General features: G+C 63.3%; 51 protein-coding genes and 1 pseudogene (1 of these 52 only partly in view). 19 read left to right on the top strand and 33 right to left on the bottom strand.

Going from position 1 to position 57,006, the window contains the following annotated elements; translation table 11 throughout:
- The 8 genes from EOA19_RS24935 to hutI all read right to left on the bottom strand — a co-directional run.
- Nucleotides 1–451 carry the 5' portion of a heme ABC transporter permease gene (locus EOA19_RS24935; RefSeq protein ID WP_128305095.1) on the bottom strand. It extends 314 nt beyond the left edge of the window, so the window shows 451 of its 765 coding nt (coding positions 1–451); it begins with the start codon at nt 449–451; the stop codon falls past the left edge of the window.
- A gap of 136 nt (nt 452–587) precedes the next feature.
- Entirely contained in the window at nt 588–2,369 is a 1,782-nt protein-coding gene (locus EOA19_RS24930) for a glucan ABC transporter ATP-binding protein/ permease (protein WP_127288908.1), read from the bottom strand.
- A 508-nt stretch (nt 2,370–2,877) separates the two neighbouring features.
- Entirely contained in the window at nt 2,878–11,460 is an 8,583-nt protein-coding gene (locus tag EOA19_RS24925) for a glucoamylase family protein (RefSeq protein WP_128305094.1), read from the bottom strand.
- A gap of 266 nt (nt 11,461–11,726) precedes the next feature.
- Nucleotides 11,727–12,314: a HutD family protein gene (locus EOA19_RS24920; protein ID WP_128305093.1), complete on the bottom strand. Its 588-nt coding sequence runs from the start codon at nt 12,312–12,314 to the stop codon at nt 11,727–11,729.
- Nucleotides 12,315–12,326: 12 nt separating this feature from the next.
- Nucleotides 12,327–13,997, bottom strand: a complete 1,671-nt coding sequence (gene hutU / locus EOA19_RS24915) for a urocanate hydratase (RefSeq protein WP_128305092.1) — start codon at nt 13,995–13,997, stop codon at nt 12,327–12,329.
- Between the two features lie 27 nt (nt 13,998–14,024).
- Nucleotides 14,025–14,843: an N-formylglutamate deformylase gene (gene hutG / locus EOA19_RS24910; RefSeq protein ID WP_128305091.1), complete on the bottom strand. Its 819-nt coding sequence runs from the start codon at nt 14,841–14,843 to the stop codon at nt 14,025–14,027.
- Nucleotides 14,843–16,384 (bottom strand): histidine ammonia-lyase, encoded by a 1,542-nt coding sequence (hutH, locus tag EOA19_RS24905; protein ID WP_128305090.1) that lies wholly within the window; start codon nt 16,382–16,384, stop codon nt 14,843–14,845. Before hutH ends, hutG begins: the two co-directional genes overlap by 1 nt.
- The gene (hutI, locus tag EOA19_RS24900; protein ID WP_128305089.1) at nt 16,381–17,616 is read right to left on the bottom strand and encodes an imidazolonepropionase; all 1,236 of its coding nucleotides are present in this window, start codon (nt 17,614–17,616) and stop codon (nt 16,381–16,383) included. Before hutI ends, hutH begins: the two co-directional genes overlap by 4 nt.
- A 98-nt stretch (nt 17,617–17,714) precedes the next feature.
- Between hutI and EOA19_RS24895 the strand changes: the two genes are divergently transcribed.
- Together EOA19_RS24895 and hutC are read left to right on the top strand one after the other, a co-directional pair.
- Entirely contained in the window at nt 17,715–19,067 is a 1,353-nt protein-coding gene (locus EOA19_RS24895; protein ID WP_128305088.1) for a formimidoylglutamate deiminase, read from the top strand.
- On the top strand, nt 19,064–19,804 hold the full coding sequence (gene hutC, locus EOA19_RS24890; protein WP_128305087.1) for a histidine utilization repressor: 741 nt from the start codon (nt 19,064–19,066) through the stop codon (nt 19,802–19,804). The genes EOA19_RS24895 and hutC overlap by 4 nt, the downstream gene beginning before the upstream one ends.
- 148 nt (nt 19,805–19,952) lie before the next feature.
- Here the strand turns inward: hutC and EOA19_RS24885 are convergent, their stop codons facing one another.
- Nucleotides 19,953–20,297: a RidA family protein gene (locus EOA19_RS24885; RefSeq protein ID WP_023810170.1), complete on the bottom strand. Its 345-nt coding sequence runs from the start codon at nt 20,295–20,297 to the stop codon at nt 19,953–19,955.
- Between the two features lie 227 nt (nt 20,298–20,524).
- Here EOA19_RS24885 and aztA point away from each other — a divergent pair, with 227 nt between their 5' ends.
- The 4 genes from aztA (at nt 20,525) to EOA19_RS24865 (ending at nt 23,667) form a co-directional block, all read left to right on the top strand.
- A complete protein-coding gene (gene aztA / locus EOA19_RS24880) occupies nt 20,525–21,334 on the top strand; it encodes a zinc ABC transporter ATP-binding protein AztA (RefSeq protein ID WP_023810169.1) in 810 nt (269 codons plus the stop codon).
- Entirely contained in the window at nt 21,334–22,209 is an 876-nt protein-coding gene (gene aztB / locus EOA19_RS24875; protein ID WP_031212890.1) for a zinc ABC transporter permease AztB, read from the top strand. The genes aztA and aztB overlap by 1 nt, the downstream gene beginning before the upstream one ends.
- 27 nt (nt 22,210–22,236) lie before the next feature.
- Nucleotides 22,237–23,178, top strand: a complete 942-nt coding sequence (gene aztC, locus EOA19_RS24870) for a zinc ABC transporter substrate-binding protein AztC (RefSeq protein WP_128305086.1) — start codon at nt 22,237–22,239, stop codon at nt 23,176–23,178.
- A gap of 150 nt (nt 23,179–23,328) precedes the next feature.
- Nucleotides 23,329–23,667 (top strand): TIGR01244 family sulfur transferase, encoded by a 339-nt coding sequence (locus EOA19_RS24865; RefSeq protein ID WP_128305085.1) that lies wholly within the window; start codon nt 23,329–23,331, stop codon nt 23,665–23,667.
- Nucleotides 23,668–23,680: 13 nt separating this feature from the next.
- Here EOA19_RS24865 and EOA19_RS24860 read toward each other — a convergent pair whose 3' ends face one another.
- Nucleotides 23,681–24,148, bottom strand: a complete 468-nt coding sequence (locus EOA19_RS24860; RefSeq protein ID WP_128305084.1) for an Lrp/AsnC family transcriptional regulator — start codon at nt 24,146–24,148, stop codon at nt 23,681–23,683.
- A gap of 137 nt (nt 24,149–24,285) precedes the next feature.
- On the opposite strand from EOA19_RS24860, the gene hppD reads away from it, so the two are divergent.
- The 3 genes from hppD (at nt 24,286) to EOA19_RS24845 (ending at nt 26,065) form a co-directional block, all read left to right on the top strand.
- A complete protein-coding gene (hppD, locus tag EOA19_RS24855; RefSeq protein WP_128305110.1) occupies nt 24,286–25,398 on the top strand; it encodes a 4-hydroxyphenylpyruvate dioxygenase in 1,113 nt (370 codons plus the stop codon).
- Between the two features lie 68 nt (nt 25,399–25,466).
- Complete coding sequence (locus EOA19_RS24850; RefSeq protein WP_023813589.1) at nt 25,467–25,691, top strand: type II toxin-antitoxin system prevent-host-death family antitoxin; 225 nt, start codon at nt 25,467–25,469, stop codon at nt 25,689–25,691.
- Complete coding sequence (locus EOA19_RS24845) at nt 25,688–26,065, top strand: type II toxin-antitoxin system VapC family toxin (protein WP_023813588.1); 378 nt, start codon at nt 25,688–25,690, stop codon at nt 26,063–26,065. The genes EOA19_RS24850 and EOA19_RS24845 overlap by 4 nt, the downstream gene beginning before the upstream one ends.
- Nucleotides 26,066–26,083: 18 nt before the next feature.
- On the opposite strand, the gene EOA19_RS24840 is transcribed toward EOA19_RS24845, so the two are convergent.
- Genes EOA19_RS24840 through hmgA form a run of 5 tightly spaced genes read right to left on the bottom strand, consistent with a single transcriptional unit; the run spans nt 26,084 to nt 30,139 of the window.
- Nucleotides 26,084–26,620 carry a DinB family protein gene (locus EOA19_RS24840; protein ID WP_023813587.1) on the bottom strand — a complete coding sequence of 179 codons (537 nt, stop codon included), beginning with the start codon at nt 26,618–26,620 and terminating at the stop codon, nt 26,084–26,086.
- Between the two features lie 4 nt (nt 26,621–26,624).
- Nucleotides 26,625–26,912, bottom strand: a complete 288-nt coding sequence (locus EOA19_RS24835) for a hypothetical protein (RefSeq protein WP_128305083.1) — start codon at nt 26,910–26,912, stop codon at nt 26,625–26,627.
- Between the two features lie 4 nt (nt 26,913–26,916).
- Nucleotides 26,917–27,930, bottom strand: coding sequence for a fumarylacetoacetate hydrolase family protein (locus EOA19_RS24830; RefSeq protein ID WP_128305082.1), 1,014 nt, complete (start codon nt 27,928–27,930; stop codon nt 26,917–26,919).
- The gene (locus EOA19_RS24825; protein ID WP_164893029.1) at nt 27,927–28,814 is read right to left on the bottom strand and encodes an MBL fold metallo-hydrolase; all 888 of its coding nucleotides are present in this window, start codon (nt 28,812–28,814) and stop codon (nt 27,927–27,929) included. The genes EOA19_RS24830 and EOA19_RS24825 overlap by 4 nt, the downstream gene beginning before the upstream one ends.
- A gap of 11 nt (nt 28,815–28,825) precedes the next feature.
- Nucleotides 28,826–30,139: a homogentisate 1,2-dioxygenase gene (hmgA, locus tag EOA19_RS24820; protein ID WP_128305080.1), complete on the bottom strand. Its 1,314-nt coding sequence runs from the start codon at nt 30,137–30,139 to the stop codon at nt 28,826–28,828.
- An 87-nt stretch (nt 30,140–30,226) separates the two neighbouring features.
- Between hmgA and EOA19_RS24815 the strand changes: the two genes are divergently transcribed.
- On the top strand, nt 30,227–30,694 hold the full coding sequence (locus EOA19_RS24815; RefSeq protein ID WP_128305079.1) for a MarR family transcriptional regulator: 468 nt from the start codon (nt 30,227–30,229) through the stop codon (nt 30,692–30,694).
- Between the two features lie 154 nt (nt 30,695–30,848).
- Nucleotides 30,849–31,355 carry a DUF2380 domain-containing protein gene (locus tag EOA19_RS24810; protein WP_128305078.1) on the top strand — a complete coding sequence of 169 codons (507 nt, stop codon included), beginning with the start codon at nt 30,849–30,851 and terminating at the stop codon, nt 31,353–31,355.
- An 11-nt stretch (nt 31,356–31,366) separates the two neighbouring features.
- On the opposite strand, the gene tdh is transcribed toward EOA19_RS24810, so the two are convergent.
- Both tdh and EOA19_RS24800 read right to left on the bottom strand, forming a co-directional pair.
- Entirely contained in the window at nt 31,367–32,401 is a 1,035-nt protein-coding gene (gene tdh, locus EOA19_RS24805; RefSeq protein WP_128305077.1) for an L-threonine 3-dehydrogenase, read from the bottom strand.
- Between the two features lie 52 nt (nt 32,402–32,453).
- A complete protein-coding gene (locus EOA19_RS24800) occupies nt 32,454–33,641 on the bottom strand; it encodes a glycine C-acetyltransferase (RefSeq protein ID WP_128305076.1) in 1,188 nt (395 codons plus the stop codon).
- A gap of 330 nt (nt 33,642–33,971) precedes the next feature.
- On the opposite strand from EOA19_RS24800, the gene EOA19_RS24795 reads away from it, so the two are divergent.
- Complete coding sequence (locus tag EOA19_RS24795) at nt 33,972–36,038, top strand: EAL domain-containing protein (protein ID WP_128305075.1); 2,067 nt, start codon at nt 33,972–33,974, stop codon at nt 36,036–36,038.
- A gap of 129 nt (nt 36,039–36,167) precedes the next feature.
- Nucleotides 36,168–36,908, top strand: a complete 741-nt coding sequence (locus EOA19_RS24790) for a polysaccharide deacetylase family protein (protein ID WP_128305074.1) — start codon at nt 36,168–36,170, stop codon at nt 36,906–36,908.
- Here the strand turns inward: EOA19_RS24790 and EOA19_RS24785 are convergent.
- From EOA19_RS24785 to EOA19_RS24775, 3 genes are all read right to left on the bottom strand, one after another.
- Nucleotides 36,896–37,345 (bottom strand): type II toxin-antitoxin system VapC family toxin, encoded by a 450-nt coding sequence (locus tag EOA19_RS24785; RefSeq protein ID WP_023813577.1) that lies wholly within the window; start codon nt 37,343–37,345, stop codon nt 36,896–36,898. The genes EOA19_RS24790 and EOA19_RS24785 overlap by 13 nt on opposite strands.
- 8 nt (nt 37,346–37,353) lie before the next feature.
- A complete protein-coding gene (locus EOA19_RS24780; RefSeq protein ID WP_023813576.1) occupies nt 37,354–37,596 on the bottom strand; it encodes a type II toxin-antitoxin system Phd/YefM family antitoxin in 243 nt (80 codons plus the stop codon).
- A gap of 77 nt (nt 37,597–37,673) precedes the next feature.
- Nucleotides 37,674–38,099, bottom strand: a complete 426-nt coding sequence (locus EOA19_RS24775; RefSeq protein ID WP_128305073.1) for a MarR family winged helix-turn-helix transcriptional regulator — start codon at nt 38,097–38,099, stop codon at nt 37,674–37,676.
- 115 nt (nt 38,100–38,214) lie between these two features.
- Between EOA19_RS24775 and EOA19_RS24770 the strand changes: the two genes are divergently transcribed.
- Nucleotides 38,215–38,622, top strand: a complete 408-nt coding sequence (locus tag EOA19_RS24770) for a hypothetical protein (protein WP_128305072.1) — start codon at nt 38,215–38,217, stop codon at nt 38,620–38,622.
- Between the two features lie 138 nt (nt 38,623–38,760).
- On the opposite strand, the gene EOA19_RS24765 is transcribed toward EOA19_RS24770, so the two are convergent.
- On the bottom strand, nt 38,761–40,806 hold the full coding sequence (locus EOA19_RS24765) for an NADH:flavin oxidoreductase (RefSeq protein WP_128305071.1): 2,046 nt from the start codon (nt 40,804–40,806) through the stop codon (nt 38,761–38,763).
- A 101-nt stretch (nt 40,807–40,907) separates the two neighbouring features.
- Here EOA19_RS24765 and queF point away from each other — a divergent pair, with 101 nt between their 5' ends.
- Nucleotides 40,908–41,369 (top strand): preQ(1) synthase, encoded by a 462-nt coding sequence (queF, locus tag EOA19_RS24760; protein WP_128305070.1) that lies wholly within the window; start codon nt 40,908–40,910, stop codon nt 41,367–41,369.
- Between the two features lie 9 nt (nt 41,370–41,378).
- Here the strand turns inward: queF and EOA19_RS24755 are convergent, their stop codons facing one another.
- From EOA19_RS24755 to EOA19_RS24740, 4 genes are all read right to left on the bottom strand, one after another.
- On the bottom strand, nt 41,379–41,990 hold the full coding sequence (locus EOA19_RS24755; protein WP_128305069.1) for a hypothetical protein: 612 nt from the start codon (nt 41,988–41,990) through the stop codon (nt 41,379–41,381).
- 4 nt (nt 41,991–41,994) lie between these two features.
- Nucleotides 41,995–42,474 (bottom strand): DUF3828 domain-containing protein, encoded by a 480-nt coding sequence (locus EOA19_RS24750; RefSeq protein WP_128305068.1) that lies wholly within the window; start codon nt 42,472–42,474, stop codon nt 41,995–41,997.
- Between the two features lie 96 nt (nt 42,475–42,570).
- Entirely contained in the window at nt 42,571–44,220 is a 1,650-nt protein-coding gene (locus EOA19_RS24745) for an ABC transporter substrate-binding protein (protein ID WP_128305067.1), read from the bottom strand.
- Nucleotides 44,221–44,262: 42 nt separating this feature from the next.
- Nucleotides 44,263–45,813, bottom strand: coding sequence for a trimethylamine methyltransferase family protein (locus EOA19_RS24740; RefSeq protein WP_128305066.1), 1,551 nt, complete (start codon nt 45,811–45,813; stop codon nt 44,263–44,265).
- A 90-nt stretch (nt 45,814–45,903) separates the two neighbouring features.
- Between EOA19_RS24740 and EOA19_RS24735 the strand changes: the two genes are divergently transcribed.
- A complete protein-coding gene (locus tag EOA19_RS24735) occupies nt 45,904–46,806 on the top strand; it encodes a LysR substrate-binding domain-containing protein (protein ID WP_128305065.1) in 903 nt (300 codons plus the stop codon).
- A gap of 276 nt (nt 46,807–47,082) precedes the next feature.
- Nucleotides 47,083–48,957: a DNA mismatch repair endonuclease MutL gene (gene mutL / locus EOA19_RS24725; RefSeq protein ID WP_128305109.1), complete on the top strand. Its 1,875-nt coding sequence runs from the start codon at nt 47,083–47,085 to the stop codon at nt 48,955–48,957.
- 72 nt (nt 48,958–49,029) lie between these two features.
- On the opposite strand, the gene EOA19_RS24720 is transcribed toward mutL, so the two are convergent.
- From EOA19_RS24720 to EOA19_RS24705, 4 genes are all read right to left on the bottom strand, one after another.
- Nucleotides 49,030–49,920 carry an EamA family transporter gene (locus EOA19_RS24720; RefSeq protein ID WP_023813567.1) on the bottom strand — a complete coding sequence of 297 codons (891 nt, stop codon included), beginning with the start codon at nt 49,918–49,920 and terminating at the stop codon, nt 49,030–49,032.
- Nucleotides 49,921–49,932: 12 nt separating this feature from the next.
- Nucleotides 49,933–50,259, bottom strand: coding sequence for a hypothetical protein (locus tag EOA19_RS24715; protein ID WP_023813566.1), 327 nt, complete (start codon nt 50,257–50,259; stop codon nt 49,933–49,935).
- 58 nt (nt 50,260–50,317) lie between these two features.
- Nucleotides 50,318–51,193: an alpha/beta hydrolase gene (locus tag EOA19_RS24710; RefSeq protein ID WP_128305064.1), complete on the bottom strand. Its 876-nt coding sequence runs from the start codon at nt 51,191–51,193 to the stop codon at nt 50,318–50,320.
- An 84-nt stretch (nt 51,194–51,277) separates the two neighbouring features.
- A complete protein-coding gene (locus tag EOA19_RS24705; RefSeq protein ID WP_128305063.1) occupies nt 51,278–52,171 on the bottom strand; it encodes a DMT family transporter in 894 nt (297 codons plus the stop codon).
- 91 nt (nt 52,172–52,262) lie between these two features.
- On the opposite strand from EOA19_RS24705, the gene EOA19_RS24700 reads away from it, so the two are divergent.
- Nucleotides 52,263–53,189 carry a LysR family transcriptional regulator gene (locus EOA19_RS24700; protein ID WP_128305062.1) on the top strand — a complete coding sequence of 309 codons (927 nt, stop codon included), beginning with the start codon at nt 52,263–52,265 and terminating at the stop codon, nt 53,187–53,189.
- Between the two features lie 39 nt (nt 53,190–53,228).
- On the opposite strand, the gene EOA19_RS24695 is transcribed toward EOA19_RS24700, so the two are convergent.
- On the bottom strand, nt 53,229–53,816 hold the full coding sequence (locus EOA19_RS24695; protein WP_128305061.1) for a hypothetical protein: 588 nt from the start codon (nt 53,814–53,816) through the stop codon (nt 53,229–53,231).
- Between the two features lie 125 nt (nt 53,817–53,941).
- Between EOA19_RS24695 and EOA19_RS24690 the strand changes: the two genes are divergently transcribed.
- A complete protein-coding gene (locus tag EOA19_RS24690) occupies nt 53,942–54,175 on the top strand; it encodes a DUF2093 domain-containing protein (RefSeq protein WP_031213688.1) in 234 nt (77 codons plus the stop codon).
- Between the two features lie 121 nt (nt 54,176–54,296).
- Here EOA19_RS24690 and lpxK read toward each other — a convergent pair whose 3' ends face one another.
- The 3 genes and pseudogenes from lpxK to EOA19_RS24675 form a co-directional block, all read right to left on the bottom strand.
- The gene (gene lpxK / locus EOA19_RS24685) at nt 54,297–55,322 is read right to left on the bottom strand and encodes a tetraacyldisaccharide 4'-kinase (RefSeq protein ID WP_128305060.1); all 1,026 of its coding nucleotides are present in this window, start codon (nt 55,320–55,322) and stop codon (nt 54,297–54,299) included.
- 1 nt (nt 55,323) lies between these two features.
- Nucleotides 55,324–56,640: a lipid IV(A) 3-deoxy-D-manno-octulosonic acid transferase gene (waaA, locus tag EOA19_RS24680; RefSeq protein WP_128305059.1), complete on the bottom strand. Its 1,317-nt coding sequence runs from the start codon at nt 56,638–56,640 to the stop codon at nt 55,324–55,326.
- Nucleotides 56,637–57,006, bottom strand: a pseudogene (locus EOA19_RS24675) (hypothetical protein); the annotation flags it as partial. The gene waaA and the pseudogene EOA19_RS24675, both read right to left, overlap by 4 nt.

Raw genomic sequence — 57,006 nt, 5'->3', positions numbered from 1 at the left:
TCAGCGCGATGATGCCGAGATACATCAGGAACAGCACGAAGACCGAGGTCAGCCGGGCATCCCAGACCCACCAGGTGCCCCACATCGGCTTGCCCCAGATCGAACCGGTGATCAGCGCCAGCGCGGTGAAGACGGCGCCGATGGGGGCTGCGGATTTCAGCGCGACATCTGCCAGCGGGTGCCGCCAGACAAGCGTGCCCAGCGCCGAGACCGCCATCAGCGTGTAGCACATCATGGCCAGCCAGGCGAAAGGCACGTGGATGTACATGATGCGGACGGTTATGCCCTGCTGGAAATCCTCAGGCGCGGCGAAGCTCATATAGAGCCCGACGGCGAGGATGAGTGTGGCGATCGTGGCCAGCCATGGCACGACCTTGTCCGCCAGCCCGACGAAGCGCGTCGGGTTGGCGAGATCCATCCAGCCGGTCAGGCGTGAAGTCGTGTCGCTCATGCGGTTCTACATAAACCGCCACGGCGTTCGGGGCAATCGAGCGGTGGTGTCGCAGACGCAATTGGGGCGGCCGTGCCTGTACTCTCACCTGGACCTATGGTCCGACCTCCCACAAGGGGAGGTCGGAGAAAGAAGCTCAGGCGGCTGCTTCCTGCTGTTGCAGCACGGTGCGGCTGAGGCGGCGAACCTCCTCGTCGTTGAGCAGGCCGCCGGCGCGCAGCAGGCTGGCAAAGCGGCCATTGCGCAGCGACAGCTCGGTGAAGCCGCCCATCTCGACCACCCTGCCCTTGTCCATGAACACGACCAGATCGGCGTCGCGAACGGTGGTCAGGCGGTGGGCGATGATGAAGGTCGTGCGGTCGCGGCGCAACTCGTCGATCGCTTCCTTGACGCGGTCCTCGGTCTCGACGTCGAGCGCGCTGGTCGCCTCGTCGAGCACCAGGATCGGTGCGTCCTTCAGCACGGCGCGGGCAATGGCGATGCGCTGACGCTCGCCGCCCGACAGCTGGCCGCCACGTTCGCCAACCACCGTGTCGTAGCCATTGCTCTTGGACAGGATGAAATCCTGTGCGGCAGCCGCATTGGCGGCGGCATGGATCTCGTCATTGCTTGCATCGGCGCGGCCAACACGGATGTTGTCCTCGATCGAGCGGTTGAGCAGGCCGGCATCCTGGAATACGGTGGCGATCGAATGGCGCACCGACTTGCGGGTCACCGTGCGGGTGTCGATGCCGTCGATCAGGATACGGCCATGGGACGGCGAGAAGACACGCTGCAGCAGGTTGATGAGCGTGGTCTTGCCGGCGCCCGTCGGGCCTACGATGGCGACGGTCTGGCCCGCCTGCACCTCGAAGGACACGTCGTCGATGCCTTGGCCGGAATTGGCGAACTCAAAGCCGACATTCTCGAAGCGGACATGGCCGGTGACGTTGGCAAGATCGCGCAAGCCGTCCGGCTCGGCGGCATCAGCCGCGGAGTCCTCGAGATGGTAGAAATCCTCAAGTTTGGCACGGGCCTCCGAAATCTGGTTCGCGAAAGCCGACATCTGGTCGAGGCGAGCGATCAGCATCGTGGCAAAACCGGTGAAGGCAATGACGTCGCCGACACCCAACTGACCATGAGTGACGAGATAGGAGCCGATCGACAACACGATCAGCATCGAGATTGCCGATGACAGACGGTGCAAGGCATTGGCCAGCGCCCACCAGTCGAGCACGGGGTTCTGCGCGTCGAGCAGGTTCTTGACGTAGCGGCGCAGCGTATCGGCCTCGTGGCCAAGGCGATTGTAGCTCTGCAGCACCGCAACGTTGCTGACCGAGTCGGTCACATGCGCGAACACCTTGTGGTAGTGACGCTCGACCGCAGCCTGGCCCGCCTTGGTGCGGCGCATGACCATCCGGCCGATGCCGACATAAAGCAGCCCGAGGCCAAGCAGCACCAGCGACATGCGCAGGTCCATGCTGATCGCGGTCGGAACCAGCAGCACGAGGGCGACAGCCGTGGACAGATGCTGGCGCATGAATTCGAGCCAAAGGCTGAACAGGGTTTCGACGGCGCGCAGCATCGTGTGCAGCGCATTGGAGGTGCCGTGCTGATGGTGCCAGGCGAGCGGCATGGTGATCACACGCTCGAAGGACTGGCACAGCACTTCGCTGCGCCGAGCATGGGCGAAGCGGTCAGCGCCGCGCGCCACCATGACGAAAGCAACGATGTTGAAGGCGCCGAGACCGGCCCACATGACCAGCGTGGTGAAGACAGAGCCACGCTCGGAGATGGCGCCGATGACGCGACCGAACATAATCGGCTCGAGAAGCGCTACGATGGCGAGAGCCACGTTGGCCGAACAGATCAACGCAACGCGTTTCCTGTCCGCGGCCAGATAACCGAGAGCTCGCCAGTAGATTTGCAGAAGGGTCACCCCAGTTACTCCGCCACGCTGTTTATTGTGCACTGCATCATTTTATTCGTACCGGTTGATACGTCGCAAAACAATGGCCGTGTACCCCTTCAGTTCCCTTAGAGCGAACAAAAGATGGCGACGTTCCGAAATCTGCCGTGATCACCTAACGGTTTGAGAAGACAGGTAAAATGTCAGGCATGCGGCGAAATCATGGCAGTTGGCAGGTGCTGCCATAATTTTAATCAGCAACAATGTCGGGCGGATGACTAAGGCCGCAATCGCCTTTTGCGAAGTATAGAGCGAAACAAAGCTGCAGGGCGCCCTTCCAGGTGAAGGGAGGCCAAACTCTCACTGCTCGTGGCGCCCCTGTCGGACGCCTCAAGCCTTTGATTTCATGCACTCCTCGGTGGCATGTCCTTCAATCGGCAGGCGGCAACGCCAGGCGGGACGGCCTCTCATCCCGCCGTGGCGGCAAAAGTCGCGCCCTATCCCAGGCTCGAGCGCATAGTTTTTGAGCAACATTGCATTAAGCCGGGATCCGGATGACCACCTCGGCAACTTCGCCGTCCTTCAGTTCGACTGCCGAAACCTTGGTCTTTGTCCCATTCACCTCCAGCGACACGGCCTTGGCCTTATTGTCGCGGATGACGCGAACCCTGAGTTCCGCTCCCAGCATTTTGAGATTTGCCGAGTACCCATTCCAGTGGCTCGGCAGCTTCGGCTTGAACTGGACACGTTTGCCGCGCCGTTCGATGCCCAGAATGCCCTCGACCGCAGCCCTGTAGAGCCAGCCGGCAGAGCCGGTGTACCAGGTCCAGCCCCCACGGCCGCCCTTGCCGTTGCCGGCATTGTCGTCGCCGGCATAGATATCGGCCGCCACGACATAGGGCTCGACACGATAGTGCTCGGCCGTGGCCTCGTCGGTCGCATGGTTGACGGGGTTCAGCATCGAGAAACAGCGATAGGCCTCGTCGACCTGTCCCATCTCGGCAAGCGCGATGACGAACCATGTGGCGGCATGGGTGTACTGGCCGCCATTCTCGCGCACACCGGGCGGATAGCTCTTGATGTAACCCGGGTCCTTCTCCGTCTTCGAGAAGGGCGGCGTGAACAGCTTGACGATCTTCAGCTTGTCGTCGACGAGCAGCTTCGTTGCTTGCTCCATCGCGGTCGTCGACCGTGCCGGATCGCCCTCTCCCGAAAGCACGCTCCAGGACTGGGCGATCGAGTCGATCTTGCACTCCTGCGAGTTGCGAGACCCCAAAGGGGTGCCGTCGTCGAAACTGCCGCGCCGGTACCATTCGCCGTCCCATGCGGTGCTCTCAAGCGCCCGCTTCAGAACATCGGCATGCTTTGCCCAGGCCTGTGCTCGCTTGGCGTCGCCCTCGGCCTTGGCGACGGGGGCGAAGTCGCCCAGCGTCTTCAGCAGGAACCAGCCGAGCCAGACGCTCTCGCCCTTGCCCTGCTCGCCAACGCGATTCATGCCGTCGTTCCAGTCGCCGCCGAGGATCAGCGGCAGGCCCGCGGGGCTGCTGCGCTTGATGGCGAGATCGAGCGCACGCGCGCAATGGTCGTAGAGCGACGCTGTCTTCTTCGAGATTTCCGGGGTGAAGAAGGCATCGTGCTCGCCCTCGCCCAGCGGCTGTCCATCGATGAAGGCCAATTGCTCCTTCAGGATGGTGGCATCGCCGGTGACCAGCAAATAGCGCGCCGTGGCGTGGGCAAGCCAGACCACGTCGTCGGAGATCAACGTACGCACGCCAGCACCCGTGCGCGGCAGCCACCAGTGCTGCACGTCGCCTTCGGGGAACTGCCGCCGCGCCGCGTTGAGGATTTGGTCGCGCGCCAGTTGCGGGTCATGCGCCAGCAGCGCCAGCGTATCCTGCAACTGGTCGCGGAAGCCGAAGGCACCGCTGGCCTGATAGAAGGCGGAGCGGGCACGGATGCGGCAGGCCAGGCTCTGATAGGGCAGCCAGTGATTGACCATGGCGTCGAGCGCCTTGTCAGGCGTCTCGACCTGGATGGTGTCGAGAAAGCCGCGCCATTCGCGCTCATTGTCGGCCAGCCGCTGGTCGAAATCCTTGACCCGGTGCTCTTGCACCAGCGCGCTAGCCTCCTCGGCGGACTCGGCGTCGCCGAGCAGCCAGAGCAGCGTCACGTCGCCGCCAGCCGGAATCTCGACATCGCGGGCAATCGCCGCGCACGGATCGTCACCAGCCTCGACACGGCCAGACAGCGCCGCACCACTCAGCACCGCCTGGGGTAGCTCGCTGGAACCATGCCGGCCCAGGAACTCCGATCGGTCTGTTGTCACCGAATGGACGCCACCGTCGGCCGCGAGGAAAGCAACGCGCTCGCCGAAATCCAGCCCGTAGGGGTTTTGTGCCAGCAGCGCGCCGCTGGCGGCATCCCGCGACGGGACGATGGTTGCCGCCGTGCGCGACCGGTGCCCGCCGAGCACCCATTCGGCATAGGCATAGACACGCAGCCGCGCCGGCACCGAGCCGGAATTCTGGATGCGCAGCCGTGAGATCTTCAGCGGATCGACCGGATCGACGACATGGGTGAGATCCATCGACAATGGTCCGCGCTTCGAGCGGAAGGTCGAGAACCCCTGGCCGTGCCAGGCCTCGTAGGTCATCGTGGGATCGCGCACCATGGCGGCGAGCGGCGAGAACGCCTTGCCGCTCGCCTGATCGTAGATATAGAGCCCCTCGCCCGGCCGGTTCGAGACCGGATCGTTCGACCACGGCGTCAGCTGGTAGTCGCGGCTGTTCCGGCTCCAGGTGAAGGCGGCGCCCTCGGCCGAGGTGTGGAAGCCGAACGAGGCGTTGGAGACGACGTTGATCCACGGCTGCGGCGTCGTGCGCCGGCCGGCCAGGCGCACGACATAGTGCCGCCCGTCGCCGTCGAAACCGCCAAAGCCGTTCCACTGGCTGAGCCCGCTGCCATCGGCGCTGACATTTGCCACCGCCTGCGAGGCAGGAGCATGCGTCGTGGGTGTCGGCGACGGCAATTCACGCGGAATCGGCAATGCTGCCAGAGCGTCCCGCGCCTGCAGAGCCGCCGCCTCGGCGCGCTCGATCTGGTCGAAGATGGTGCCATTGCGCGTGTGCAGGACCACCCGGGCGACAGCGAGCAGCGTCTTGTAGGTGGTCTCGTCCATGAGGTCGCGGCGCACCGCGAAAATGTGCTGGCGCGGTCCGAGCTCCTTGCCGCGCAGGCGGCTGTTTTCGCACAGCGTCTCGACCGCCCGTTGCAGGTCCTGGACATAGGAGGACGCCTGCTCGTTGACGACGACGAAGTCGATCATCATGCCGCGGGTGCGCATATATTCCTGGAAACGCAGCGCCTGGGCAACGATTTCAAGATCGGCGACGTCGCCGATCCTGACCAGGAAGATCGGGAAATCGCCGGAAATGCTTGTCGGCCACAGGCTCGACTGCTTGCCCAGCCCCGTGGCGATGGATTCAGCGGGAAGACGCAGGAACGGATCCGGATAGATCAGGTAGCGCGCCAGCTTCTGCACATTGGCGGCATCGGTCAGGCTGAGGCCCATATGGCGGGTCTGCACCTGGCTGCGCGTCCAGGCAAGCATGGCCTGGCGGGCAAAGCTCTCCGGATGGTCGAGGCGGGCGATGGCTTCGTCCAGCTCGGTGCGGCCAGCGCCGACGACGGTCCAGAAGGTCAGCGATATCTTCTTGTTGGCCGGCACGCGCACCTGGCGGCGGAGCGACGCGACGGGATCGAGCGTAAAGCCTGAATGGCCGCCCAGCCTGGCGCCCGGGTCGAAAGCGGCTGCGTCGACGATGGTACGGCCACGGCCGATGAAGGCGCGCCTGTCGGTCTCGGCCTCGGCATCGCGCGCCGATCCGGACGGATCGGTGACGAAATGCACCATGGCGATATCGGGCTCGCTGGTCTCGCGCTTGCGCCGCGTGGCGAAGATCGCCGCGTTGTTCGCAGAGATTTCGGTTTCCACGAACATCTTCGAGAAGGCCGGATGCGCGTTGTCGGACGCCTCCAGGCCGAGCACCAGTTCGGCAAAGGAGGTCACTTCGATGTGACGGTCGGACGGACCGTCATTGTAGAGCGTGACCCGACGGCCCTCGCCATTGCCTTCCGAGATGACGATGCATTCGACCTCGGAGCGCAACGTGCCCACCGATTTGACGAAGCTCGCCTTGTCGTCGGAGAACAAGGTCTGCGCCTTTTCCTCGGCGGCGCGCTTCGGTTCGGCTGTAGCCGACCACCAGTCACCTGAGCCTGCGTCACGCAGGAAGATGTAGGAGCCGAGCCGGTCCTCGGTCGGATCCGGTTGCCAGCGTGTGACGGAGAGATCGCCCCAGCGGCTGTAGCCCGAGCCGGTCGCGGTGACCATCACCGAATAGCGGCCGTTCGACATGACGTTGGTCGACCGCAGCGACTGCAGCGGATTGAGCACGATGCGGGTGTCGGGGCTGTCGACTTCGGTCTCGTCCTTGGAGCGTTCGTCGGCCTCGGTCCTGACGGTCGCGGTCGGGATGTCGCGCGGCGCCCTCTCCTGCAGCAAGAGTTCGGCCGATTCGATGACCGGGTCGCTGTGAAAGCGGTCGCGCATGCGACCTTCGAAGATGGCGTCGGCAACCGCCGCGATCGACATGCCCGAATGGTGGGCCATGTAGTTCTGGACGACGACGTGATCCGTGCCTTCCGGCACGCGCTGCGGCGTGAAGTCGACGGCATCGTAGTAACCGTGGCGGCCGAGCGCCCCGATCTCCCGCAATCGGGCGAGATTCAGCACGGCTTCACGCGGGTTGAACTGGGCCGCGAGTATGGTGGCGTAAGGCGCGATCACCGTGTTCTGGCCAAGGCCGCGCTTCAGCCCGAGACCTGGAACGCCGAAATTTGTGTATTGGTAGGTCAGTTCGCGGTCGCGCGCATTGTAGGCGGCCTCCGAAATGCCCCACGGCACGTTCTTCTGGCGGCCGTACTGGATCTGGCGCTTGATGATCAGCTTGCTGGTCTGGTTGAGGATCGAGCCCTGCGGCTCCTTCATCACCAGCGGCGGCATCAGGTATTCGAACATCGAGCCGGACCAGGACATCAGGGCGCCCTGGAAACCGATTTCGACGATCGGCCGGCCAAGCCGGAACCAGTGCTCGGTCGGCAGGTCGCCCTTGGCGATGGCGAACAGGCTGGTCAGCCGCGCTTCGGAAGCCAGAAGGTCGTAGCAGCTTTCGTCGAGCTGGTGCTCCTCGACCCGGTAACCGATCGACAACAGCTTGCGCTCCGGCCGCATCAGGAAGGAGAAATCCATCTCGAAGGCGTAGCGGCGCGTGCGCTCGCGCAAGGTGAGCAGCTTGGCACGCAGCGCCTCGACGGCATTGTCGTCGCTGTGCGCGTCATGGACGTGCGCTTCGCAGGTGGCTTCCAGCCTTGCCGCCCAGTCGACGATGACGTCGCTCTGGGGCGACACGGCCTCGGTATGGATGGCGGTGGCCAATTTGCGGATCTCGCCGGCCAGCACAGCCAGGTTGATGGTGCGGATCGACGCCATTTCGGGCTGCGCCTTGATGGTGTCGACAGCGCGCCGCATGCCGTCGAGACGGTCCGCGAGACGCTGGCGCAGCGGGCGCAACTGACGGCGGTCGTCGGGCAAATCATCGAGGCTTTCGCTGAGGATGGTGACCGTGTCGAGAATGCCTTCGAAATCGCCCTGGAGATGGACGGAGGGCGCTTCGGCCCATTCGGCGCAGGCCGCCGCCACCGCCACCAGATGGCCAGCGAGATTGCCGCTGTCGACAGCCGAGATGTAAAGCGGATAGAGCGGCTTCAGTGTCGTCGTGTCGTACCAGTTGAAGAGGTGACCGCGCTCACGCGGCATGCCCTCGATCGTCGCCATGGTGGCGTCGATGCGGGTGATGGCGTCGGACAGGCTGATCCAGCCGAAGTCGCGGGCGGAGACGACGGACAGCAGGTAGACGCCGATATTGGTCGGCGAGGTGCGTGGCGCCACCACCGGCGCCGGGCTTTCCTGGAAATTATCGGGCGGCAGATGGTGGTGTTCTGCCGTCACGAAGCTTTCGAAATAGTGCCACGTGCGCCGCGCCACCGTGCGCAGCGTGTGGATGTCGGCCTGCGATATGCGCAGCCGATCCTCGGTTTCAGCCGAACGGCTGATCCAGCTGGCGATGGCCGGCGAGCCAATCCAGAACAGGGCGAAGAAGAAGGCCACGAAGGCGCCGGTCGAATCGGCCAGCACCGGAATGGCAAGGCCGACGAAGCCGATGATCACGGCGCCATACATCATGCCGTAATAGGAACCGACATCGTTGTCGCCCGCCTTGTGCGCCTGCGAGGCGGTGCGCCATTCCAAAAGGTTCTGGCGGCTGACGAACAGCCGGTAGAGCGTGCGCACGATGGCATCGCCCATCATCCAGGCGTTGTGCGCCATCAGCACGATCTTCAGCGCCACCATGGCGGTGCCGAAGGCGACGTCGCGTGCCAAGGCCGAGAAATGACCGCGCGGCGTCTGGTCGCCGCTCTTGGGCAGGATGGCGTTGACGATGTCGAATGTCGGCGCCATGAACAGGCTGAGGATCAGCAGGGCCTGCCATTGCGCGGCCTGCGTGAAGGGCAGCAGCGTCCAGCCGGCGATCGCCGCCATCACCCAGAAGATCGGCGTCAGCGAGCGGCGCAGATTGTCGATCATCTTCCAGCGCGACAGCGCCGGCACGCCGGAGCGCGGATCGAGCATGAAGCCGAGCAGCTGCCAGTCGCCGCGCGCCCAGCGATGGTGGCGCGAGGCGTCGACCGAGTATCGGGTCGGATAGTCCTCGACCAGTTCGACGTCGGTGACCAGCGCCGCGCGCGCCAGCGCGCCTTCCAGCAGATCGTGGCTGAGGATGGTGTTTTCCTCGATGCGGCCCTGCAGCGCGGCCTCGAAGGCGTCGACATGATAGAGGCCCTTGCCGGTGAAGGACCCGTCGCCGAAGACGTCCTGATAGAGATCGGACACGGCAAAGACATAAGGGTCGAGGCCGCGATTTGCCGAAAACACCCGCTGGAAGAACGACGCATCGTCGCCTGATGTCAGCGACGCGGTGATGCGCGGCTGCAGGATCGCGTAGCCGGCGGTGACGACGCGCTTGCTGGCATCGAAATGCGGCCGGTTGAGCGGGTGGCAGAGCTTGCCCACGAGGGTGGCGACCGCGTCACGGGTGGTGCGCGTGTCGGCATCGAGCGTCATCACATGGACGACGTTCTCCGGCAGCGGCACGTCGAGCGGCAGGAACGTGGTGTCGCTGTCGCCGCGCAGCAGAAGATCGAGCTCGTGCAGCTTGCCGCGCTTGCGCTCCCAGCCCATCCAGGCTCCTTGCGCCGCGTTGAAGAGCCGGCGCCGGTGCAGGATGTAGAAACGCGGCGCGCCTTCGGAGGGATAGCGGGCGTTGAGACGAGCGATCTCGGCACGGGCGAATTCGAGGATTTCGGTGTCCGCCGCATCGATCTCGGTCTTCGAGTCTGGCCAGTCCGACAGCAGCGCGAAATGGATTTCATCGGCCGTGTTGGCGAGATGATGCACCTCGATGTTGCGGATGTTTTCCTCGACATCGTCGCGCGAGCCGATCAGCGACGGCACCACCACCAACGTGCGCGCCTCGGGCGGCACGCCGTGTCGGTAATCGTAGCCGACGAGGCGCGTCGGTTTCAGGAACAGCGATACGACCGTGTTGAAGAAGGCGAGCGCGCCCTCGCTGGCCGGCACGGCAAAAAGCGCCAGCATGAGGACGATCGAGGGCACCGACAGGCCAAGATTGGCAAGCGCGTTGCCGGACAGAACGAGAAGCAGCGCCGTCAGCGCAAACACGGGCACGACGATGCCGAGCCAGCCGGTCTTGCGGAAGGCACGCTTGACTGTCTGGCTGATGGTGGGCCGATAGCCGATCGCCTTCTCCAGCTCCAGCCGGCGTGGGCCGACGAGAAAGAAGCCGACATCGGTGTGGGCGGACCCGGTTAAAACGACGTCGCCGTCACCATCGCTGGCAGCGTGGCCGGCCAACTCGATGGCCTTCTCGGCAACGCGATATTCCGAAAGGTTCGAGCGGCGCGCCAATTCCTCGATCGCGGTCCGGTACTGATCGCGCGAGAAGAAGTCGAGCGCGGCGAAATCGGTGCGCTCGCGCAGCACGGTGTCGATGCGGCTGACGCCTTCGAACCACACCGTCCAGTCGACGTCGTTGATGAGGCGCAGGCCGCGGATGATGTTGCCCGTCGTCACATTGCCGCTGGACAGCGTGTGATGTTCGGAAATGATGATTTCCTCGGCATCGGAGCCGGTCTTTTCGAGCTCGCCTTCCAGCCATTCCAGAGCCTTGCCGGCATTCTGCGATCCATCGCGCAAGCGATAGAGCAGCTGGGTGGCGAAGGTGGTGTCCTGCGCGTGGGCGCTGAAGTTGGACAGGATCGACTGCCGGTCGGCGCTGTCGTCGGTGGCCAGGACCTTGTCGGCCACATCGTTGGCGATCTGGCGCATCTGGCGGGTGCGATTGACCCTGACGGCCAGCCGGCGGAGATTTTCGATCAGGACGAAGCGCAACAGCGAAGGCAGCGCCCAGAGTTCGCCGATCTTCAGCGGCTCGACCGACTGGAAACCCTGGACGATGGACTTGAACATCGTCGCCGAAACGGAACTGTCCGAATGCGCCACATAGGTCCAGGCCAGCGCCAGCGCGCGCGGCACTGTGCCGTTGTCAGGCAGTTTCAGCGTCGGCAACTGACGATAGAACCGGCGCGGCAGGTCGCGCTTGACCTGGAAAATGGTCTCTTCGACCAGGTAATTGTTGTCGAGCAGCCATTGTGCCGCCGGCGTGATCGTCTCGCCCCTCGCCTGCGCAGCATTGGTCGACCGGTAAACTTCCAAAATCTTCTTGGCGCTGTCCCGGATACGGGCCTGAAAATCAAAGGGCGTCAGGCCGAACAGGTCCGTGAGGTCGCCTTTTGCCAGGCTTTCGCCAAGCAGCCGAAGGCGCTCTTCGGGCAGGTAATTGGAACGGATCGGCTCTTCGGTAATGGCCGGGAAGCTTGCGCTTGTCTTCTCGATTTGGGCAGGATTCGTCTGAATATTCATTGAAAATTCCGTAAGCGGGCACTGAGCGGCGTCACCGCCACGGCAATGGCCCTAAAACCGGTTCAAATGCAATTGGTTGCATAAACCCACTTGCCGAAAGTTTGTTTCCGCACCGCGACACGGCGTCATCTCTCAGCAAGACTCAAAGACAAGCACCCTACTTCCCGCCAAGCCAGATCGGCGGAGAGGATTCAGGCTTTTTCGTGATGCCGCCAGCAGCTTACGCTATATTTCGCCGGTACCGCGATCATGTTTGGAAACAAGCGTTAATCGTTGCCGGCGACGGCGCAGATCCGGATCACGAACAGCGTTGCCTCATGGGCGGGCTGGACAAGCAGGCCGGTGCTGACCGGACCGGACCGCAGCGTGTCGAGCGGCCCGAGGCGAACCGGTTCAGCGGCGGGCACGCTGACGTCGCCGTTCAAGCACAGGATCAGCGTTGTGCCGGCTTCAGTCCGGATTTCCACGGGGGCCGAAATCACCAGGCGTTCGACCGAATGTGTCATCCGGCTTCGGCGGGTCATGACATTGAGATCGGTGATCGGTCCGCCGATCAGCGCGGCCGCGGTCTGCACGTCGGCAGGGAAAGAAAACAGGGCAGTCGTCCTGTTTATGGATGTCGGCGGGTGGCCGGCAATCTCGAGGACGATGCCCTCGCCTTCGAGCACGGCAAGGGTGCGATCGATCCCGGCAAATTGCGAGAAAGGAGCGCTCAATTCGACGCGCGCCATCGACACGCGCCAGTCGAAATCGTCGAGCCCGGCACCCCCAGGCGAAACGGCGATTTCCGTCGTCACGCCGCCGCCGTTCTTCCACGGCATCGACCGGTATTCGGCTGCCCGCAGGATGCGCATCGGCTCAACCAATCAGCCGAGAATGCCGGGCAAATTGAGCTGGTGCTCCTTGGCGCATTCGACGGCGATCTCGTAGCCGGCATCGGCGTGGCGCATGACACCGGTCGCCGGGTCGTTCCACAACACCCGCTCCAGGCGCCTGGCGGCTTCGCGCGTGCCGTCGGCGACGATGACCATGCCGGCGTGCTGCGAGAAACCCATGCCGACGCCGCCGCCATGGTGCAGCGACACCCAGGTGGCGCCGGACGCCGTGTTGAGCAATGCGTTTAGCAGCGGCCAGTCGGATACCGCGTCCGAGCCGTCCTTCATCGATTCCGTTTCGCGGTTCGGCGAAGCGACCGAGCCGGAATCGAGGTGATCGCGACCGATGACGACAGGCGCCTTCAACTCGCCCTTGGCCACCATTTCGTTGAAGGCGAGCCCGAGCCGATGCCGGTCGCCAAGGCCGACCCAGCAGATGCGCGCCGGCAACCCTTGAAAGGCAATGCGCTCGCGCGCCATGTCGAGCCAGTTGTGCAGATGGGTGTTGCCGGGCGTCAGTTCGCGCACCTTGGCGTCGGTCTTGTAGATATCCTCCGGATCGCCCGACAGAGCTGCCCAGCGGAAGGGGCCGATGCCGCGGCAGAACAGCGGACGGATATAGGCGGGCACGAAGCCGGGGAAGGCGAAAGCGTTCTCGAACCCCTCCTCCTTGGCCACCTGGCGGATGTTGTTGCCATAGTCGAGCGTCGGCACGCCGGCGTTCCAGAACGCCACCATCGCCTCGACATGTTCGCGCATGGAGGCGCGGGCTGCCTTCTCGACTTCCTTGGGGTCGCTGACGCGCTTCTCGCGCCACTCGGCCATCGTCCAGCCCTTCGGCAGGTAGCCATTGATGGGATCATGTGCCGAGGTCTGGTCGGTGACCATATCGGGGCGAATGCCACGCCTGAACATCTCCGGCACGATGTCGGCCGTATTGCCAAGCAGGCCGACCGACTTCGCCTCCCCGGCCTTGGTCCAGCGTTCGATCTTTTCCAGCGCCTCGTCGAGCGTGTCGGCGCGCTCGTCGACGTAGCGGGTGCGCAGGCGAAAATCGATCGAGTCCGGATTGCATTCGATGGCGAGACAACAGGCGCCGGCCATGACGGCGGCGAGCGGCTGGGCGCCACCCATGCCGCCGAGACCGCCGGTCAGGATCCATTTGCCCCGGAGATTGCCGCCATAGTGCTGGCGGCCGGCCTCGACGAAGGTCTCGTAGGTGCCCTGCACGATGCCTTGCGTGCCGATGTAGATCCACGAGCCGGCCGTCATCTGGCCGTACATCATCAAGCCCTTCTTATCGAGCTCGTTGAATTTTTCCCAATTCGCCCAGTGCGGCACCAGATTTGAGTTTGCGATCAGCACACGCGGCGCGTCCGGGTGGGTGCGGAAGACGCCGACCGGCTTGCCTGACTGCACCAGCAAAGTCTCGTCATCGGCCAGCGTCCTCAATGAGGCGACGATGCGGTCAAAGTCGTTCCAGGTGCGCGCCGCCCGGCCGATGCCGCCATAGACGACCAGCTCGTTGGGATTTTCTGCAACGTCCGGATCGAGATTGTTCATCAGCATGCGCAGCGGCGCTTCCGTCAGCCAGGAGCGCGCGCTGATTTCGGTGCCGCGCGGGCTGCGGACTTCGCGGATGTTGTGGCGAGGATTGTTCATGGCGTCACTCCATAAAAGGACCTAATGTCAGACACGCGCCCAGGATGTCGCGGTCTCGAGGATTTTCCGCAGCGTGGCGCGGATCGGTGCGGCAAACTCGGCATCGTAAGGCACTGGCCAGTTGTCCGGCGTACCCTTGCCATCGGGCTCGTGCATATAGCCGCGATTGGAAAGTTCCATCTGCAGCGCATGCACGCCTTGTTGCGGCTGGCCGAAATGGCGTGTAATCCAGCCGCCTTTGAAGCGGCCGTTGATGACAGAGGTTTCACCGGTTTCGGCCATGATCTGGCCGACCATCGCCTGCAGCGTCGGATCGGCGCTCCTGCCGTCATTGGTGCCGAGGTTGAAAACCGGCAGCGTGCCTTCAAACAGGCGCGGCAGCACTGAACGGATCGAGTGGCAGTCATAGAGGACGATCTTTTCGTGCAGGCCGCGCAACCGGTCGATTTCGGACTGCAGGGCGGCATGGTAGGGCACGAAGAATTTCTCGCGACGCTCGTCGATCTCCGACGGCCCCGGTTCTTCGCCCTCGCGATAGAGCGGATCGCCATCGAAAGTCTCGGTCGGGCAAAGGCCGGTCGTCGCCTGGCCGGGGTAAAGCGAGGCGCCGGAGGGATCGCGGTTGACGTCGATGACGGTGCGCGAGATCGCGGTGTGCACCACCGTCGCCCCGAGGCCGGCGGCAAAGTCATAGAGATTGTCGATCCACCAATCGCAATCGCGGCGGCCGAGCCAGGGCGAGACCAGCCGATTCTCAAGGCCGGCCAGGTCGATGCCGGTGTGCGGTAGCGACACCAGCAACGGGGCTGTGCCGGGCGTGACCGTCAGCCAGGGCGCGCTTGCCATCACATCGCTCCGGAAATCGACGGCAGAGCCACGCCGCCGGCGGCCTCGATGGCCGCACCGCTGCGCACCATGGCGATGGCTTTTTCCATATCGGGGTGGAAATGGCGGTCATTGTCGAGATGTGGCACTTCGGCCCGGACCAGCTTGCGCACTGCCTCAAGGGCATCGCTCGACGCCAGCGGCGCATGGAAGTCGCAGCCTTGCGCGGCGGCCAGCAATTCGATGCCAACCACCGCCGTTGCATTCTCGACCATGCCGATCAGCCGGCGCGCACCGTGCGCGGCCATCGAAACATGGTCTTCCTGGTTGGCCGATGTGGGAATCGAATCGACGCTGGCCGGATAGGCTTTCTGCTTGTTTTCCGAGACGAGAGCCGCCGCCGTCACCTGCGGGATCATGAAGCCGGAGTTCAGACCGGGCTTCGGCGTCAGGAAGGCCGGCATGCCCGAAAGTGCCGGATCGACAAGCATGGCAATGCGGCGTTCCGACAGCGAGCCGATCTCGCAGACCGCGAGCGCGATCATGTCGGCGGCGAAGGCCACCGGTTCGGCGTGAAAATTGCCGCCGGAAAGCGCGGTGTCATCCTCGGCGAAGATCAGCGGATTGTCGGTGACGCCATTGGCTTCGGTGCCCAGCGTGTCGGCCGCCTGGCGCAGCACGGTGAGTGCGGCGCCCATGACCTGCGGCTGGCAGCGCAGGCAATAGGGATCCTGCACGCGTTCGTCGCCAACCCGATGCGATTCACGGATGGCGCTGCCGGCCATCAGATTGCGCAGGGCGTCGGCCGTCTCGATCTGGCCGGGATGCTTTCTCAGCACATGGATGCGCGGATCGAAGGGGGCGTCAGAACCTTTTGCCGCGTCGGTCGATAGGGCACCAGCGACCAGCGCCGATTGATAGAGCACTTCGGCCTCGAACAAGGCGGCCAGCGCATAGGCGGTCGAAAACTGGGTGCCGTTGAGCAGCGCCAGGCCTTCCTTGGCGCCCAGTGTCACCGGCTCCAGTCCATGTGAGACGAAGGCGACCTTGGCCGGGAAACGGCCATGCGGGGTAAAACATTCGCCGACGCCGATCATCACCGCGGTCATGTGCGACAGCGGGGCAAGGTCCCCGGAGGCGCCGACCGAACCCTGCGCCGGCACCACCGGGATGACGTCGTTGGCCAGCATTGCTTCCAGCAATTCGATGGTTTGCGGCCTCACGCCGGACGCGCCCTGCGCCAGGCTGGCGAGCTTCAGCGCCATCATCAGCCTGCAGACAGCAACCGGCATCGGCTCGCCGACGCCGGCGGCGTGCGACAGAACGATGTTGCGCTGCAAGGTCTCAAGATCCTCGGCCGGGATGCGGACGCTGGCCAGTTTGCCGAAACCGGTGTTGATGCCATAGACCGGTTCGCCCTTGGCGACGATCCTGGCGACGGCCTCGGCGCTCGCCTTGATCTTTGGCCGGCAGGCATTGTCCAGCTTGGGCACGGCGCCACGATAGATGGCGTGCCAGTCGGCCAGCGTCGCATTGCCGGGCTTCAGGGTCAGTTCGGTCATTGTCCTCTCCAGATGCGGGCATGCAGCGGGTTGAAGCCCATGCGGTAGACGAGTTCGGCGGGGCGCTCGATGTCCCAGATCGCCAGGTCGGCGGATTTTCCGGCTTCCAGCGTGCCGATTTCTCCCAGCAAACCAAGCGCGCGGGCCGCCTCGCGGGTGACGCCGGCAAGGCATTCATCGACGGTCAGGCCGAACAGGGTCGCGGCCATGTTCATGGTCAGAAGCAGCGAGGTCAGCGGCGAGGTGCCGGGGTTGTTATCGGTGGCGACAGCCATCTTGACGCCGTGCTGGCGAAACAGGCCGATCGGCGGCTTCTTGGTTTCGCGAATGAAATAATAGGCGCCGGGCAGGATCGTCGCCACGGTTCCGGCCTTGGCCATCGCCGCCGCACCTGCCTCATCGGTATATTCGAGATGATCGGCCGACAGCGCACCATAGCGGGCGGCGAGTTCGGCGCCATGCAGGTTGGACAGTTGGTCGGCATGGAGCTTGACCGGCAGGCCGGCCGCCTTGGCCGCATCGAAGACGCGCGCCATCTGTTCCGGCGAAAAGGCGATGCCCTCGCAAAAACCGTCGACGGCATCGGCCAGTCCCTCGGCGGCAACCGACGGAAGAATCTCATTGGCGACCAGATCGATAAAAGCGTCCTTGTCGCCCTTGGCTTCCGGCGGCAGCGCGTGAGCGCCGAGGAAGGTCGTGCGGATCGTCACCGGCCGTTGCTCGCCCAGTTGGCGGGCGGCACGCAGCGACTTCTTCTCGTTTTCGAGGTCGAGGCCGTAGCCCGACTTTACTTCCACTGACGTTACGCCCTCGGCGATCAGCGCATCGAGGCGCGGCAGCGATTGAGTGACCAGTTCGTCTTCGCTGGCGGCGCGCAAGGATTTGACCGACGAAACAATGCCGCCGCCGGCCCGGGCGACCTCTTCATAAGTGGCGCCGGCCAGCCGCATCTCGAATTCGTTGGCGCGGTTGCCGGCATGGACCAGATGGGTGTGGCAGTCGATCAGGCCAGGCGTGATCCAGCGGCCCTCGCAATCGACCGTCTCGGCGCCCTGGGCAAGTGTTGAGGGCAGCTCCGACTCGGGGCCGGCATAGACAATGCGGCCGTCACGCGCAGCGACCGCGCCATGTTCGACGACGCCAAGTCCCGCAGACCCGTCGGCCATGGTCGCGAGCCGCGCATTGCGCCACAGACGAAGATCCCCTGCCCGGCTTTTGCTCTGTCCAGCCATCATCTTTTCCGTTTCAATCGATGACGATTATGTATATACATATTGAAACGCACTGCAAGTGCCATCATCGCATGAGAGACAGAGAACCGGAGAGAAAAGTGACTGATATCTTTGCGGAGCAGGCACTCCTTCCCAATGGCTGGCACAACGATGTGCGGATCACCTTTGCCAATGGACGCATCATAACCGTCGCAGCCGGAGCTACCGCGCTGGCCGACGACGAACGCCACGCGATCCTGTTGCCCGGCATGCCCAATTTGCACAGCCACGCCTTCCAGCGCGGCATGGCCGGCCTTGCCGAGCTTCGCGGCCCCTCCGCCGACAGTTTCTGGAGCTGGCGAGAGGTGATGTACCGCTTCGCCCTGTCGATGACGCCCAATCAGGTCGAGGCGGTTGCAGCGCAGCTCTATGTCGAGATGCTGGAGGCCGGTTTTTCCCGCGTCGGCGAATTTCACTATCTGCATCACGACCGCGATGGAAAACCCTATGCCAACCTCGCCGAGATGGCCGAACGCATTGCGGCCGCTGCCGGCGAGACGGGCATCGGCCTGACGCTGTTGCCGGTGTTTTATGCGCACTCGTCTTTCGGCGGTGCCGTGCCAAACGAAGGCCAGCGGCGATTCATCAACGATGTGAATCGCTTCTCGCGGCTTGTTGAGAAATGCCGCGAATCGGTTCGTGCACTGAATCAGGCTGTCGTCGGCGTCGCTCCGCACAGTTTGCGCGCCGCGACGCCGGAAGAACTGATTGAGGTGACTGCCATAGCACCGGATGGGCCTATCCACATCCACATTGCCGAGCAGGTGAAAGAGGTCGAGGATTGCCTTGCCTGGTCGGGCGCGCGGCCGGTCGAATTTCTGCTTGGGCATGCCAAGGTCGACAAGCGCTGGTGCCTGATCCACGCCACGCACATGACCGATGCTGAAACCGTTGCCATGGCCAGGAGTGGCGCCATCGCCGGCCTTTGCCCGATCACCGAGGCCAATCTCGGTGACGGCACTTTTGCCGCGCCACTGTTCAGGGAACATGGCGGCCGCTATGGCGTCGGCTCCGATTCCAACGTGCTCATCGGCCTCCCCGACGAGTTGCGCCAGCTCGAATATTCGCAGCGCCTCGCCCACCGCGCCCGCAATGTACTGGCGGTCGCCGGCGGCTCGACCGGCCGCGCACTGTTCGACGCTGCACTCGACGGTGGCAGCGTCGCGCTTGGCGCCGGTGCTTCCGCGATCGCCGCCGGCGCCTCGGCCGATCTCGTCTCGCTCGATCCCAAAAATCCCTCGCTGGCCGGCAAGACCGGCGACGCAATTCTCGACGCCTGGATCTTCGCCAATGGCAGCAAGGTCGACTGCGTCTGGGTGCATGGGCTCAAACAGGTCAGCGGCGGCAGGCATGCGAAGCGAGAGGCCATCGCCGGGCGGTTTCGCAGCGTGATGAGGGCGCTTTCGGCATGAGCATGGCCGGCACAGTGGAAGCGGAAGGCGGCGGCTCGCTGCACCAGCGCATCCTCTCCGACATCAGCGAAAAAATCCTGTCCGGTGCCTGGGCGCCCGGCCATCGCATCCCGTTCGAGCACGAATTGAGCACGCAATACAATTGCTCGCGCATGACGGTGAACAAGGCGCTGTCGCAGCTTGCCAAGGCCGGGCTGATCGAGCGGCGCCGCCGCTCAGGCAGCTTTGTGCGCCGGCCGCAGTCGCAAGCGGCGGTGCTGGAAATCCACGATATCCGCATCGAGGTCGAAGCGCTCGGTCTGCCCTATCGCTACGAGCGCGTGATGCGACACAAAAGGCGCAGCAGCGCCGGGGACCGCGCCTCGCTGGAATTGGGCTTGGCCGGACCGGTTCTGGCGCTGGAATGCGGGCATTTCGCCGGCGAGCGGCCGTTCGCGCATGAGCAGCGGCTGATCAACCTCACCGCCGTGCCTGAAGCAGCCGATGAGGAATTCCTGGCCATAGCGCCAGGGCCATGGCTGATCGGCCGCGTGCCGTGGAGCGAAGCCGAGCACCGGATTCGCGCTGTCGCCGCCGACAGGCATATAGCGGCCGCACTCGACATCGAAGCCGGCGCGCCATGCCTGGTTGTAGAGCGACGGACATGGAGCGCCGAACATCCGGTCACCCATGTGCGCTTTACCTACGCGGCCGAGAGCCACACGCTGGTGGCAAGGTTCAGGCCCTCGCAGGGGTGAGGCGTGTCCAGCCGCAGGCTGGCGAAAAGCCAACGATTTGGCTTTTCGAACGCCGAACGCCCGGAGCCATAGCGGAGGGCAGCGGCGCCGACCCCCACCCGGACCTTCGGTCCGACCTCCCCACAAGGGGGAGGTAGAAGGCCGCCGATCAAATCGCTGCTGTAATAATAATCTCGACCAGATAGTCCGGGGTGGCGAGCTTTGCTTCGCCGGTGGCGCGGGCTGGCGTGTTGCCCTGCGGCACCCACTTGTCCCACTCCGCGTTCATCTCGGCAAAGGTGCTCATGTCGGCCAGCCAGATGATCGCCTGCAGTATCTTGGTCTTGTCGGAACCGGCCTTGGCCAGCAGTTCGTCGATGGCCGCCAGGATGTCCCTGGTCTGCGAAGCGACGTTGCCGGTTGGCTGGCCGACCTGACCAGCCAGATAGACGGTATTGCCATGGATGACGATCTGGCTCATGCGCGGGCCAACATCGATGCGACGAATGCTCATTGGATGGTTCCTTCCTGTGGCGGTTGCGCTTCTTTAGAGTCGCGACCGGCTTCGGGCAAGATCGTCAGGTCGGATCCCCTTGGGCCAATGGCATATGGATGTGCAAACACGGCAAGTTGACCCTGCGGCCGCAATTCCGCCGGATTGGCTTGTTGACTAATGTAATAACATCACATATCCAGTCGGCCGCTGCCAGCAGCCGGATTTCGCCGCCTACGGATCGCAGAATGACAAATACCTGCCTGACATTCCGCGACCTGACGCTTGGCTACGGAAGCCATCCGGCGATCCATCATCTCGACGGCACCATCCGCAAGGGCTCGCTGACCGCTGTGGTCGGCGCCAATGGCTCCGGCAAATCGACGCTGATGAAAGGCATTGTCGGCGTCCTGAAGCCGATGGCCGGCGAGGTTATCCGCGCGCCCGGTGTACGTGCCGCCTATCTGCCGCAGCAATCGGAGCTCGACCGCTCCTTTCCGGCACGGGTGGTGGATCTGGTTTCGCTCGGCCTGTGGCCACGGCGCGGCCTGCTTGGCCGCTACACCAAGGAAGATCGCGAAGACGTCAGCAAGGCGCTGATGGCGGTTGGCCTCGGCGGTTTCGAGAAGCGGCCGATCGACACGCTGTCGGGCGGCCAGTTGCAGCGCACGCTGTTTGCGCGTGTCCTGCTGCAGGACGCCGACCTCATCCTGCTCGACGAACCCTTCAATGCTGTCGACGCCAAGACGGTCGGCGACCTCATTGCCCTGATCAAGCACTGGCATGGCGAGGAACGCACCATCATGGTTGTCGTGCACGATCTGGACCTGGTGCGGCAGAATTTCCCCGAAACGCTGCTTCTCGCCCGCCAGCCGATCGCCTGGGGCGAAACCAGGGAAACGCTGAAGCCTGATAACCTGTTGCGCGCCCGCCGCTTCCACGAAGCCTGGGAAGAAAATGCACCCTGGTGCGAGCCGGGCGAGGACGCTCATGGTCACGATCACCATGGCCACGATCACCATGACCATCAACACGGCGTCGGACCGAGGGCTGCCTGATGGACATGCTTTACGGTCTTGTCATCGCGCCCTTCGCCGATTTCGGCTTCATGCAGCGGGCTTTGATCGGTTCGCTGATGCTGTCGCTCGGCGCCTGCCCTATCGGCGTCTTCCTGATGCTGCGACGCATGAGCCTGTCGGGCGACGCGATGGCGCACGCCATCCTGCCCGGTGCAGCCGCCGGCTTCCTGTTCTATGGACTGGAGATCCTGCCGATGACCATCGGCGGCCTGATCGCCGGCGTCATCGTCGCGCTCGGCGCCGGCGCCGTCTCGCGCTTCACCATCCAGCGCGAGGACGCCTCGATGGCGGCGTTCTATCTGATTTCGCTCGCCATCGGCGTGCTGATGGTGTCGATCCGCGGTTCCAGCGTCGATCTCATGCACGTGCTGTTCGGCACCGTGCTGGCGCTCAACGATGAGGCCCTGACGCTGATCGGCGGCATCGTCGCGGTGACGCTGGTCAGCCTCGCCATCTTCTGGCGGGCGCTGGTCGCCGAATGCCTCGACCCGCTGTTCCTGCGCTCGGTCAGCCGGCTCGGCAGTCCGGTGCATTTCATCTTCCTCGGCCTTGTCGTGCTCAACCTTGTCGGCGGCTTCCAGGCACTCGGCACGCTTCTGTCGGTTGGGCTGATGATGCTGCCGGCCGCAGCCGCCCGCTTCTGGACAGTTCGCGTCGAGCCGATGTGCGTGCTGGCGGTGCTGATCGGCTTCGCGTCCTGCGTCGCCGGGCTGCTTTTGTCCTATCACGCGTCACTGCCGTCCGGCCCGGCCATCATCCTGTCGGCCGGCGTCGTCTATTTCGCCTCGATCCTGTTTGGCACGCGCGGCATTCTGCGCGCGCGCATCATCCATCACCGTCACAGAACGGCCTGATCCCCGCCCCTAGAAGGAGACCCGTCTATGCTGAAATCGATCCATGCCGCCTTGGCTATGAGCGTTATAACATTAACCGCCTTTGGCGCATCGTCGGCCTTGGCGGCACCGCTGAAAGTGGTCGCCAGCTTCACCGTCATTGCCGATTTCGCCAAAAATGTCGGCGGCGACCGCATCGACGTCACCACCATTGTCGGGCCGGATGGCGACGCCCATGTCTACGAGCCGAGCCCGGCCGATGCTGTGGCCATGGCCAAGGCCGACATCGTGCTGGTCAACGGCCTGCATTTCGAAGGTTTCCTGCAGCGGCTGGTCGATGCCAGCGCCACCAAGGCGTCTATCATTACCTTGACCAAGGGCGTGACGCCGATCGATTTCAAGCCTGAATTCGCCGACGCCGACGCGGCCGAAGGTGCAGGCACCGGCGGCGGCAAGACGGTCACCGATCCGCACGCCTTCCAGTCGATCGCCAATGCCAGGATCTACGTGAAGAACATCGCCGAGGCCTTCTGCGCGGCCGATTCCGAAGGCTGCGTCAGTTACCAGACCAATGCCGCCGCCTACACCAAGAAGCTCGACGCGGTCGAAGGTGAAGTGAAAACGGCGATTGCCTCGATCCCGGAGAGCAAGCGCGTCGTCATCACCTCGCATGACGCCTTCGGCTATTTCGAACACGCATACGGCCTGACCTTCCTCGCTCCGCAAGGCATCTCGACAGACTCCGAGCCATCCGCCGCAGACGTCGCCAAACTGGTCAATCAGGTGAAGCAGGACAAGGCGGCTGCGATCTTCGTCGAGAACATCACCAACCCGCGCCTGATCGAACAGATCGCCAGCGAAACCGGCATCAAGGTCGGCGGCACGCTCTATTCGGACGCGCTGTCGCAGCCTGACGGCCCGGCCGCGACCTATATCGACATGATGCACAACAACATCCGTCAGATCAAAGGCGCCATTCTCGGCAGCTGAGTTTGAAGGATCGTCCAGCCGGGCCGCATCGGCCCGGTTGGATTTTCCGGCACGCAGTGTCTATTTGGCAGAGAATTCCTTCGGTACGGATTGCCGCCCATGTCGGGGAGTGGCAAGACTGCCGCCTGACCAGTTTGCGAGGATGCTGCCATGGAATACCGCGAAATCAGCGAGGACTATTCGGTTTCGGGCCAGATCCAGCCTGAGGACGTCGCCGCCATCAAGGAAGCCGGCTTCAAGAGCGTCATCTGCAACCGGCCCGATGACGAACAGCCCGGCCAGCCTTCTGCCGAAACCGTCAAGGCAGCGGTCGAAGCCGCAGGGCTTGCCTTCCGCTACATTCCGGTGATCAGCGGACAGATCACCGCCGAGAATGTCGGGGATCAGGCCGAAGCGCTCGACGAACTCGACGGCCCGGTCTTCGCCTATTGCCGCTCCGGCGCCCGCTGCACCAATCTCTATGGGCTGATCCAACAGTCGAAGGGTTAGATCCGCTCAAGATTTAGATCGGCAGCGCGGCGGTTTCCTTGAGTGTCTCAAGCACGATCGCCGTCTTCACATGCTGCACGGATTCGTGCGGCAAGAGCACGCCGTTGACGAATTCCGACAGCGACTTCAGGTCGGGCGTCACCACTTTCAGGATGTAATCCATCTCGCCGGTCAGCGCGTGCGCTTCCTGCACCTCAGGCAGCCGTGCCACCAGCTCGCCGAAGCGCCGCGCATTGTCGCGATTGTGCGTGGCGAGCGTGACCGAAATGACGTTGACCAGCGAAAAACCGAGTTTGTCGCGGTCGAGCACCGCCCGATAGCCCTTGATAAAGCCATCCTCCTCGAGCCGCTGGCGGCGGCGCGAGCATTGCGACGCCGACAGGTTCACCCGCTCCGAAAGATCATTGTTGGTCAGCCGCGCATCACCCTGCAATAGCGCCATTATCTTGCGGTCAAACTGATCAATGCGCGCTTCATCCATGGTTTTTCCTCGCATCATGCACGATTCACGCATGACATCATCATTTCAAGCGTTTGAATGCAAGCACCGTGCGCCTCCTCCGCGTTATGATCGTGTCAAAGGGCCTTTTCAGGCCAGGCCAGCTTCGGAGGAATATGATGGGTCCCTTCCCGCACGACGCCCCGCCCGCCAAGATCAGCAAGGACAACCCGGCCGGCACCGACGGTTTCGAGTTTGTCGAATTCGCGCATCCGGAGCCCCAGAAGCTCGCTGAACTGTTCACCCGTATGGGCTATGTCGCGGTGGCTAAGCACCGCACGAAAGACATCACCATCTGGCGGCAGGGTGACATCAACTATGTCGTCAATGCCGAACCCGGCTCGCATGCAATGAAATTCGTCGACAAGCACGGCCCCTGTGCTGCCTCTATGGCCTGGCGGGTGGTCGATGCCAAGCACGCTTTCGATCACGCGGTTGCCAAGGGAGCCACGCCTTACGAAGGCGCCGACAAGGCGCTCGACGTGCCGGCAATCATCGGCATTGGCGGCTCGCTGCTCTATTTCATCGAGACCTACGGCAAGAAGGGTTCGGCCTATAATGCCGAGTTCGAATGGCTGGGCACTCGCGACCCGCGGCCGGAAGGCGTCGGCTTCTATTACCTCGATCACCTGACCCACAATGTCTATCGCGGCCAGATGGACAAGTGGTGGGATTTCTACCGCAATCTGTTCGGCTTCAAACAGATCCATTTCTTCGACATCGACGGCAAGATCACCGGCCTGGTGAGCCGCGCCATCACCTCGCCCTGCGGCAAGATCCGCATTCCGCTGAACGAGTCCAAGGACGAGACTAGCCAGATCGCCGAATACCTGAAGAAGTACAATGGCGAGGGCATTCAGCACATCGCTGTCGGCACCGACGAGATCTACGCCGCCACCGACAGGTTGGCCGAGAACGGCCTGAAGTTCATGCCCGGCCCTCCGGAGACCTACTACGACATGTCGTATGACCGCGTGAATGGCCATGACGAACCGATCGAGCGGATGAAGAAGCACGGTATCCTGATCGACGGCGAAGGCGTGGTCGACGGCGGCACGACCAAGATCCTGCTGCAGATCTTTTCGAAGACCGTGATCGGCCCGATCTTTTTCGAGTTCATCCAGCGCAAGGGCGACGAAGGTTTTGGCGAGGGCAACTTCCGCGCGCTGTTCGAATCGATCGAGCAGGACCAGATCAAGCGCGGGGTGATCAAGGTTCAGGCTGCGGAGTAGTAGATTCGAACCGGGCTTCTTGCGGCGCGACCAATTATGACCTAAATTATGGTCATACGGATCGCGCTATGAATGTTTCCATCGCCGAGGCCAAGGCCAAATTGTCGGAACTCGTCAGCCGCGCGGAAGCCGGCGAGGAGATCGTTCTCACACGCCACGGCAAGGTGGCCGCGCGCATCGTACCGCCGGCAGCGGCCGAACCACTGCCGCGTATTGGCGCCTTGAAGGGCAAGATTTGGATTGCGGACGATTTTGATGAACTCGGTCCCGAATGGGACGAGTACGTGAAATGACGGTCGGCCCGTTTCTCGCCGACACGCATATCATCCTGTGGTCGATTTCAGACGATCCACGTCTCAGCCAGCACCACCGCGCTATCTTGGCTTCGGAAGCGGTGGTGTTCGCGAGCGCGGCAAGCGTCTGGGAAATTGCCATCAAACGCTCAATCGGAAAACTCAACGCGCCGGACGATCTGCCAACGCTGCTTCCCAGAATGCAATTTCAGCCACTTGCCGTCACTTTGCAGCATGCGAACGCCGTCAGCAGCCTACCCCACCATCATGGTGATCCATTCGACAGACTGCTGATCGCGCAGGCGCAAGTAGAGAACCTGACCATCTTGACATCCGACCCGCATTTCGCCCGTTACGGTGTCGCTGTGGCATGATCGGCCAAGCAATTGGTCTCACAAACCCAGCCGCTCAACCTCCACTTGTCTCAGCTTCAAATCATAATCGAGCAAGAACTCGTCCAGTTGCGGCGGCTTGACCGACGTGCCGGACAGCATGGCGTGCACCTGGCCGCGGTGATGGATGTCGTGCAGAAAGACATGGGCGAGGATATCGCCGATGCGCTCGGGGATCATGCCGTCCTCGCGCCGGTCGGTGATGACGCGGCGATCGAGATCGTCGGCCGACAGCCTATCGCAAAAGGCGATCAGCCGCCGGTCGGCTGCGACCTGCGCGGCAAACAACGCCGCCGGCTCGTCGAGGGGCACGAAGTCGTCATGGGCGGCAGCACCGAGACCACCCTCTTCGAGAAAATCGAGATAGAGAAGATCGACCGCAAGGATGTGGTTGAGAGTTGCCTTGATCGACGGAAAGAAGCTGGTGCGTTCGGCCTCGAACTCACCGGGCTGGAGGGACAGCACCGCGCGGTAGAGCCGGTCGTTCGACCACAGATTGTTGCCGGCCATACGGCGCAGATGGTCAAGCAGGTTCACGAGATCAGCCCCCTGCCCGCACCAGATACAAGCCCGCCCACATAGCTGCAAATCCCGCAAGAACGATCAGCAGCAGCCGGTTCATGCGCCGACGCATGGCTTGCGTCTCCTCATCCCGGGCGACTTTCATGTTGGTGATGGTGTGCAACATCATCGCCTTGCGCGGAAAGCCGCTGCGGTTGGTCAGGTCAGGCGAGCGCGCCTCGATGCGGTAACTCAGCCGGATCGCCTGGATGAAGACCGCCAGTATGGCGAGTGCCCAGACACCGGCCAGCAGATAGACCCCCGTCATTCCCTTACCTCTCGTATTTCTCGACCTTCTGCTCGATGGCGCCGAAAATCGAATGCCCGGCCTTGTCCCTCATCTCGATGCGTACCGTGTCGCCGAAGCGCAGGAACGGCGTTTGGGCTTCGCCTGACACGATGGTCTCGATCATGCGCAGTTCGGCGATGCAGGAATAGCCGGCGCCGCCGGCCGAGACAGGTTTGCCCGGCCCGCCGTCGAGCTTGTTGGAAACGGTGCCGGAACCGATGATCGTGCCGGCGGCAAGCGGCCTGGTCTTGGCAGCGTGAACGATCAGCGCCGGAAAATCGAAGGTCATGTCGACACCGGCATTGGCCCGGCCGAACGGCTTACCGTTGAGGTCGGCGAGCAACGGCAGGCTGACCTTGCCGCCGTCCCAGGCGTCACCCAGTTCGTTCGGCGTGACCGCGACCGGCGAAAACGCCGAGGACGGCTTTGACTGGAAAAAACCAAACCCCTTCGCCAGTTCCGGTCCGGTGAGCGCGCGCAGCGTGACGTCATTGACCAGCATGACCAGCCGGATCGCAGCGCGCGCTTCTTCGAGAGTGGCGCCCATCGGCACGTCGTCGACAATGACGGCGACCTCGCCCTCCATGTCGATGCCGAAGCCTTCGTCAGCCATGCGGATCGGGTCACGTGGCGGAATGAAGGCGTCCGAGCCGCCCTGGTAGATCAGCGGGTCGGTCCAGAAGCTCGCCGGCATCTCGGCGCCGCGCGCTTTGCGCACCAGCTCGACATGGTTCACGTAAGCCGAGCCGTCGGCCCATTGATAGGCGCGCGGCAGCGGCGAGTGGGCGTCATGCTCGTGGAAGCGCTCCGCCGGCATCGCATTGTTCTCAAGCGATTCCGCTATTGTCGCGAGATGCGGGGCGATGCGGCGCCAGTCGTCGAGCGCCGCCTGCAGCGTGCGCACCAGGAACGAGGCGTCGGTGAAGCGTGTCAGGTCGCGCGAGACGACGACGAGTTTTCCGTCGCGCGTCCCGTCCTTCAATGTGGCAAGCTTCATGCGATTTCCTCTCCTTGTGCAGCTTTCCCGCTGCTTAAGCCCACAACAAGGCCGTCGCGGGCGATCGTCAAGTCGCCAGCCCATGTTTTCCTGACAGCGGCAGTCCAGTCGGCCTCGCCGATCCCGGGATCGTCGGCTGGAATGAGGTGATTGAGCACCAGTCTCTTCACCCCGGCATCGCTGGCGATGCTGCCGGCCTCTTCGGCAAAGCTGTGGCTGGCAAGCAGATGCTCTTTCAGCCGCGCGCCATTGCCGGTCCTGGCCACCAGCCGCTCGATGCCTTCCTCCAGCATGGCTTCATGGACGAGGATATCCGCACTCCGGGCGAATTCGGTGAGCGGCGGAAAGAAGGCCGTGTCAGCGGAGAACACCACGCTTTTCCCGCCGTGTTCGAAGCGCAGGGCAAAACAGTCGGTCACCGGCGGATGCTCGACGCGCAGCGCCGAAACCGTCAAGCCGCCCTGCTCGAGCACCTGGCCTTCGCCGAATTCGACGATCGAAACCAGGTCTCGAATATCCGGCCGGCCCTCGTCGACGACGCGGATTTCGATGTCGAAGTCCATCGCCTGGCAAAAGCGCTGCCAATAATGATCCGTGCCGGGCGGACCGAACACGTGGACCGGCGCCGCCAGACCCGCCGTCCAGGCGGTGTGGATCAGCGGCCCCAGTTCCAGCACATGGTCGGAGTGCAGATGCGTGATGAAGATCAGGTCGAGTCCCTTCAGGCTGACACCCGCGTTGACCAGACCACGCGTGACGCCAAGTCCGCAGTCGACGACGATGCTGCGGCCGCCGATCTGCAGCAGCGACGAACTTGGCCATGGGCCACCCGGCCGCAGTGCCGGGCCGCCCTTCGAGCCAAGAAGCACCAGCCGATCCGGCATTGGCTCGGTGCTCAAGACCAGTCGCCCTCGGGCGTGCCGTTGAAACGCTTCTTCAGATCCGCCCAGCAGTCGATGTAATTGTCCTGCCGGGTTTCGAGTTCGGCGCCGTAGCGGGTCAGCATCTGCGGAAATCGGGTCTCGAACATGAACGCCATGGTGTTGTCGAGCTTGACCGGTTTCAGGTCCGCGCGCGAGGCCTTTTCGAAGCCAGGCGCATCCGGCCCATGGGCCAGCATCAGATTGTGCAGGCTGATGCCGCCGGGCACAAAGCCTTCTTCCTTGGCGTCGTACTGGCCATGGATCAGGCCCATGAACTCGCTCATGATGTTGCGGTGATACCAGGGCGGCCGGAACGTATCTTCGGCCACCAGCCAGCGCGGCGGGAAGATGACGAAGTCGATGTTGGCGGTACCCTCCTCGCCGCTCGGTGCGGTCAGCACCGTGAAGATGGACGGGTCGGGATGGTCGAACAGCAGCGCTCCGACCGGCGAAAAGGTCGCCAGATCATATTTGTAGGGCGCGTAGTTGCCGTGCCAGGCAACGACGTCGAGCGGCGAATGGCCGATCTCGGTGACATGGAAATTGCCGCACCATTTCACCGTCAGCCGGCAAGGCGTTTCCTTCTCCTCGAACCAGGCGCAAGGCGTCTTGAAATCGCGCGGATTGGCCAGGCAATTGGCGCCGATCGGGCCACGGTCGGGCAGCGTCAGCTTGGCACCGTAGTTTTCGCAGACATAGCCGCGCACTTCCTTGTCGACCAGCTCGACCTTGAAGACCAGACCGCGTGGCAGCACGGCGATCTCGCCGGGCCGAAGCTCTATGACGCCCATCTCGGTGACGAAGCGCAAGGCGCCGACCTGCGGCACGACCAGCAACTCGCCGTCGGCGTTGAAGAAATGATCGTCCGCCATCGAGCGGTTGGCGACATAGACATGGGCTGCCATGCCGGTCTGCCCGAGCACATCGCCTGATGTGGTGATGCTGCGCATGCCCTTGATAAAATCGGTCGGCTCCTTCGGCATCGGCACCGGATTCCAGCGATACTGGCCAAGCGCCAGTTCATGATCGCCGACATTGGGAGCGGTCTTCCACAAGGGATAGCTGGCCGCCTTGAAACGCCCAGTGTGCTTGACGCTCGGTCGGATGCGGTACAGCCAGGAGCGCTCATTGGTGCCGCGCGGCGCAGTGAAGGGAGAGCCGGAAAGCTGTTCGGCGTAAAGACCGTAGGCCGGCCGCTGCGGCGAATTCCGTCCCTGCGGCAGCGAGCCGGGCAGCGTCTCGGTTTCGAAGTCGTTGCCGAAGCCCGGCATATAGGAAAAGGCCATTGCTTCCTCCCGAAATGGATATCAATTGACCAAACTGGTTTCATTTGTAACCATTGAAAATGTAACCATCAATGGCGGCTTTGAAAAATGGTGATCAAGAGCGAAGCGTCCGACGCGCCTGAAATTCTCAATCTGGAAAATTTCCTGCCCTACCGGCTCTACCGGCTTGCCGACGCGGTCAGCCGGGAATTCTCGAGGATATACAAGGATCGTCACGGCCTCACGCGTCCCGAATGGCGCACGCTGGCCGGGCTCGGACAGCGTGGCACGATGACGGCGACGGCGCTGGGCGAACAGTCGGCCATGCACAAGACAAAGGTTTCGCGCGCTGTCGCCGAACTCGAACGGTGTCGCTGGCTGACGCGAAAACCGGACGAAAAAGACCGCCGTATCGAACATCTGACGCTGACCGGAGCGGGGCTTGCCGCCTATCGCGAGATGGTGCCGCTGGCAAAGGCGTTCGAACGGGATTTGCTGGCAAGACTCAGTGCTGAAGAGCGCGCGGCGATCACCAGCGGGCTGGCTGCATTGGAGACCAGCCTGGTCCCGAGCTAGTCCAAGATCAAGCCAATCACTCTGAACGACGGAGTTCGAGCGAGACTGCGTCGGAGCTCCCACCACACCCAAAACATAGCATTGCCTTCGATTTGATCGTGATTTGCGTTGTCAGGCCGCGTATAATGCCCATCACACCGACGGGAGGACTACGATGAGCATTCGCACATTAAGTGTCCTGGTGACGCTGCTTGTAGGCACCTGCACATTTGCGCAGGCCCAGCAGACAAAGCCGATGTCGATTGAAGTGTTCCCTTTCGAATTGGAGGATAAGAGCGCCGGGGCGGGAATAATTCCCCCGGATGAATATGACAGGCGCTATCTGTCGGAATCGGCACAAGTTGCGAGGGACATGCTCTCCAAGTCTGGGCGTTTTACAGTAATTGATGTGCCGGCGAGGGATACACAGGCTGCTGCGCCGCACGGATTGCGCAACTGCGCTGGTTGTGAAGGCCCGATTGCCAAGGAGCACGGCGCGTCGCTTGCCTTGCTTGGCGTCGTAACGCGCGTCAACCGAACAGAACATACTATGTTCATTCGCATCCTTGACGCCGAAACCGGGAGACATGTTTCGGAGGGGTTTACCGATCTTCGCATGGGTGCGAACTACGCGTGGCCCCGCTCCGTGAAATGGCTGATGAAAAACAGAATTCTGCGGTAGGGCGGCGGCATCTACCAGTCCATCACCACCTTGCCGGAACTGCCGCTGCGCATCGCATCGAAGCCGGCCTGAAAGTCGTCGATGCCGATGCGGTGCGTGATGAGGCCGGAGACATCCAGCGGGCCCTGCACAAGCGCGATCATCTTGTACCAGGTTTCGAACATCTCGCGGCCGTAGATGCCCTTGAGATGCAGCATCTTGAAGATGACCTTGTTCCAGTTGATCTCGAAGCCGGTCGGCGCGATGCCCAGAATGGCGATCTTGCCGCCATTGTTCATGGTGTCGATCATGTCGCGGAAGGCGGGGGCGGCGCCCGACATTTCGAGGCCGACGTCAAAGCCTTCGGTCATGCCAAGCGCCGGCATGACGTCGCGCAGCTTTTCCTTCGAGGCGTCGACGACGTGCTGGACGCCGAGTTTCTTGGCCAGCGCCAGCCGCACCGGGTTGATGTCGGTGATGACCACTTTGCGCGCGCCGACGCATTGGGCGACGAGCGCGCCCATGATGCCGATCGGCCCAGCGCCCGTGACCAGCACGTCCTCGCCGACCAGATCAAAGGACAACGCGGTGTGGACGGCATTGCCCAAGGGATCGAAGATGGCGGCGATCTCGTCGGGCACATCATCGGGGATCGGCACGACATTGTGCTGCGGGATCGCCAGATACTCGCCGAAGGCGCCCGGACGGTTGACCCCGACGCCGAGCGTGTTGCGGCACAGATGTCCCCTGCCCGCCCGGCAGTTGCGGCAATGACCGCAGACGATGTGGCCTTCGCCCGACACGCGCTGGCCAACCTTGTATTCGGTGACCGCAGCGCCGAAATCGGCAACGGTGCCGACGAATTCATGGCCGGTGACCATCGGCACCGGCACCGTCTTTTGCGCCCACTGGTCCCAATTGTAGATATGCACGTCGGTGCCGCAGATCGCCGTCTTCTTGATCTTGATCAGCACGTCGTTGGGGCCGATTTCCGGCACCGGCACCTCTTCCATCCAGATGCCCGGTTCGGCCTTGGCCTTCACCAGCGCCTTCATCATGTTCGACATGCTTTTGTCCCTTGAATATCTTGATCCGGAATCGCTTTTCGATTCTGGCCTGTCAGGAAATGACGCCGAGTTCGCGCCCGACGGCGGCAAACGCTTCCACCGCGCGGTCGATATCGGCGCTGGAATGGGCCGCCGACATCTGCGTGCGGATGCGGGCCTGCCCTTTCGGCACCACCGGGAAGGAGAAGCCGATGACATAGATGCCGCGCTTCAGCATGCGCGCCGCCATCTCCTGCGCCAGGCTGGCATCACCCAGCATCACCGGGATGATCGGATGATCGGCTCCGGCCAGCGTGAAGCCGAGTTTGCCCATCTGCGATCGGAAGCGCGCCGCATTGTCGTAGAGTTTGTCGCGCAGCCCATCGCCGTCCTTGATCAGTTCGAACACCTTGATCGAAGCGCCGGCGATCGCCGGCATCAGCGTGTTGGAGAAGAGGTAGGGCCGCGAGCGCTGGCGCAGCCAGTCGACCACCTGGCTCTTGCCTGATGTATAACCGCCCGACGCGCCGCCGAGCGCCTTGCCGAGCGTCCCGGTGATGATGTCGACCCTGCCCTCGACGCCGCAATGCTCGGCCGAGCCGCGGCCGTTCTGGCCGACGAAGCCGACGGCATGGCTGTCGTCGACCATCACCATGGCGTCGTATTTCTCGGCGAGGTCGCAGACACCCCTGAGATTGGCGATGATGCCATCCATCGAAAACACGCCGTCGGTGGCGATCAACCGGAAGCGGCAGTCCCGGGCTTCTTTCAGTCGCGCCTCGAGATCGGCCATATCGTTGTTGGCGTAGCGGAAACGTTTGGCCTTCGACAACCTCACGCCATCGATGATCGAGGCATGATTCAAGGCATCCGAGATAATGGCGTCTTCCTCGCCCAGCAGCGTCTCGAACAGGCCGCCATTGGCATCGAAACAGGAGCCGTAGAGGATGGTGTCTTCCATGCCTAGGAAAGAGGAAATCGTGGATTCGAGCTGCTTGTGCTCTTCCTGCGTGCCGCAGATAAAGCGCACCGATGCCATCCCGTAGCCATAGCGGTCGAGCGCCTGCTTGGCAGCATTGCGCAAATCGGCGCTATCGGCGAGGCCGAGATAGTTGTTGGCACAGAAATTCAGCACCTTGTCGCCGCCAACCTCGATCTCGGCCGACTGCGTCGAAGTGATCACCCGCTCCGACTTGTAGAGGCCTGCCGATTTGAGCCCCACGAGTTCGCTGTCGATGTGGGAGAGGAATGCTGCGGTCATGGTCGGCCTCGTTGATGTGGGCTGACTGTCGTCTCGTCCGCGCGAAAAATCCATCGCAAAAACGACCGGACCGGTGGCAAGCAGCACGATGCGGCCCCGGTGTCGATCATCATGCGGCCCAGGAACGACACCACGACAAAGGGTTCTGGCCGATGACCGCTCAAATGCCGGTATGGCGCTAAACGAGCCGATAACCATTTCGCGATGTTTCGACAGCCGCCCCTCGCCGGGCAGCCGTCGATTTCCGGTCCTGTTAACGTTTGCAGTTCAATGGTGCTCATACAAGAATCTTTAGGCAAGAATCCGTAGGCGAGAGGGCCGCCCCCGAAAATGTCGCAGCAGCCGGTGCAAACCGTTTCAGGCAAGCTCATACTGCTGATCAAGGCTGGCTATTGGCTGGCCCTGCTGATCATTGCGGCCATGGTGATAGCCTCCTTCATCCTGCTGCAGCAGATGATGGCCACCCAGCAGCACAACCACACCTTGCTCGACATCGTCAGCACGCAAAAGACGCTGTCGCAGCGCATCGTCTTCCTTGCCAGCGCAACGGGTGCCGGTTCACGCGACAAGCAACCGGCGCTGGTCAGCGCGCTCAAGCAGGCAACGGCGGAGTTCGAGACGAACTACGACCTGCTGCTCGATCAGACGGGAGCCGATCCGCAATCGCCGGCCAAGCTCGACCCGAAGTCGATCGAAAGCGTCCTTTTCGCCAAGCCCTTCCACCTCGACTATTTCTCGGTCGGGCTGATCGCCAATGGCGAACGCCTGATCTCGGCCTATGAATCGCAATTCAGCGGCAATGGCGGTTACAAGGGCGGCGGCGAACGCGTCAATCTCGACGCGTCTGTCGCCAACGCGACCTTGTCGGGCTATGCCGCGCTTGGCCAGCGCATCACTGCCGACGCCGACGACCGCTCCGAGAAGCTGCTCGCTCTCCACCGCACGCTGTTCTACGCCACAATCGGCGTCATCATACTGGTGGCGCTGTTCATCTTCAGGCCGATGTCGAACGCCATCCTGCGCAAGACGCATGAATTGATCGACGCGCGCAATTCCATGGCCTTTATCGCGGTGCATGACGGCCTCACCGGCCTGCACAACCGCACGTTCCTGACCGATCATTTCGACACGCTGATCAAGGGCACGCACCGGCGTCGCGAACGCCTTGCCGTCGTCCAGCTCGATCTCGACCGATTCAAGCAGATCAACGATACGCTCGGCCACGCCGCCGGCGACTATGTGCTGGTCGTCACGGCACAGCGCATGCGCGATTCCTGCCGGGCGTCGGATCTGTGCGTGCGCCTGGGCGGCGACGAGTTCGTCATGATCCTCGGCGGCGCCGGCGGCACCGAAGACATCAATATGCTGGCGCGGCGCATCCTGGCACACATCAACGAGCCGATCGTCTTCCAGGGCACGACCATTCTCCCAGGCGCCAGCGCCGGCATCGCCGTCTACCCGATCGACGCCGACAATGCCCAGGACCTGCTGGTGCACGCCGATCTGGCGCTGTACTCAGCCAAGAAGCTTGGCGGCGGCAACTTCTCGTTCTTCTCCGAGGAGTTGCGCCGCGAACTCGACTATCGCAAGCAGCTCGAGCACGACATCAAGGTCGCCATCGCCGAGCGGGCGTTCCAGGTCTATTTCCAGCCGCAGGTTTCGCTGACCAACGGCACGATCAGCGGCATCGAGGCGCTGGTGCGCTGGAACCATGCGGAGCGCGGCATGATCCCGCCCGGCGAGTTCATTCCGGTCGCCGAGAAATGCGGCTTCATGCCCGAGATCGGTCGCATCGTCATCACCAAGGCGATCAACGAGGCGGCCGAATGGAATCGCGCCGGCATTGCCTTCGGACGGCTTGCCGTCAATGTTTCCGGCACCGAGCTGCGCGAGCACGACTTCGATGCGTTCTTGTTCGAGACGCTGGAAAAGGCCGGGCTGCCGCCGCAGAAACTGTCGCTGGAAATCGTCGAATCCGTCATCCTCGATGACGAAAAGACGGGCATCGCGGCCAAGCTGCGGCACATCCGGGCAGCCGGCGTCCATCTTGAACTCGATGATTTCGGCACCGGCTATGCTTCGCTCAGCCATGTCAACCCGAACGAGATCGACCGGCTGAAGATCGATCGCCGCTTCGTCCAGAACATCCATGAGAATGGCGACAACTCGAAGATCGTCCGCGCCATCACCGAGCTGGCGCGTGGCCTTGGCATCTCGATCGTCGCAGAGGGCGCCGAAACCGAGGCCGAGCTCAATTCGCTGATGGCGATCGGCTGCGACCAGGTGCAGGGCTACTCCATCGCCTTCCCGATGCCGCACGACAAGGCGCTGGAATGGCTGACCGCCCGCATGCCCAAGAAGGCCAAGCTGACGGTGCTGCAAGGAAGCCTGGCATAGGTTTGCCTTTTTGTTTGTGCATGTCGCCCAAAACCGCTGCGCACTTTTGGGCGACATGCACCGGCTCGCCTTGACAAGCCGTTGTGGACATGGCGGCCTTGTCGTGATCGCAACCGGATATCGGGGCCGATGACACCGTTTCGGTATGTGCTGGCGGCGCTTTTGATTTTTGCGGTTCCCGCCCAAGGGGCCGATCGCATAATCTATCTTACCTTCGACGATGGGCCGCTGAACGGCACAAGCAACATCCTCGATGTGCTGGAAGCCGAGCAGGTTCCTGCAACCCTATTCATGGTCGGCATGCACGCACAGGCTAGCGCCGCCAACAGAGCGCTCGTCCAGCGTGCCAGGCAGCTTCCTCTGGTGACGCTCGGCAACCACAGCTACAGCCATGCCTACAATCACTACCGGCATTTTTACGGCGACACCGAAGGTGTCGTCGCCGACATGGTACGGGCAAACGCGGTGCTCGGGTTGAAGCCCCTGGTGCATGCAAGACTGCCGGGGCGCGACGTGTTCAGGCTGCCCTCCATGTCGAAGAACGACACTTCGCTTGGCCTCGCCCAGGAGGGGCGTGAAGAGCCCGATTACGAGTTTGTCGCGGCCTCAGGCTTCTATCTCTACGGCTGGGACCATGAATGGGTGCACAAGGACAACGGCGAGCCGGTGCAGAGCGTCGATCATCTGGTCAGCGAGATCGATCACCTGTTCGGCTATGGCCGCTTCGTCAAGCCCGGCAAGCTGATCCTGCTGATGCATGACGAGATGTTCCAGGACGGCTTCGACGGCAAGACGAAGCTGACCAATTTGATCGCCGCGCTGAAGCTGCGCCATTACACTTTTGGGACAATCCAGGGCTACGACGACTGAGCCGGCAAAGACGGCAAGCTCTTCAGCGGATTGAGCATTGGCACACCAAGTGGCGCGAAATGACGCTCGTTGTCCGTCAGTATCGTTAAACCATGGACCTCGGCTGTGGCAGCGATCGCTATGTCTTCAAACCCAGGCCGGTGCGCCCTCGCCCGATCCAGGATTAGTCCCGCAGCATGCGCGGCGCGCAAATCGAAGGGAAGCACTCTTTCTCCATAAAGGTGCTGAACCGCTTGCCACCAGCCGCGCAGCGAGTTCGCCTTTGTTGTCGCACCCTCACGTTCGGCCTTCGCTATTCCAGCGGCAACTTCGGATGCGGTGACAACGGACAGGAACAGATGGTTGCTCGCCTGGTCGAGCCAAGTCGCCAATGCATGCCGATCCGCTTTCTTGGACGGCGCCATTGCCGAGATGATATTGGTATCCAGCAGAAACATCGACCGCGTTACAACGCGACCTTGCGAGCCGGTTTGCGGGAACGAGGCGGAATATCGCCAAGGTCACCAGGGAAGGCCGCCAACAATTGTCCAAAACTTGGCACGCGCGAAAGCCTTTCATAGTCTTCGAAAGACAGAATGACAGCCTGCTTGCGCCCGTGACGGGTGATGACGGCAGGCGTCCCGGCGACGGCTTGATCGACCACCGCTGAAAGTGTTGCCTTGGCATCCTTCAACTGAATCTCGCGCATAGCTTGCTCCAAAATGACTAGAGTGGTCATATAGCAGAGCAACTCGGATCAAACAAGGCCTGTCGATCCCCCCAAGATCATCCCACATTCGCCCGCAACACGGCCAGCACCTGCGCGAACTCCGCCAGCCGCTCGTCGGACAGTCCGACCCGCAGCCGCTTGTCAAAAGACAACGCGGCCTTTCGTAATGTCTCGAACATCGCTTCTCCGGCCGCGGTCAGTTCGACCAGATGAACCCGGCGGTTGACGGGATCACGGCGGCGCGTCAGCAGGCCCTGCGCCTCCATCGCGTTGAGATGGTGGGTCAACGTCGCGCCTTGGATGCCGATCATGCCGGCGAGTTCACGCTGATTGGCAAGCTTGCTCGACTTGACCGACAGCAGAGTGAGCCAGACCGGCAGCGTGCCACCGGCCTCGACCAGGGCAGCGTCGAAGGCCTGGGCAACCAGCTTGGCGGTTCGTCCGAGATTCATGCCGACTGGCGGGCGTTCGAAGGGTGTCATTGCAGGACACTAGACGGTGTCATGCACGGATGGAACTGGCGCGACTTATACATTGACATCTAACCATTTGATATCTAATTACCGAGAGATGGCGGGCTAAAGAGGAAATCCGGTCATGCAATATGTCTACATCGTCGTTATCGGCCTTCATGTCATGGCAGGTGTATTCTGGGCGGGTACGACGATCGCGGTCGGCTGTGACCCGGACATCCGGGCGGAACGGTTCTTCCGGCCGCAAATGGGCGCTGCCGGTCTGGTTTTCCTGACCGGCATACTGCTCTGGTATTTCTTTCACGAGGGCGTTTTCGGCTCGATGGAGAAGGTGCTGGCGCTGGGCATCGTGACGGCCCTGATCGCCGCCGGCGTGCAAGGCGCGCTGGTGGGCTCAGCCAGCAGGCAGCTTGCCGGTGCCGATGCGGCAACGGAAAGCCAGTTGCGCGCGAAGATGACAAGAGGCGAGCGCATCGCAGGGGGGCTGCTGGTGCTGACCGTGCTGTGCATGGCCACCGCCAGAATGTTTTGAGCGCCGCCACGCAGCACAAGCTCGCAGAATCGTACGTTATCTGGCGACGAGCCAATGACGTGCGGGCGCGCGGTCAGACCGAAGTACACGGGCTCTCGTACGCAGGTCCGGCCGCGCGCTACCGATCCTCGTCTAATTTCAGATCCGCAAGCCGAACCTGATGCCGTCATAGATGGCGGCATGGATGTTGCGCGAGGCGACCGCGTCGCCGATGCGGAACAGCACGAAGCCGCCTTCTGGATTGCGCTTGGGAAAGATGTCGCCACCGCTCACCAGCCGCTCGTAGTCGACCGCACCGCCATTCTTCGACAGCGGCTTCAGCGAGAGGTAGAGATCGTCGAGCGGCAGCGTACCGTGCTCGACCACCACCTGGTCGACCCTGCGCTCGCCGCGCCAGCCATCGGCGAAATCCGAAGCCAGCTCTGCGATCAGCTGATTGCCCTCGCGCCGCACCGAACGCAGCCGCGTGTTGATGGTGATGGTGACGCCCTTTTCCTGAAAGGCCCTGATATAGGGCACATGGTTCATGCCGCCCATTTCCGGGGCAAAGAAACGCTCCGGCGATACAAGCTCGAGTTTCGAGCCGGCATTGGCGATCAGTTCGGCGGCGCCCATGCCCTGATGGCCGCCATTGTCGTCATAGAGCAGCACATTTTCGGCCGGCTTGACGCTGCTGGCCATGATGTCCCAACTCGAGGTGACAAGGTTGTCGCCGGCCGTCAGCGGCGGGTTCTGCGGCAGGCCGCCGGTAGCGACCACCACCACATCGGGCGACAGCGCCAGGACATCGTCTTTTTCCGCCCAAGTGTCGTAGCGGATCTCGACGCCGAGCCGGTCGAGTTCAGCCAGCCGCCAGTCGATGATACCGATCAGTTCCTTGCGGCGCGGGTTCTGCGTCGCCAATCGCACTTGGCCGCCGGCCTGGCTCGATGCTTCAAGCACCATCACCTTGTGGCCGCGCTCGGCCGCGACCCGCGCAACCTCCAGCCCGCCGGCGCCGGCTCCGACGACCACGATTTTCTGCTTCGGTCCTTCGGTCTTGACGATGATATGCGGGATTTCGGCCTCGCGGCCGGTCGCGGCATTGTGGACGCAAAGCGCTTCGCCGCCCTCATAGATGCGGTCGAGACAATAGGTGGCGCCCACGCACGGGCGGATCTCATGCTCGCGCCCCTCCATCACCTTTTTGATGATGTGCGGATCGGCGATATGGGCGCGGGTCATGCCGACCATGTCGAGCTTGCCGGTGGCGATGGCGTGGCGTGCGGTGGCGACGTCGGATATGCGCGCCGCATGGAAGGTCGGAAATTTCGTCGCCGCCCTCACCTCTCCGGCGAAATCGAGATGCGGCGAAGAGCGCATGCCGGTTACCGGGATGACCTTGGTCAGCGCCGCATCGCTCTCGATCGAGCCACGAATGATGTTGAGGAAATCGACCTTGCCGGAGTCCGCCAGCCGCCTGGCGATTTCGATCCCCTCCGCCTTCGACAGGCCTTTTTCGAAATCTTCGTCGGCGACCATGCGGATGCCGACGACGAATTTGTCGCCGACGGCCGCCCGCACGGCATCGAGCACCATGTTGGTGAAGCGCAGGCGGTTGTCCAGCGAGCCGCCGAATTCGTCGTCGCGATGATTGGTGGCCGGCGACCAGAAGCCGTCCATCAGATGGCCGTAGGATTCGAACTCGATGCCGTCGAGGCCGGCGGCCTCGCAGCGCTGGGCGGCTGAAGCATAGTCGGCGACGATGCGCTCGATGTCCCAGTCCTCGATCGTCTTCGGGAATGCGCGATGCGCCGGCTCACGCACCGGCGAGGCCGAGAGCACCGGCAGCCAGTCGGCCTTGTTCCAGCCGGTACGGCGGCCGAGATGGGTGATCTGGATCATCACCTTGCAGTCGTGCTCGTGGCAGGCGTCGGCGAGCTCGGCCAGCCACGGCACGATCCTGTCGTCATAGACATGCAGATTGCCGAAGGCGGCCGGGCTGTCGCGCGAGACGATCGCCGAGCCGGCGGTCATGGTCAGCGCCATGCCGCCCTTGGCCTTCTCTGCATGGTAGAGCCGGTAGCGCTGTTTCGGCATGCCGTCCTCGGAATAGGCCGGCTCATGGCTGGTCGACATGACCCGGTTCTTCAGCGTCAAATGTTTGAGCTGGTAGGGCTGGAGAAGCGGATCGTTGCTGGTCATCGTCTTCCTGCGGTTTCAAATTGTGCTAATGAGCGGCAAAATTCGTTTTCAAGCATGTCGTCCCGCACGCACTCCGGGCGCATGCGACAAGGATTGCGCCCATGATCGACACCAAAACTCTCACCCAGCTCGGCGCGCACGTCGAGACGCCACAAAGCCCCGAAGCAGCGGCCCTGGAGACCGTACCGTTTTCGCGTGGTGACGGACCGCCGGCGATCGTGCGCTTCACCTGTCCGGAATTCACCTCGCTGTGCCCCGTCACCGGCCAGCCGGACTTCGCCCATATCGTCATCGACTACGCACCCGATGCGGCTCTGGTGGAATCGAAGTCGCTCAAGCTGTTCATGACCTCGTTTCGCAACCATGGCGCCTTCCATGAAGACTGCACCGTCATGATCGGCCGCCGCATCGTGGCGGCAACCAAGCCGCTGTGGTTGCGCATAGGCGGCTATTGGTATCCACGCGGCGGCATTCCGATCGATGTGTTCTGGCAAACCGGCGCTCCGCCCGAAGGCGCCTGGCTGCCCGACACCGGGGTGGCGCCCTATCGCGGGCGGGGTTGAGCTCGCCCATCATTCGCACTGATATTGGCTGAGTGCCCATTCGCCGGTCACCGACAGCAGGTCCGATATCTTCCAGTCGCCGTCGACCCTCTTGAATTTCCATTCCAGCCGGTGCGGGTTGCCCGATATGACGAAGGCGACGATGACCTTGGCCTGGTCGCCGTTGATCGCCTCGAGCGTCTTCAGGCTCTTGTCGATCTCGGCCTTGTCGTAATCGGCATTGTCGAGCGCCATGTTGGGGTCGAGGCACTCGCCCTGCCCGGATTTGCGCAAGGCGTCGCTCTTGTCGAGCACGGTTTTGGCCGGATCGATGAAATGGCTGCGCTCGGCTGGATCGATCTCCAGCCCGACCTGATCGTAAAACGGCCGCACCACAGCGGTCGGCGAGCCCGGCTGGATCGGTGCGGCCGGCGCGGCTTCGGCTGGCGACCATCCAACCGGCGGCGTTGCCGGTTCCACCCCGGTTCCGGGTGCATTTGCGGGCGGTGCCCCGCTGTCGCCCGGCGCGGTGTCAGCCGGGGCGTTTGCCGGCGGCGCACCCAACAGGCCTTGCGCGGCGGCGCCGCTCAGAGCCGCCAGCAGGCACACACCCGACAGTGCCAGGAACCGGCGATGGGCCATCGCTTCACTCCGGCGTCTGGCCGGCCATGCATTCCAGCGCACTGAGCGTCCAGTCGCTGGTCTTGGAAGCGATATCCGATATCTTCCACTTGCCGTCGATCTTCTTGAGCGACCAGAGCATTTCACGTTTGGAATCATCGCCCTCGGAGAACAGGCTGAAGGATGCCGTGACCTGTGCGTTATCGCCATCCAGCTTCTCAGACAGTTTCAGCGTTTTCGAGACGGTTTTCTGATCGAAATCCTGGGCGTCGAGACCAGGATCGAAATCGATGCAGGCGACCTGGTCCGGGTTCTTCTTCGTTGCCTGGTCGTTCAGCTCGAACAGTTTCGTCACCGGTTCGGTGAACCGGTCCCGATATTGTTCGTCGGCCTCGAACTTGACCGCCGGGACATAGAAGAACTTCACCACGTCGGATGCCGGTCCGGCGACGGCGGCGGCCGGCAGGGCTATCGAAAGGGCGGCAACGAGCACTGTCAGTCTCATGCAGAATCTCCGGCTTTTGATGGCTTGAGCCTATCAGTACCACGTATCCTGCATATCGGCTTTTTTGCGGCTCATGAAGTCCTGCCGCGCCTTGTTTCAGCCGTCCAGCCAGACGTTTTGAAGGTCCATCTCGAATGTCTGGTGGACACCATAGTTCTTCACCTTCTTGTTCTGATGGCTGTAGAGCTTCTGCCAGAATGGCTGAATAATGACGCCCGAATCCTGCAGGATCTGCTCGACATCCTTCATGACCTCGCGTCGTTTCTCCACGTCGATGAGCGATAGCGCCTGCTTGAGCTTGGCGTCGAAATCGGGGTTGGAATATGCCGATTCATTCCAGGCCTCGCCGGTGCGATAGCCGAGCGCCAGCACCTGGACGCCAAGCGGACGCATGTACCAGATCGTCATCGAATAGGGATATTTCGTCCAGTCGTTCCAGAAGGTCGAACCCGGCAGCACCGTGCGCTTCACCTTGATCCCGGCATCGCGCAGCTGGCCGGCAATGGCGTCGCCGGTATTCTTCTGCCAATCGTCCTCGATGGTGATCAGCTCATGCTCGAAGTCAGCCTGTCCGGCTTCCGCCATCAGCTTCTTGGCGCCGGCGGCGTCGCGTGTCTTCTTGGGCAGCGGATAGTATTCCGGATGGATCGGGGCAACGTGGTGGTTTTCACCAGGGGTGCCTCGCCCGGCGTAACCAAGTTGGAGGACCGCATTGTTGTCGACGGCCATTTGCAGGGCGTTGCGCACCCGCTTGTCGTCATAGGGCTTGTGAGTGATGTTGGTGCGGGCAACCAGCGTCGTCGCCGTCGCCACCTCCGATTTCACCAGATCCATCTTGTCGAGAATGTCGATGAAATCGGCGGGCGACTCGAAATTGAGGTCGATCTCACCGGATTCGAACGCGTTCACGGTGGCGTTGAAATCGGTGCCGTAGTCGATGAACTCGACGCTGTCGAGCGGCGCTTCACCACCCCACCATTTGCCATTCTCACGACGCTTGACGACCGCCTTCTGGCCGACATCGTAGGAGACCAGTTCGAACGGGCCCGTGCCGATCGGCTTCTTGATCGGATCGGCACCGTCGACATCGAAGTTGCGATGGACGACGAGTGCCGGATAGTCGGTGAAATTCGGGATCAGTGAAATGTCTGGTTCGCTTAGCTTCAGCTTGACCGTGTTGTCGTCGACCTTGGTGATCGCGCCATCCCTGGCCTTGCCGGTCTTTGCGTCGATCAGCGCGCCGACACGGGCGGCCATGGAATTGCCGGCGACATTCTTCTCGCACCAGCGCGTCAGATTGTGAGCGACGTCATCGGCGTTGAAGGCATCGCCGTTGTTCCATGTGATGCCCTTGCGCACATGCAGCACATATTCGGTGGCGTCGTCATTGATATCCCAGCTTTCGAGCAGGACCGGCTCGAAGGTGAACTGCCTGGTGTAGCGGACAAGCGGCTCCAGCCAGCAGCGCGAAATGTTCGCCAGCTCAACCCAGTCGTAGGTGCGCGGATCCTTCTGCCCCTTCACCGACATCGAGACGCGCAGCGTTCCGCCTTTCTTCGGCTCTTCGGCCAAGGCCCGATCCGGCACGGCAAGGCCGATCATGCCGTAGGCAAGCGCCGTCGATGCGCCGAAGGCGCTTGCCAGCGCCAGGAACTCGCGCCGGTCGACACGACCCGCGCGTGCTTCGATCGCCATTGCCTCGATAGCGCTCGGCACGCGATCACCACTGCTTCTGAAGAATGCCATTTTTTCCTCCCGTCTGGTTCCCTTTGATCTTGGTTCTTCGCGTCAACTGACGCTGTCCGGCAGCCTCTCCTCGCGCCGCGCGATGAAATCCATCAGGCCATCGGCGATGCCTTCGTCGAGCTTCGGCTCCTCGTAATCCGCCAGCATGTTGCGCGCCTTCTCGCGGCCGCGCGTGTCGTGGTCCTTCGCCCCTTCCGCCTTCCACTGTTCGAACGAATTGAAGTCCATGATCGAGGGCATGAAGAAAGCGGACTCGAAATGTTCGAGCGTATGCTGGGTGCCGAGGAAATGGCCTTGCGGTCCGACCTCGCGGATGGCCGCCATCGCTTCCTTGAAATCGTCGAACGGCAGACCGCCGGCATATTTGTACCAGCCGATGAGCTGTTCGCAGTCGGTGGCGAATTTCGAATAGCCGCAGGTCAGGCCGGCCTCGAGCCACCCGGCGGAGTGCCAGATATAGTTGGCGCCGGCGAGGATGGCGGCATGCATCAGCATGTTCGCCTCGTAACCCGCCTGGGCGTCGTTGAGCTTCGACCCGACATGAAAGCCGGACGTGCGCCACGGCAGCCGGTATTTCCGCGCCAAGGCTCCCATCAGATACATCATCTGCGCCGCCTCGGGCGTGCCGCCCATCGGAGCGCCGGTCTTCATGTCCACCGTGACCATGAACTGCCCGTAGATCTGCGGCGACCCTGGGCGCAGCAGTTGCGTGAAGGCGACGCCCGCCAGCGCTTCCGCATTGACCTGCGCAACCGCGCCCACGGCGGACGCCGAAGTCGAGGCGCCGCACAGTGCGAAGGGTGCGAGGATCAGCGGCTGGTTGCTTCGCGCATAGACCTTCATCGCGTCCAGCATGGTGGCGTCCCACACCAGCGGCGAATTGCAGTTGGTGATCGACACCAGGACCGGATTGTCGCGGACATACTCCTCGCCGAACACGATTCCCGCCATCGCCATCGTGTCTTCCGCCCGCTCCTTGGACGTGACGATGCCCATGAACGGCTTGTCGGAATGCTTAAGCGCGGAATGGATGATGTGGAGGTGACGCTTCGGTACCGCGATTTCCATCGGCTCGCAAATGACCGAACTCGATGAATGCAGCGCCGGCGCCATGTAGGCGAGCTTGTGGAAATTGTTGAGGTCGGCCAGCGTGCCGTAGCGCCTGTTGTTGTCGAGGTCACGCACATAGGGCGCGCCATACATCGGCACGAAGATGGTATTGTTGCCGCCCACCCGCACCGTACGCTGCGGATTCCTCGCATTGAGCGTGAACTCCGACGGGACCTTCGATACCAGTTCCATCAGCAGGGCCCGGTCGATCCGCACACGAGTTTCCGAGACATCCGCGCCCGCCGCCTTCCACAGCGCGATAGCCTCGTCGTCGCGGAATTCGCATCCCACCTCTTCGAGGATCAAGAGCGACTCCTCGTGGATCAGTTCGACCGCCTCATCGGGGACCATCTGGTAGACGGGGATCTGGCGGACCAGGGTCGGGAACGACGTTACGGGGGCTCCGCGCAGCGCCTTGCGCCCCAGGCGGCCGCCACTGCGGCGGTTGGCATGTTCGGTCACTTCAGGGGCCGGTGCGTTCATGGCAACTCCATTCCACTCATGAAGGAGCCTAGCGCGACAAAATGGTGATGTGACGCTGGAAAATCCTGATCTCTTGTATAAGCTCAGCTTATGCGAAGCCTGCGCCACCTCCTGCCCTCGGCCGGCAGCCTGATCGTCTTCGAGGCGGCCGGGCGGCTTTCGAGCTTCACCGCCGCCGGCCGCGAGCTCGGCATGACGCAGGCCGCCGTCTCCTATGCCGTGCGCGGGCTGGAAGAGCAGCTTAGCGCCAAGCTGTTCCAGCGCCGCCACCGCCAGGTTCTCCTGACCGAGGCCGGCGAGCGCTTCCATGCCGATGTCTCGCTTGGGCTTTCGCATATCCGCAAATCGGCGGAGGATCTACGCCTGCAGGCGACCGGCGGTCATGTCACGCTGGCCGCCTCGACCGCGTTCGGTTCGTTCTGGATGATGCCGCGCCTGCAGCAGTTCCGCGACGAACTGCCGGGCATCGATCTGCGTATCCAGACCGCCGACCGCGACCTCGACATCATCGCCGAAGGCATTCCGCTCGGCGTGCGCGGCGGCGCGCCGCGGGACTGGCCGGACTATCACTCGTTGCCGCTGGCGGACGAGGAGATATTTCCCGTCGCCGGCACCAGCTATGCGGCAAAGTTCGGCCTGCCCAAATCCGCTGCCGAACTGGCCACGCACCGCCTCATCCATCTGGAGGAGCCGTATCGCGAGGCGGCCAGCTGGGACGAATGGTTCCAGTCGGCGGGCGCCAATCTCAGCGATACCGCGCGCGGCCTGCGCATCAACGATTACGGCCTGGTGATTCAGGGCGTCATGGAAGGCCAAGGCATCGCGCTCGGCTGGCGGCACCTCGCCGAGCGGTTGCTGGCGTCGGGCTTGCTGGTGCCGGTGACGGATCATGTGCTGAAGACCGGCAAGGCGTTCTATGTCGTCTGGCCGAAGAACCGGGAACTCAGCGACAACGCCCGCAAGGTGCGAGACTGGCTGGCGGCTCAGGCGTGAGGGGCAGTGCCTCCCTGTCCCTTGGAAGTCGGCGGGACAGCACCCCCCTCTGTCCTGCCGGACATCTCCCCCGCAAGTGGGGAGATTGGCAGTTCCAGCCTCGCCACCCTTCCTGCAGCGCTGCAGATTGGCGAAAGCCGTGGCGACATCCGATCTCCCTCCTTGCGGGGGAGATGGCCGGCAGGCCAGAGGGGGGTGCTGTCCCGCCAGCATCATCGCTATTCCGCCGACATCGAATGCTTTCTCATCGGCGTCGAATCCGCCTATAGTGGCGCCATGCCCATCCGCCAGCTTTCCGAAACGATGATCAACCAGATCGCCGCCGGCGAAGTCATCGAGCGTCCGGCGAGCGTGGTCAAGGAACTGGTCGAGAATGCGCTCGATGCCGGTGCTTCGCGCGTCGAGATCGTCACAGCCGGCGGTGGGCTGAACCTGATCCGCGTCACCGATGACGGCTCCGGCATTCCCGAACGGGAGCTGGCGCTGGCGATCGCACGACACTGCACCTCCAAGCTCACCGAGGATATCAACGACATCCGCTCGCTGGGCTTCCGCGGCGAAGCGCTGCCGTCGATCGGCTCGGTGTCGCGACTTTCGATCCGCTCGCGCACGGCAGCAAGTGACAGCGCCGCCGAGATCGGCATCGAGGGTGGCCGCGTCCTGCCTGTCAGGCCGGCGGCGGCCAATCGCGGCACCACGGTCGAGGTGCGCGACCTGTTCTTCGCAACGCCGGCCCGATTAAAGTTCATGAAGGGCGAGCGCGCCGAAAGCTCGGCCACCAGCGATGTGGTCAAGCGCATCGCCATCGCCTTCCCCGCCGTGCGCTTCACGCTGGCCGGCTCGGACCGCTCGACGCTGGAATTGCCGGCGGCGGATGACAGCGCGGAAGGCAGCCTGCGCCGTGTCGCCCAGGTGATGGGCGCCGACTTTCCGGACAATTCTATTGCCCTCGACGCGATGCGCGAAGGCGTGCATCTGACCGGCCACGTGTCGATCCCGTCCTTCACCCGCGCCAACGCGCTGCAGCAATATGCCTATGTGAACGGCCGCCCGGTGCGCGACAAACTGATCGCCGGCGCCATACGCGGTGCCTACGCCGACGTCCTGCCGCGCGACCGCCATGCGGTGACGGTGCTGTTCCTGACGCTCGACCCGGCCATCGTCGACGTCAATGTTCATCCAGCCAAGGCCGATGTGCGCTTCCGCGATCCCGGCCTTGTGCGCGGACTGATCGTCGGGGCAATCCGACAGGCACTGGCCGATGCCGGCGTCCGCGCCGCCACCACGGGGGCCGCCGGCATGATGGCGGCGTTCCGGCCAGGGGCCGCATCCTACGGCCACGGTGGAGCGGCAAACGGCCACCGCAGCTACGACGCGGCCTACCGCGCCTCGGGTCCGTCCGGCTTCGATCCCGCCCGGTCGTCGCAGCGGCCGCTCGATATGGGTTTCGAGGGTGCGGGCTTCCAGCAGCGCGGCTTGCATGAAAACGAGCAAGCGGCTTTCGATGCCGGTCCGCAGCATAGCGCCGATGCACGCGCAGGGCAGGATGAAGCGGCCGAGACGCTGCTCGGCGCGGTGCTGGGCGCGGCGCGCGCCCAGGTGCATGAGAACTACATCGTCGCCCAGACCAGGGATTCGCTCATCATCGTCGACCAGCATGCGGCGCATGAACGGCTGGTCTACGAGGCGCTGAAGAATGCGCTGCACTCGCGCCCGGTGCCCTCGCAGATGCTGCTTCTGCCCGAGATCATCGACCTGCCGGAGGAGGATGCCGAGCGGCTTGCGCTGCATTCGGAAACGCTGGCCCGCTTCGGTCTCGGCATCGAGCGCTTCGGCCCCGGCGCCGTCGCGGTGCGCGAGACGCCGTCGATGCTGGGCGAGACCAATGTCGGGCAATTGGTGCGCGACCTCGCCGACGAGATCGCCGACAACGACACGGTCGACACGCTGAAGGAGCGGCTGGACAAAATAGCCGCGACCATGGCCTGCCACGGCTCTGTGCGCTCCGGCCGCCTGCTCAAGGCCGAGGAGATGAATGCCCTGCTGCGGCAGATGGAGGCGACGCCCGGCTCGGGCACCTGCAATCACGGTCGCCCGACCTACATCGAACTCAAGCTGGCGGATATCGAACGGCTTTTCGGGCGGCGATAGCTGCGGACGGATTGCGGGCCATCGCTTCACCACTTGAGACCGGCAAGCCAAGGAGATCGGCCGACAATGCGGTCACCCGCGATTTTCGCCTGGCGGCCCGAGCAGCGCGATCGCAGCCGCCGCCAGCAGGAGGATCGCACCGGCGATTTCAGCCCAGCCGACCGCCTCGCCGAAGAGCCAGGCTCCGGCCGCTAAAGCGACGATCGGCGAAACGAAGGCGTAGAGCCCGGCACGGACGGTGCCCCAATCACGCATCAGCACGAGATAGAGCGTATAGGCGACGATCGTGCCAAACAGCGACAGGAACAGCAGACTGCCGATGGCGGCCGGCGTGTGCAGCGCCTCGAGCGTCTCACCCGAGATCGGCTCCAGCACGAGCGACAGCGCAAGCAGTGCAACACCGCCGATCGCAGCCTGGACCATTGTCAGCGCCAGTGGTTTGACCGCGCCCACCAGCGGGCGCGAAACCACGCTGCCGAAGCAATAACAGGCGGTCGCAACGACGATCGCAGCGAGCCCGATGCCGCTCGAACCGCTTCCCGCGCCAAGCCGCGTCCAGAACAGCCCAACCAGCCCGATGCTGCCGATAGCGAGCGCGGAAGCGTGGCGCCAGGTCGGTCGCTCCTCGCCGGTGAATGCGGCAATCGCGAACAGCAGGATCGGGATCAGCGCCAGGTTGACCAGCCCCGACAATCCCGAGGGCACGTGCTGCATTCCCCAGAAAAGCAGACCGTAGGTGCCGGTATTGACCAGCAATGCCGAGACCACCGTCCGCCCCGTTCGCCCGTGGGCGAATGCCGCGCCGGCTCCACGCACCGCTGTTGCCAGAAGCGCGGCGGTCAGCAAATAGCGCGCCGCCGCCAGCAGTAGCGGAGGCACGTCATTGAGACCGAGCTTGATCGCCGCCCAGGTCAGCCCCCAGATCAGCGACATCACCGCGAAGAAGGCGAGATTGCGAACCACCAGATTCGCCGCTCAGCGCAGTCCCTGACGATCGACAAGTATCCGGTGGATGTCGATCCGCTCCGGCAGCTCGATCAGGAACTCGGCATCGCGGTCCAGATGATGGACTTTGGTCGGTTCGCCTCTGGTAAAGGCCGTCATCGCTTGCATGTCGGCCCAATACGAGATGGTTGTGAACCACGTCTCGGCATCGCGGTCTTCGCGCAGCAATTGGACGCCAAGCGCCGTCTTCTCAAGGGGCGGAATACCCTCGGCACGCAGGTATGGCTCATAGGCGTCGGCGACGTCGCGGCGGGTGCGACCGCGCCAGATGCGCGCGATGGTCGGTTTGGTCGGCATGAGGTTCTCCTTCAGACAGGGGACAACAACTGAGCGCAGCAAGCGACGCCGGGTGAGATCAGGCGTGAACACGAGCCAGGAAATCGCGGACCAGCGGCAGCGCGTCGTCGAAATGTGTCTCGAGCAGCCAGTGACCCGCCCCCTCGATCAGATGCAGTTCCGCATCGGGCAGATCGCGATTATAGGCCCGCGCCGACGCCGCGGGCATATAGCCGTCCTCTGGCCCCCAAACGATCAGCGTGGGCGGGTGGTGTTCACGCAAATAAGCCTGGTAACGCGGAAACCAATTGAGATTGGCTTCCAGCTTCTCCATCAGACCGACGGCGATCTGCCGACGAACCGGCGTGTTCATCAATGGCCAGTGAAGGCTCCAGAGATCGGGCGGCACGCGGATTGCAACGTCGTCAGCCACTTCCCCGATGAACTCGCCCCGGAACCCGTCCTCGCTCACGGCGGCCTCGAGCGGACGGTGCTTGTAGGGCGACTTGTCGGTCCACCAAGCCTTGATCGTGGCGTATTTGGGTCCAAGCACGTCTTCGTAGATGTCGCCGTTCTGGATGATCAGGGCGCTGATCCGCTCCGGGTGCGAGATCGCATGCCGGAGTCCTATCTGCGAGCCATAATCATGCAGCCACAAGGCGTAGCGTTCGAGACCGAATTCACCGGCAAGTTTGGAAAGCACGTCGGAATAGGCGTCGAAATCATAGCCAAAGGCGGCCGGATCTGGTGTGCCACTGTATCCGAAGCCCGGCCAGTCGAATGCAATCGTTCGCCAGCGGTCGGCGAGCGCCGGCATCAGTCGGCGGAATTGGAACGAAGAGCAGGGATAGCCGTGCGGCAAGAGCAAGACAGGTGCTTCTGGCGGCCCTGCCTCGCGATAGAAAATGGATAGATCATCCAGTTGCATGCGTCGGTGCGTCGTTGCACCCGGCATTCGGACCTCCGTCGAATAAACACCGGCTAAACGCCTTTGACCGAGGGATCGTTCCGAATGAGGGAAGCGGACGGACGGCAATATTCATCTCTTCAAATTCACCACGATGACACCGCCCAGGGCCAGCGCGCCCCCGATTATGCCGAGCAGCGTGGGGACTTCGCCCAGCCAGAAGAAGCCGATCAGCGCGGACATCGGCGAGACCAGATAGAGGAAGTTGGAGGCACGTGCGGCGGGCAGACGCGACAGCGCGGTCGCCCAGGCGGCATAGGCGATGAGGCTGGGCACGATGCCGAGAAAGATGACGGCGCCGAGGCCTGCCGTGTCGGCAACCGCCGCCTGCGAAAAGGCCGACGGCAGGAAGGGCGCCAGGCATAGTGCGCCGAGCACCATGTTCGAAGCCGAAATGGTCAACGGATGATGGCGGGCAAACAGCGGCTTCTGGACGATGGTGTTGACGGCCGAGCACAAGGCCGAGCCAAGCACCAGAAGAGCACCGGTGTTAAATGACAGGCCATGCCCGTCGGCCATGGCGATGACGCCTATGCCGGCGAAGGAAATCACCGTGCCGGCCCAGGCCATGCCCGAAAAGCGCTCGCCCAGCAGGACCATCGCCATGATGGCGGTGAAGATCGGGCTGACATTGATGATGAAGCCGGCGGCACCGGCCGAGACGGTCAGTTCGCCGAAATTGAGCATGACGGTGTAGAGCGCGACGAAGATGGCGCCGCCGAAGACCAAGCGCCACACTTCGTCGAGCCTGGGCAGCGCCGGGCGCTTGACGGCCAGGAAGATCGCCGCCGGCACCGCGGCGATGGCAAAGCGCAATGCACCCAATTCCAGCGGCCCGAAGGCGGCGAGACCGGCTCGGATGGCGGGAAAGGCAGAAGCCCAGCCGACCACCGTCAGCGCGACAGCAATGGCTGCCGTGGTGTCCATCCGCTGTGTCGAATTCAACGTGCCCGTCATCGCGCTCATCTCACTGCCCTCGCATTCTTCGGTCCTGAGAGGCAGAAAACGCCATTTCAGGCCGGTTGACAAACGACCAAATCGAGGATCACCTGTGACTATGGATCACAGCTCGGACACAATGGTGCCGCTCGAGACGCTCCGCGCCTTCGATGCGGCGGCGCGGACAGGCAGCTTTTCGGCGGCCGCCGAAAAGCTCAACATCACCCATGGCGCCGTCAGCCGGCAGATCGCCAAGCTCGAGGACTGGCTGGGATTGAAAGTCTTCGACCGTGGTGCGCGCGGCGTCTCGCTGACGATCGAGGGGAACCGGCTGCATCTGCGCACGGCGGAAGCCTTTGCGCTGATATCGACCCATTCCGACCGCTGGGTCGAGCCGCGTGGCACCGCCGTGGTGCGACTGACCTCGATCCCCTCGGTCAGCGGACTGTGGCTGATGCCGCGCATGGCGGCTCTGGAGAACAATCCCTCGAAGCTGCGCATCGTGCTCGATGTCGACATCCGCCAGGCCGACCTTGCCGATGAGGGCATCGATCTCTCCATCCGCTGTGGACGCGGCGGCATTCCGGGCCGCGTCTCGGTGCAGCTTTTCGAGGAACATGTCTTCCCCGTCGCGTCACCCGGGCTTGCCCGCGAGATCGGCCGCGGCGACCCGGCCCGGCTGCTCAAATATCCGCTGATCAACGATTCCGACGCGTCTGCCTGGCGCGCCTGGTTTGCCGCGCAAGGCATGGATTATCGCCCGCGCCCGCAGGACCGCCGCTTCGAGGACTACAATCTGGTGCTCGACGCCGCCGCCTATGGGCTGGGCATCGCGCTGGCACGCCCACCCCTGACCGGGCATCAATTGCAATCGGGCCGCATCACTCCCGTCGATGAGCGCACCGCGCTCAATCCGGTGTCCTACTGGCTTGACCGGCCGATCGGGCGGCCGCGTGCCGCAGCCGCCGACCTCGCCCGCCGCATCGCGGCAGAGGCCGGGCTGGCTCCGGACAAGATCGAGGCGTTTATCGAAGCCGAGCGATAGGCCTCTCGGACATATATCGAGAACCGGCCGATTCGAAGCTCAGCGAAGCAACAACAGAACGAACCCGAGGATCACGGCTCCCAGAAAACCGGCCATTATCGAAACAAAGCCAATTTTCACCAGCAACTGCTCAGGGTTCGGCACCGCACCATGGGATTGATTGGCCGGCCTGTGCCTGCCCGCCAATGTACCCAGGGCGGCAGCGTTGCGCGGGACTGGAGCCTGCGGCGGGATAAGCGACAGCAATGACAGCCCCGCAACCTTGGCAGGGGCATTGTCATTGGCCGTTGTCGAAGGCGGCAAGAAGGCTCGCAGCGTTTCGGCTTCGGGTTCTGCCTTTCTCGCCGCGATCGTTGCCAACGCCGCCTCTTCGCCCGTCTCAAGTTGGGCAAGATAGGCATCGACGATGCCAGCCGATGCGATCTGCTGCGATTTGACGGCCATCGGCGCGGCCGGCAAAGTCAACAGCGCTGGCGCTGTCTGTTGTGCGAGCAGAGACGGCGCCGGCGGCTGGACCAGCGCCTTGACCAGTGCCGTCATGACTGGATCAGCCTGCCCCGAGGGCACTACCTGCGGCGTCATCACTTCCCTGAGCAAGGCGGGAAGACGAGTGGAGGAAATGTCCATTGCGGCCTGCCAACACCATTTTTCCGCCTCACAATAAGCGTTCAGCATTGTCTCAGGCTTGTCGCATGCTTGACCTCGCCGGGAATTTATGGCGATGAAATCCTCATGAACCCTGGCGTCCCCGCATGATGAACCGTTTCGAAGGCCCCGGCGGCAAGGAAGCCCGCATCCGCTATCTGGATGGCGACTTCCAGGTTACCAGTCCCGGCGCGTTCGTGCGTTGCGCGGTGACAGGCGAAAGCATTCCGCTCGACGAGTTGAAATACTGGAGCGTCGCCAGGCAGGAGCCCTACATCAGCGCCACCGCCTCGCTGCGCCGCGAAATCGAAATGCATCCGGAGCTGCGTAAGCGCGGTTAGAGCAGTTCCCCGTTTCACGGAACGGCGAACCGCTCCAGCTCTTTGTTTGACGCAATTCCCAAGGGAAAGCGCTATGCGCTTTTTCCCAGGAAAACCGTTTCACACTTTTCCTGGAATTGCTTTAGCCCTTCAGCTTGCGCTGGCGCCAGGCATCGAGCGTCTCGTCGATGATGCGCTCGGGAACGTGGTCGAGTTCGAAGACCGTGTCGATCTCGAGCACCTCGAGCCGGTCGAGGAAGTCCTGTGAGGCGCCGTGGCGCAGCCGGGCGGCGTCCTTGGCGGTGGTGATGAGCACCAGCCCTTCGGCGTGCGCGGTCGCCGCCAACTCGGCAAGTTCGTCCTCGGCATAGAAATGATGGTCCGGAAACGGCCGCGTCAACGCCAGTTCGCCGCCGGCTTCGCGCACCGTGTCGAAGAATTTCTCGGGATGGCCTATACCGGCGAAGGCGAGGAACCGCTTGCCGGCAAGCCCTGCCTTGCTGCTTGGCTCTGTATGGGCCTCGAAGATTGGCCGGCCGGCGCGTGCCGCCTGGCGGACCACGCTGTCGGCGGCGATGCCCTCGCCCATTTTCAACAGCCCGCTGGTGAAGACCAGCTGGTCGACGATTTTGGCCCTGAGCGGACCGCCCGGAATGACGCGGCCATTGCCGATCCCATAGCGCGCATCGACGACGACCAGCGCATAGTCGATGTGGATGCGGGCGCTCTGGAAGCCATCATCCATGATCAGGAAATCGCAGCCATTCCGTTCCAGCAGCAGCCGGGCGCCGGCGGCACGATTCGGCGTCACCGCCACCGGCGCGTGTTCGGCCAACAGGAGCGGCTCGTCGCCGACATGCCTGGCGCTGTCGTGATGGATATCGACGACATGCGGCTCGGCGAAGGAGCCGCCATGGCCGCGCGACAGAAAACCGGGTTTCAGATGCATGCGCTTGGCCTTTTCGGCGAGCGCGATGGCCACCGGTGTCTTGCCGGTGCCGCCAACCGTGAAATTGCCGATGCACAGAACGGGTGCTTCGATCTTCTCGCGCTTGGCCCGCCGCATGCCGCGACCGGCGGCGGCGGCATAGATGGCCGATAGCGGCGACAGCGCCAAGACCCGCCAGTCCGGCTCTTCCCACCAGAATGGTGGTGCTTCGGAGGCCACGCTAGCGCCCGTTCGCGCCCTTCAGGCGCGACTTGACGACCAGCGGCTGGATGTAGGGCTCAAGCGATTTCAGCGTGCGCGCCAGCGCGCCGCGCATTTCGTCGACGGTCGCTACACCCGCCGCCATCATCTCGTGGCGCGCCACTTCGTTGGTCAGGAGGAAATTGACGGCGCCGGCCAGCATGTCGCGATCGCGCACCAGCTTGGCGCCGCCGCTGTCGAGGAGACGCTGGTAGGCCTCGCGAAAATTCTGAACATTGCGCCCGGCGAGAACCGCCGTGTCGAGCATGGCCGGCTCCAGCGGGTTCTGGCCACCCTCGGAGGTCAGCGAGCGGCCGACGAAGGCGATTTCGGTCAGCCGGAGATAGAGCCCCATCTCGCCGATCGTGTCGCCGAGCAATATATCCGTGTCGGCGGCGATCCTGTCGCCCTTGCTGCGCCGCGCGACCTTCAGGCCCATGCCGGAAATCTGCGCCGCAAGCGCCTCGCCGCGATCGGGATGACGCGGAACGACGATCGTCAGGAGACCATGGTGGCGTTTGTGCAGCGTCGCGTGGACTTCAGCCGCGACCACTTCCTCGCCGTCATGGGTCGAGATCGCCGCCCAGGTCGGGCGCGTGCCTACCTGCCGCCGCAGCGTCGCCAGCGCCCGTTCGTCGACGGGCGGCGGCGAGGTATCGACCTTGAGATTGCCCGACACGGTGACCGGCCGCGCGCCTAGCGCCAGAAACCGCTCGCCATCGACATCCGACTGCGCCACGACGTGAGCCAGGTTCTCGAACAACGCCTCGGCGATGTTGGCCCGTTTCTTCCACGACTTGAACGAGCGGTCGGACAGCCTGCCATTGACCAGCACCTGCGGCACGCGGCGCGCGCCAAGCTCGAGGATGGTCATCGGCCAGATCTCGGATTCGGCGATGATCGCCAGATCCGGCTGCCAGTGATCGAGGAACCGGCTGACCGCCGGCTTGAGATCGAGCGGTACGTATTGGTGGATGATCCGATCACCGAGACGCTCATCGGCGACCTGCGCCGAGGTGACCGTGCCGGTCGTCAGCACGATGTTGACGCCGTAGTCGAGAATGCTTTCGACCAGCGGCACGACGGCTATGGTCTCGCCGACGCTCGCCGCGTGGATCCAGATCACCGGCCCGTCGGGGCGCGCGCGGCCGGCGACGCCATAGCGCTCGCGGCGGCGGTAGCGGTCTTCCTTGCCGCGCGAGGTGCGCCAGGCAACATAGGGCCCGACCAGCGGATAGGCTGCCGCACCCGCGAACCGGTAAGCCGACAGCATGGCCCGTGCCCAGCGGCCGCTCATCGCGGAGCATCCACGAGACGGTAGGCCTCGGCAGTCGCGGCATTGAGCGCAGTCGTCACTTCCTGGCGCTTGCGTTCCATTTCGGCGTCATCGGCGCCGGCCGCCACGAAGATCGGCTGGCCGATGACGATCGACGAACGGCCGAACGGCAGGTTGATGGTGGTCTTGTCCCAGCTCTTCTCCAGCACCTTGCGGCGGCTGGTGGTGATGGCGACGGGCACAAGCGGCCGGCCCGAGAGGCGGGCCAGGAGAACGATGCCAAGCCCTGCGTCTCGCGGCGTGCCGTGCGGAATATCTGCGATCATGGCGACGTTCTTGCCGACGGCGAGCGACTTTTTCAGGGCGATAAGCGCTTTTGCCCCACCC

The organism is Mesorhizobium sp. M7A.F.Ca.US.010.02.1.1, from assembly GCF_004023085.1.
In the GTDB taxonomy this organism is placed as follows: Bacteria; Pseudomonadota; Alphaproteobacteria; order Rhizobiales; family Rhizobiaceae; genus Mesorhizobium.
This window is presented reverse-complemented; position numbering and strand designations above follow the sequence as displayed.

Bases quoted from the DNA above. Each gene is read 5' to 3' on its own strand.
- EOA19_RS24925 (WP_128305094.1), bottom strand. From the start codon at position 11,460: ATGAATATTCAGACGAATCCTGCCCAAATCGAGAAGACAAGCGCAAGC.
- EOA19_RS24920 (WP_128305093.1), bottom strand. From the start codon at position 12,314: ATGCGCATCCTGCGGGCAGCCGAATACCGGTCGATGCCGTGGAAGAAC.
- hutU (WP_128305092.1), bottom strand. From the start codon at position 13,997: ATGAACAATCCTCGCCACAACATCCGCGAAGTCCGCAGCCCGCGCGGC.
- hutG (WP_128305091.1), bottom strand. From the start codon at position 14,843: ATGGCAAGCGCGCCCTGGCTGACGGTCACGCCCGGCACAGCCCCGTTG.
- hutH (WP_128305090.1), bottom strand. From the start codon at position 16,384: ATGACCGAACTGACCCTGAAGCCCGGCAATGCGACGCTGGCCGACTGG.
- hutI (WP_128305089.1), bottom strand. From the start codon at position 17,616: ATGGCTGGACAGAGCAAAAGCCGGGCAGGGGATCTTCGTCTGTGGCGC.
- hutC (WP_128305087.1), top strand. From the start codon at position 19,064: ATGAGCATGGCCGGCACAGTGGAAGCGGAAGGCGGCGGCTCGCTGCAC.
- EOA19_RS24885 (WP_023810170.1), bottom strand. From the start codon at position 20,297: ATGAGCATTCGTCGCATCGATGTTGGCCCGCGCATGAGCCAGATCGTC.
- aztA (WP_023810169.1), top strand. From the start codon at position 20,525: ATGACAAATACCTGCCTGACATTCCGCGACCTGACGCTTGGCTACGGA.
- aztB (WP_031212890.1), top strand. From the start codon at position 21,334: ATGGACATGCTTTACGGTCTTGTCATCGCGCCCTTCGCCGATTTCGGC.
- aztC (WP_128305086.1), top strand. From the start codon at position 22,237: ATGCTGAAATCGATCCATGCCGCCTTGGCTATGAGCGTTATAACATTA.
- EOA19_RS24865 (WP_128305085.1), top strand. From the start codon at position 23,329: ATGGAATACCGCGAAATCAGCGAGGACTATTCGGTTTCGGGCCAGATC.
- EOA19_RS24860 (WP_128305084.1), bottom strand. From the start codon at position 24,148: ATGGATGAAGCGCGCATTGATCAGTTTGACCGCAAGATAATGGCGCTA.
- hppD (WP_128305110.1), top strand. From the start codon at position 24,286: ATGGGTCCCTTCCCGCACGACGCCCCGCCCGCCAAGATCAGCAAGGAC.
- EOA19_RS24850 (WP_023813589.1), top strand. From the start codon at position 25,467: ATGAATGTTTCCATCGCCGAGGCCAAGGCCAAATTGTCGGAACTCGTC.
- EOA19_RS24845 (WP_023813588.1), top strand. From the start codon at position 25,688: ATGACGGTCGGCCCGTTTCTCGCCGACACGCATATCATCCTGTGGTCG.
- EOA19_RS24835 (WP_128305083.1), bottom strand. From the start codon at position 26,912: ATGACGGGGGTCTATCTGCTGGCCGGTGTCTGGGCACTCGCCATACTG.
- EOA19_RS24830 (WP_128305082.1), bottom strand. From the start codon at position 27,930: ATGAAGCTTGCCACATTGAAGGACGGGACGCGCGACGGAAAACTCGTC.
- EOA19_RS24825 (WP_164893029.1), bottom strand. From the start codon at position 28,814: ATGCCGGATCGGCTGGTGCTTCTTGGCTCGAAGGGCGGCCCGGCACTG.
- hmgA (WP_128305080.1), bottom strand. From the start codon at position 30,139: ATGGCCTTTTCCTATATGCCGGGCTTCGGCAACGACTTCGAAACCGAG.
- EOA19_RS24815 (WP_128305079.1), top strand. From the start codon at position 30,227: ATGGTGATCAAGAGCGAAGCGTCCGACGCGCCTGAAATTCTCAATCTG.
- EOA19_RS24810 (WP_128305078.1), top strand. From the start codon at position 30,849: ATGAGCATTCGCACATTAAGTGTCCTGGTGACGCTGCTTGTAGGCACC.
- tdh (WP_128305077.1), bottom strand. From the start codon at position 32,401: ATGTCGAACATGATGAAGGCGCTGGTGAAGGCCAAGGCCGAACCGGGC.
- EOA19_RS24800 (WP_128305076.1), bottom strand. From the start codon at position 33,641: ATGACCGCAGCATTCCTCTCCCACATCGACAGCGAACTCGTGGGGCTC.
- EOA19_RS24795 (WP_128305075.1), top strand. From the start codon at position 33,972: ATGTCGCAGCAGCCGGTGCAAACCGTTTCAGGCAAGCTCATACTGCTG.
- EOA19_RS24790 (WP_128305074.1), top strand. From the start codon at position 36,168: ATGACACCGTTTCGGTATGTGCTGGCGGCGCTTTTGATTTTTGCGGTT.
- EOA19_RS24785 (WP_023813577.1), bottom strand. From the start codon at position 37,345: ATGTTTCTGCTGGATACCAATATCATCTCGGCAATGGCGCCGTCCAAG.
- EOA19_RS24780 (WP_023813576.1), bottom strand. From the start codon at position 37,596: ATGCGCGAGATTCAGTTGAAGGATGCCAAGGCAACACTTTCAGCGGTG.
- EOA19_RS24775 (WP_128305073.1), bottom strand. From the start codon at position 38,099: ATGACACCCTTCGAACGCCCGCCAGTCGGCATGAATCTCGGACGAACC.
- EOA19_RS24770 (WP_128305072.1), top strand. From the start codon at position 38,215: ATGCAATATGTCTACATCGTCGTTATCGGCCTTCATGTCATGGCAGGT.
- EOA19_RS24765 (WP_128305071.1), bottom strand. From the start codon at position 40,806: ATGACCAGCAACGATCCGCTTCTCCAGCCCTACCAGCTCAAACATTTG.
- queF (WP_128305070.1), top strand. From the start codon at position 40,908: ATGATCGACACCAAAACTCTCACCCAGCTCGGCGCGCACGTCGAGACG.
- EOA19_RS24755 (WP_128305069.1), bottom strand. From the start codon at position 41,990: ATGGCCCATCGCCGGTTCCTGGCACTGTCGGGTGTGTGCCTGCTGGCG.
- EOA19_RS24750 (WP_128305068.1), bottom strand. From the start codon at position 42,474: ATGAGACTGACAGTGCTCGTTGCCGCCCTTTCGATAGCCCTGCCGGCC.
- EOA19_RS24745 (WP_128305067.1), bottom strand. From the start codon at position 44,220: ATGGCATTCTTCAGAAGCAGTGGTGATCGCGTGCCGAGCGCTATCGAG.
- EOA19_RS24740 (WP_128305066.1), bottom strand. From the start codon at position 45,813: ATGAACGCACCGGCCCCTGAAGTGACCGAACATGCCAACCGCCGCAGT.
- EOA19_RS24735 (WP_128305065.1), top strand. From the start codon at position 45,904: ATGCGAAGCCTGCGCCACCTCCTGCCCTCGGCCGGCAGCCTGATCGTC.
- mutL (WP_128305109.1), top strand. From the start codon at position 47,083: ATGCCCATCCGCCAGCTTTCCGAAACGATGATCAACCAGATCGCCGCC.
- EOA19_RS24715 (WP_023813566.1), bottom strand. From the start codon at position 50,259: ATGCCGACCAAACCGACCATCGCGCGCATCTGGCGCGGTCGCACCCGC.
- EOA19_RS24710 (WP_128305064.1), bottom strand. From the start codon at position 51,193: ATGCCGGGTGCAACGACGCACCGACGCATGCAACTGGATGATCTATCC.
- EOA19_RS24705 (WP_128305063.1), bottom strand. From the start codon at position 52,171: ATGAGCGCGATGACGGGCACGTTGAATTCGACACAGCGGATGGACACC.
- EOA19_RS24700 (WP_128305062.1), top strand. From the start codon at position 52,263: ATGGATCACAGCTCGGACACAATGGTGCCGCTCGAGACGCTCCGCGCC.
- EOA19_RS24695 (WP_128305061.1), bottom strand. From the start codon at position 53,816: ATGGACATTTCCTCCACTCGTCTTCCCGCCTTGCTCAGGGAAGTGATG.
- EOA19_RS24690 (WP_031213688.1), top strand. From the start codon at position 53,942: ATGATGAACCGTTTCGAAGGCCCCGGCGGCAAGGAAGCCCGCATCCGC.
- waaA (WP_128305059.1), bottom strand. From the start codon at position 56,640: ATGAGCGGCCGCTGGGCACGGGCCATGCTGTCGGCTTACCGGTTCGCG.